The sequence below is a fragment of the Streptomyces sp. NPDC029292 genome, assembly GCF_055569295.1.
This window is the reverse complement of record NZ_JBVHXR010000010.1, coordinates 287,471-338,470: the sequence shown is the minus strand read 5'-3', so window position 1 is coordinate 338,470 and position 51,000 is coordinate 287,471. Positions and strand designations below refer to the sequence as shown.

Genomic DNA, 51,000 nt, shown 5'->3' with positions numbered 1-51,000 from the left:
TGGGCGCTCTCAACGTTCTACGGGCCGGGCTGGTCCGTCGCGACGCCAACCTGGCATAGCGAGAAGCCCCGTCCCTCAGGACGGGGAGGAGTCACGAGTGTGTCTACGTCTGCAATGTCACCTGGTACGGCTGACCGCTGAAAGAGCCTGGGTTCCCGGGCCGGAAAGGCCCGGCCAACACCTGTCAAAGGTGATCAGTAGGCCTACTTTTCGCAAACCGTTCCGACTCCCAACCGACCGTTCCCGGTCGATTACAGTGCTGAGCGTCGGACGTGCGGACGATGCCTGGGGAGGTCTCGGTGGGTGCGACAGCCGGCGCCGTCTGGGGCCGTTCCGAACAGCAGGACTTCCGCAGCAGGGTGCGCGGAACGCTGCTGGGCGCTGCCCTCGGCGACGCCCTGGGCGCGCCGCTCGACGCGCTCACCCTGGAGGAGATCCGGGAGGCGTACGGCGCGGAGGGCCTGACCGATCTCGCCTTCGGGCACGGCAGGCGCGGCGCCGTGACGCACCTCACGCAGCTCGCGCTGTTCAGCGTCGACGGCCTGATACGCGCCCAGGTACGCCGGGACACCGGCGCCTGGCACCCGCCCACCGACCTTCACCGGGCCTACCGCCGCTGGGCGGCCACCCAGAGCGACTGGGGGCCGGACGAGCGCCGCAAGGACGACGGCTGGCTGGCCCGCGAGGAGTGGCTCTACGCCCGCCGCGACCCGGCCCGCTCCTGTCTGCTCGGCTTCGGCGACGAGACCATGGGCACCTTGGACGCGCCCAAGAACCCCGGCGAGCCCGGTCCCGAGGCCGCCGCACGCTCCGCGCCGTTCGGGCTGCTCGTCGGCTGGGAGCCGCAGCTCGTGCTGCAGCTCGCCGTCGAGTGCGCCGCGCAGACGCACGGGCACGCCACGGCGTACCTGTCGGCGGGGGCGTACGCCGTCATCGTGCACGCGCTGGCACGCGGCGAGAGCCTCGACGGGGCCGTGCAGCGGGCCCTGGCGCTGCTCGCCCCGCGCCCGGGGCAGCAGCCGGTCGCGGACGCGCTCCAGCACGCGCTGGGCGCCGTACGGCAGGGGATGCCCACGCCGGGGCGGGTCGAGGCTCTCGCCGGGGACGGTACGGCGGAGGGGCTGCTCGCGGTCGCCGTGTACTGCGCCCTGGTCGGCGAGGACATCCGGCACGGGCTGTGCCTCGCGGTGAACCACGGAGGCCCCTCGGGCGCGGCGGGCGCCCTCACCGGGGGGCTGCTCGGCGCCCTGCACGGCGAAACGGCCCTCCCGCCGGCCTGGCTGGCCGAACTGGAGGGCCGTCCCACGATGCTGGCGCTGGCGGACGACTTCGCGATGGAGATGACGCAGGGGCCGGCGCTGCACGGGCCGGGTGGGTCCTCTCCGGGGTGGCTGGCGCGGTACCCGCGGGGGTGAGGGCGGAGGGGCTGAAATCAGCCCCTCCGGCGTTTGAGGAGCGGCGTCTGGGGCGGAGCCCCAGGGACGGGAAGGGGTAGGGGCGGCGGGGGCGAAAAACGTCTCAGACCTCGGACGGGCTCGTCGACGCTCCGTCCGCCTGGGTCGGGATCGCCGCCGCCCCGGTCCCGTCGTCGTCCGTGTTGATCTTCTCGATGATCGCGTCCCGCTCAGGCGTGTCCTCGGGCTTCAGGAAGCCGATGAGGATGTACAGAACCAGCGAGATGACCATCGGGACGGAGACCTGGTACTCCAGCTTCACGTCCGTGCGCTGGGAGAAGTCCAGGTTGTAGTTGACGAAGAAGAAGGCGAGCAGGCCGCAGGCCCAGCTGGTGAGGGCCGCCGTCGGGCCGGACTTACGGAACGGTCGGAGCAGGCCCAGGATGAACGGGATCGCGATCGGGCCCATCAGACCGGCCACCCACTTGATGACGACCGTGATGATGTCCTTGAAGGCGGGGGAGTTGACCTGGGTGGCCACCGCCATGGAGAAGCCGAGGAAGGCGACGGTCGTGACGCGCCCCGCGATCAGACCGGCCCGGCTGTCCCACACCCGCGCGGCCTTCGACAGCACCGGCGCCACGTCCCGCGTGAACACGGCGGCGATGGCGTTCGCGTCGGACGAGCACATGGCCATCGTGTGCGAGAAGAAGCCGACGACGACCAGGCCCAGCAGGCCGTGCGGGAGGAGCTGTTCGGTCATCAGGCCGTACGCGTCCGAGCCGTCGGGCTTCTTCGCCGTGACGAGCAGCGGCGACAGCCACATCGGGATGAAGAGAATGACCGGCCACACGAACCACAGCCCGGCGGACAGGAAGGCCGAGCGGGTGGCCTGCTTGGCGCTGCCCGTCGCCATGTAGCGCTGGGCCTGGTTCCACATGCCGCCGTTGTACTCGAAGAGCTTGATGAAGAGGTACGCGATGAAGAAGACGGTGAGGTACGGGCCCGCGAACCCGTCCGCGTGACCGTTCAGCTTCGGTGAGTCCAGCGCCTTGGACAGACCGCCCTGGTCGGAGATCTTGTTCAGCGCGATGATCAGCATCGAGACGCCGGCCAGCAACTGGATGACGAACTGGCCGAGTTCGGTGAGCGCGTCGGCCCACAGCCCGCCGATCGTGCAGTACACGGCCGTGATGCCGCCGGTGATGATGATGCCCTGGGTCAGCGTGACCCCGGTGAAGACGGTGAGCAGGGTCGCGATCGCGGCCCACTTCGCGCCGACGTCCACGATCTTCAGCAGGATGCCGGACCAGGCGAGTGCCTGCTGCGTCGGCACGTTGTAGCGGTCCTTGAGGTATTCGAGGGGCGAGGCCACGTGCAGCCGGGAGCGCAGCCGGTTGAGCCGGGGCGCGAAGGCCTTGGCGCCGATGGCGACACCGATGGCGATGGGCAGGGCCCAGGTGACGTACGAGGTGATGCCGTACGTGTACGCGATGCCGGCGTAGCCGGTGAACATCACCGCGCTGTAGCCCGACATGTGGTGCGAGATGCCGGACAGCCACCAGGGCATCTTGCCGCCCGCGGTGAAGAAGTCGCTGACGTCGTCGACACGCTTGTGGGACCAGAAGCCGATCGCTGTCATGACGCCGAAGTACGCGACCAGGACGGCCCAGTCGAGACCGTTCATGTGCCCCCTCCAGGGGTCCGCCTTGTGAACCTGCAGATACCGGACGGCACTTCGCCAGTACGTGCATGGGCGGCGCCCCCGTGCGGGAGCGGGGACTTCGGGGATTGAACCGCTGGTTCGAGGGACCGGTCAAGACCTCTCGCGGTCACGGATATGAACACAGATCAGAAAGCAGAACGATTTTGCTTCTACTTTACCTGTAGGGCTGTTGTCGTGCTCGTGACGTGGAACACACGATGAGCGGGCACTTCGCCAGACGGACACGACGGACATCGACAGGACGACGGGCGTACGGGATGCGGGTCCCGTGCGACCGGGAGGGGAGCCGCGACAGCCGTACCTACCGCATGAGTTCGCCGGCGTTCACGAGCAGGGACTGCCCCGTGATCGCCCGCGCCCGGTCGGACGCCAGGAACACCGCGGCGTCCGCCACGTCCCCGTCCGTGGCCAGCTCCGGCAGGGCCATCCGCTCCGTGAGCCGCTTCAGGACGTCCGGTTCCGGTACGCCCTCGGTGTGCGCGGTGAACTGGACGTAGGCCTCGACGGGCGGGCCCCACATCCAGCCGGGCAGCACGGTGTTGACCCGTATGCGATGTGGGCCCAGTTCCCGCGCCAGGGAGTACATCGCGCTCGTCAGCGCGCCCTTGGAGGCCGCGTACGCCGCCTGCCGCACCTGACTCGGCGCGGCCACCGACGACTGCGTCCCGATGATGACGACCGAGCCGCCGCGCGCCTTCAGCGCGGGCAGGCAGGCGCGGGTCATCCGCAGCGTCCCCAGCAGGTTCACGTCGATGACCGACTGCCAGGTGGTGAAGTCCGCGTCCTCCAGGCCGCCGAAGTAGCTGTCCCAGGCGGCGACATGGACGACGGCGTCGATCCCCCCGAACCGCTTCCGGGCGAGCGCCGCGAGCGCCTCGCACTGTCCCTCGTCGGTGATGTCCGTCGCCCGGTATGCCGTGTGCGCGCCGACCGGATCGAGCTCGGCCGCGGACTTGGCGAGATTCGCCTCCGTACGCGCCCCGAGCACGGCGTTGCCCCCGTCGCGCACGACGGCCGCCGCGACCTGATGACCGAGCCCGGCCCCGACCCCCGAGACGACGACGGTCTTGCCCGCGAGCAGTGACATCGGTGACCCCTTTTTTGTGGCTCGGTTCGCCTCCGGGGCGCCAAAGCCCCTTCGGCTCACTCGCCGTAGGTTGCCGTGACTATGGCGCATTGTCTGACGGAGCGTCAGAGTATGGGCGTCCGGCGGAAGAAGGAAGGGGATCGTCATGTCGGAGGAGACCCGCAGCGAGACGTACGCCGAACTGGCCGCCCTCGGCCCGTACGGCGTTCACCCGGGCCACGCCCTGATCACCATGGTCGAGCCGCACCCGGGCCACGAGTACGCGTACAACCGCTGGTACGAGGACGATCACTACTACGCCGGCGCGATGGCCATGCCCTGGATGTACGCGGGGCGGCGCTGGGTCGCCACCCGTGATCTCCAACTCCTGCGCTACCCCGAGAAGTCGGCGGTCGCTCAGCCGGTGACCGCAGGCTGCTACCTCTCCACGTACTGGGTCACCGACGGCCGCTACGACGACCACATGAAGTGGACCGTCGGGATCAATAAGCGGCTCAACCGCGACGGGCGGGTCTACCAGGACCGTACGCACGTCTTCACGGCCTTCCAGGACCACGAGGCCACCGTGTACCGGGACGGGGCCGCCGGGCCCCGCGACTTCCACGCCCTCGACCACCCCTACGCGGGCCTGGTCGTGGAGGTCATCGACGCCGAAGGTGCCGCACAGCGCGCCGAGTTGCTGGAGTGGCTGCGGTCGCGGCACCTCCCCAAGCGCCTCGCGGGCTCGCCCGCCGCGATGGTCACGATCTTCCGGCCGACCCCCCTCCCCGGTGACCGCATGACGTACGTCAAGCAGGTCGAGGGGGTGGATACACGGCTGACCCTGCTGTGGTTCCTGGAGGCGGATCCCCGGGAGTGCTGGGAGGGGTACTTCGTCGGACGTGACGCCGCTGTTGCCGAAGCGGGGCTGGGGAAGGTCGAGTTGGTGGCGCCGTTCATCCCGACGGTGCCAGGGACGGACAAGTACGTGGACCGGCTCCGGTAGGCGCTGGCCGAGGGAAGAGCCGAGCCCCCTCGGCCGGGACGGCGGGCCAGTCGAGAGGGCTCTGTCGGTGATGCGTATGAAATTGTGTGTGGTCATCGATCAGGCGAGGTCGAAAGCCCCCCGGCTCACCTCTGCCACGAAGGCGTTCCACGAGTTCGCGGGAAACGCCAGGGTGGGGCCCTCGGGGACCTTGGAGTCCCGCACGGCCATCGCCGCGAGAACCGGGGACTTGACCTCGACGCATGCGCCGTTTCCGGTGGAATACGAGGACTTGGTCCAGGTGTTCAGCGCGCCTTGCTGGATTGCCATGTTCGCTCCGGTAGCGAGTCGTTGAGTTGCTGTCACCGCACTGCGGGCTCCCTCCGGAACCCGCAGTGCGGTTTGCGCCAAGGTTGTTGCTCCTTGGCGTGATCGACGCTACTCGCCAACATCCGCGGGCGAAGCGGCTATTCACTCGACCGGATGGCATATTCCACTGGGTCTTCCGCCCCGACGTGGCGAAGGTGTACTGTCCGGCACCTTCTCGTCAGGGCGCTTCGTTCGAGGCGTTTCCACGACCCGCGCCCCGACACTCAGCGCGCGTAATCCTTCGCGATGTCCGCGATGAACTGTCGCGATTGGTCCACATTCAGGGCCTGGGCCCGCAGATGCTCGTACATCACGCTGTATTTCTGGACGTCGTTCGCCTTTTCCAGATACAGGTCGCTGGTGACACCCTCGATGTAGACGACGCTCGAGTCCGCCGCGTCGGGGAACTCCAGGATCGCGTACTGCCCGTTGAGCCCCGGATGCGCGCCCATGTCGAAGGGGATCACCTGTACGGTGACGTGCGGGAGCTGGGACTGCTCGACGAGGTACTCCAGCTGGTCGCGCATCAGCGAGCGATTGCCGACGACCCGGCGCAGCGCGGCCTCGTCGAGGACGGTCCACAGCCGAAGCGGGTTCTCCGGGGCGGAGATACGTTCCTGCCTGCGCAGTCGCACCTGGACCCGCTTGTCGATGTCGCCGGAGGCGGTCTCCGGCAGCGCGCCGGCGATCAGGGCCTCGGCGTACGGGCGGGTCTGGAGCAGACCGGGGACGACCTGGGGGTCGTACACGCGCAGCGACGCGGCATCGGTTTCGAGCCCGATGTACACGCTGTACGGGATGTCGCCGAAGGAGTGCCACCAGCCCTGCTGGCGGGAGTCCTTGGCCATCTGCATCAGGGAGTCGACGATCCGGTGGTCCTCGACCTCGTAGACCCCGCACAGATCGCGGACGTCGCGCTGGCTGATACTGCGCCGTCCGTTCTCCAGCCGGCTGATCTTCGACTGCGAGACCAGCAGCCGCTCGGCGACCTCTTCGGCCGTCATGCCCTTGAGCTCGCGGAGCCGGCGCAGCTCCTGGCCCAGCCGGCGCCGCCGGACGGTGGGATTGACATTGGACGCCACGGGACGTGCACCTCCGGCTGCGGGCCTCTACTTTGCGTATCTGCTGTTGAGCAGACTGCCACCAAGGTGCTTTCTACCGCTGGGAAACAGCGGATATGCGCTGGGTACGCACCAGTTCGGGGATCTGGCGTGTATATGCGGCCGCTCCGGTTCCCGTTGGGGCTCGCGCATATGCGGCCGCGCGGGGCGGTGGGGCCGTGTCGTCGTCCGGACGTACGGCCTCACTGCCCCGCGCGAGCCAGCGGCTCCCGAACCGGGTCTTGGGGACTGCGGTGCGGCGCTGAGGTACTGCGTGTGGTGCGGGTGCTGCTTGTGGTGCTGCGGTCGTGCTCGGTGCCGTGGGACTGCGGCTCAGTGGGCCACGGCCCGCGCCATGGAACCGCGGCGCGGTTGCATCGGAACACCCCTGGCCGGTTCCGGTGCGGTCCTGGCTCCGACGGTGGCCTGGCGGCCGACCTGTGGTGCCGGGCTGCGGCGTGGCTGTGCGGCCACACCGTTCTGAACGTCCATGACCGCGTGGGCCACGAGGCCGCCCATGGGGTCATGCCTGATCAGGTCCCGCAGCCGGGAGCGGGACGAGCGTCCCTCATTACCCGGATACAGGTGCTTGCCGAGACCGACCGCATGGGCCAGCGCGGCGAGCGCCGCGGTCCGCGGGTCCGGCGGAACGCCGGTGCGGATCGCGTTGTCCAGCCGGGACCTGATCTCCCGGCTGATCGCCGTGTCCGTCGCCTGGTAGCGAGTCGTCGGCAGCACCCCGCACATCTGGCCGGCCACGGCATGGACCATGCCGCACCTCTCCAGATGCGAGAGGTAGGTCTGGCGAAGTCCCAGCCGGGGTCCGCCAATCCAGTTCACTGCGCGTACGGGTGCTCCGCGCCGGCGAAGCAGTTCCAACGCACAGTCCAGTGTTGGATCTCCAGTCGGCCGTGGTGCCACCACGGCGATACGATCCCCGTCTGGGGCTATCCGTCCGGCCAGCGCCAGCTCCACTAGCTGTGCTCCGGCCAGACCGAGGTCGAGCGACTGCGGCTGTGCGGTGGTACCCGTGGTCGGGTCCAACGCCAGCAGCAGAAGCTCCTCCGGAATTGTTCTGCGGCTCCTGCCCATCCATGCCTCCCCGCGTGGATGAATGACAGGGTGACCCCTCTCACATTGGTCTGTCGAGGGCGCGTGACCGGAATGTAGTGGAACCGGTCGGTATGTCGTTCTCGTCTACCGCAGGGGTTAAGCCCTCACACAGGACACTGGTACATGGTTCGGACATCGGTGTCCGGGCGGCGGTTCACGGGTTTCACGGTTCGGTTGGGCGCACGGAGGGTGTGCGCCGGATGGAGGAGGCATCGGTGGCGGGCGAGTCCCCCGACAGGTCGAAGCAGCACGAGTCGTCGGCGTCGTCGGCAGAACCGACGCCGGGGACCCCGGCCGCGGTTCCGGGTCCCGCGCGGGGGAGTGCGTCGGGCTCGGCCCCGGCCGACCCGCGCTTGGCGGTGGCCCGCGAACGGGCGGCCACGGTGCGGGTGGATCAGGCTACGGCCGTGTTCTCCACGAAGGCCTTGGCGGCGGCGGAACGGTCGCTGCGGGAGGCCGAGGAGGCCGCTGCGCCGGGGGCTTCTTCGGCGGACGGGGCTTCCGCCGAGTCCGCCGAGACCGGCGAGTCCTCAGAGCCCGCCGAGGTGGGCTCCTCGGGTGACGCCCGGCTGCGGGCGGCTGTGGCCGCCTGGGTGGCGGGGGCGGACGATTCGGAACCGGGGGCCGGTGCCGAGGCTGAGGTCGAGGCTGAGGGTGACGTCGACTCCGAGGGTGCCGGTGACGTGGAGGCGTCTGGCGAGGCGTCAGAGTCGGGCACCGACGCCGACGCCGACGAGGAGCGGGAAGCTGCCTCGGGCGAGGAGCAGGACGCCGCCTCCGGCGAGGCTTCCGTCGCCGACGAGTCCGGGGACGAGCCCGATGCCGAGAGCGTGTCCGAGGGCGACACCGAGGCCGAGGCCAACTCCGAGGCTGAGCGCGTGTCCGAGGCTGACGCCGAGCCGAACACGGCCGAGGCGGGTTCCGGCGGTGACGCGGTGGCCGACGAGGCCCTGGCCGACTCCGGGTCCGGGCTTGTACCCGAGGCTGACGCCGAGCTGAACACGGCCGAGGGTGAGGCGGGTTCCGGCGACGCGGTGGCCGACGAGGCCCTGGCCGACTCCGGGTCCGGGCTTGTACCCGAGGCTGACGCCGAGCCGAACACGGCCGAGGGTGAGGCGGATTCCGGCGACGCGGTGGCCGATGAGGTCCCGGGCGACTCCGGGTCCGGGTCCGGGCTTGTGCCCGAGGCTGACGCCGAGCCGAACACGGCCGAGGCGGACTCCGACGACGACGCCGCGGCTGACGACACCCCGGCCGACGACGCCTCGGACAAGGACACCACCCCCGAGCCCCCCGTCGACCAGCCCACCGCCATCTTCAAGGCCCCCCGGCCCCCGGCCGTGGACCAGCCCACGACCATGCTGAAGCTGGGCGGCACCAAGCCGGCCACCCCCAAGCCGGACGCCAAGCCCGCCGCCGAGGAGCCCACTGACAAGGCCCCGGACAAGGCCCCGGACAAGGCCCCGGACAAGGCCCCGGACAAGCCCGCCGCCAAGCCCGAGTCCGCCGCCGAGCGCACCAGCAAGTTCGTCGCCCTCAAGCCCCTCGACGAACCCGCCCCGGCGAAGCCGAGGACCACCCCGGCCCCGGACACCGCTGAGAAGCCGGCGGCAGCCACCGCCGTCGTCCCGCAGGTCGGCCCCGAGCGCACCACCCAGCAGCCCCTTCCGCCCAAGCCGCCGCTGGATCTGCTGGCCGAGCTGACGAACACGCCGCCGCCCCCGGAGACTCCGGTGCGGACGATCGTGCGGCGGGTCAAGATCTGGACCCCGCTGGTCCTGCTGCTCGCGGTGATCTTTGCAGTCGTACAGGCTGTACGACCGCTCCCGACCCCGGGCCTCGCGCTCACCGCCGACGAGACGTACACCTTCGAGGGCGGCACGCTCGACCTGCCGTGGCCCGGTCAGGGGCAGTCGGCGATCGAGGTCGAGGGGGTCGGCGGCGTCGGTACCGACGGGAAGCAGACGCCCGCTCCCATCGCGAGCGTCGCCAAGATCATGACGGCGTACGTGATCCTTCAGGACCACCCGCTGAAGGGGAACGAGGGCGGCGACAAGATCACCGTCGACCAGCAGGCCGAGGACGAGTCGAAGAACGAGGACGAGTCGACGGCGGCGATGACGAAGGGCCAGCAGTTCACGGAGCGGCAGATGCTCCAGATGCTGATGATCCCGTCCGGGAACAACGCGGCCCGGCTGCTGGCCCGTTGGGACTCCGACAACAAGACCTTCGTCGGCAAGATGAACGCCGCGGCGAAGAAGCTCGGCATGACGAAGTCGACGTACACGGACCCGAGCGGTCTGGAGAAGACGACGGTGAGCACCGCCACCGACCAGCTCAAGCTGACCAAGGAGGTCATGCAGGACGAGGTGTTCCGCAGCATCGTCGGGATGGCCAGCGCCAAGATCCCCGGCCTCGACGGGACCATCTACAACAACAACGACCTGCTGGTGAAGCAGGTCGGCGTGATCGGCCTCAAGACCGGCTCGTCGACGCCCGCGGGCGGCAACCTGGTGTGGGCCGCCACCAAGACCGTGAACGGCAAGACGCAGACGGTCTACGGCGCGGTCCTCGGACAGAACGCAGGTACCGGCAAGGTCTGGGACAGCCTCCAGCTGGCGCTCACCAACAGCCAGAAGCTGATCGACAAGGTCCAGCAGAGCCTGACCTCCGCCACGGTGGTGAAGAAGGGCGACGTCGTCGGCTACGTGGACGACCAGCTCGGCGGCCGGACCCCGGTCGTCGCCACCAAGAACATGACGGCGGTCGGCTGGCCCGGTCTGAAGACCACGCTGTCGATCGGTGCCGGCGGCAAGACGGTCCCGCACTCCGGCAAGGCGGGCACGGTCGTCGGCGAGCTGACGGTCGGCGACGGTTCCAGCCACGCGGTGACGATCCCCGTCGCGCTCCGGTCGGACCTCGCCGAGCCGGGCTTCGGCGCCAAGCTGACCCGCGTCAGCTGAACGGGCGTACGCACCGGTGACGTACCGACCTGCGCACCGGTGACGTACGGCAGGTACGAACAAAGGCACCGCACCCCGTAGGGGAGCCCCCACCCGGGCGCTCCCCTACGGGGTGCGTGCTAGCGTCGCGAGATCGGGGCTGGTCGCGGGCCGCGGGTCCCGGTCGAGAACAAAAACGGGACACGGGACACAGGACACGGGAGTGCCTTGCAGTGGCGACAGCGGAGCCGACACACGCCGACGACGCCGATCCTGGCCCAGGATCAGGCCCGCGAATACCGCAGTCCGCGCGTACCGCCCATGATGCGGATGACGACCATGACGCGGATGCCAAGGCGAGCGGTACCCGCCTGACCCGCTTCCTCCGTCACCCCGTCACCGTCGCCACCGCCCTCTCCGGTGTCCTGCACCTCGTCTGGTTCTTCACGTTCGCGAACAGCGGCGGGGATCTCGCGGCGCAGGACGCGTGGGCGGAGTTCGTCGGGCGGCACCCGGACTCGGCGTACAACCTCGCCTGGTACGGCGGGATGCACCCGGTGTCGTACAGCGTGGTGTCGCCGTATCTGATGTCCGTGCTCGGCGTCCGTACGACGATGATGATCGCGGGGACGATCTCGGCGGGTCTGCTGACGATGATCCTGATCCGCAGCCGGGCGGTGCGCAATCCCATGTGGCCCGCGCTCGCCGGGGTGTTCGCGCTGCTGTGCAACGCCGCGTCGGGGCGGGTGACGTACGGCCTGGGCATGGTGTTCGCGCTCGCCGCGGCCGCCGTCGTCTTCTGCTGGCCCTACCGCTGGCGCTACAAACGCTGGGCGAAGGCCCTGTGCGCGGCGCCGCTCGCCGCGCTCGCGACCGCCGCGTCGCCCGTGGCCGGGCTGTTCGTCGGCCTGGTCGCCGTGGCGCTCTTCCTCCAGAAGCGCCGTCCGGGCGCGTACGCGCTGGGTATCGCGCCGACCGTCGTGGTGGCGGTGTCGGCCTGGCTGTTCCCCTTCTCCGGCACCCAGCCGATGTCCTTCGCCTCGTCCTCGCTGCCCCTCCTCTACTCGGTCTTCGTCTTCGTGCTCGTCCCCAAGGAGTGGAAGACGGTCCGGATCACGGCGGCGGTGTACGGCCTCGGTGTGCTCCTGGTCTGGCTGATCAGCTCCCAGATCGGCTCCAACATCACGCGCCTGGCGATGCTGTTCGCGGGCGTCGTGCTGCTGGCCGCGCTGCCCTTCGCCGTGCCGCGCTCACGCAAGTGGTACGCGATCGTCGTCGCCTTCGCCGGATTCGTCGGGTGGATCGGCTTCAAGTCGGTCGACGACATCGTGCATACGACTCCGGCGGCGTCCTGGGCGCGCGAGCTGGCCCCGCTGGTGAACCAGCTCCAGGTGGTGGGCGCCGAGAAGGGCCGCGTCGAGGTCGTCCCCGCCCGCTCCCACCGGGAGGCGTCCGCCCTCGCCCCGTACGTGAACCTCGCCCGCGGCTGGAACCGTCAGGCCGACATGGAGCGCAACCCGCTCTTCTACGACGACACCCTCAACTCCGCGAACTATCACGAGTGGCTGCAGCGCTGGGCCATCCACTACGTGGTGCTGCCCAAGGGCGAACCGGACGGGGACGGCGGCGAACGCGAACGTCAGCTCGTCCAGCGGGGTATGCCCTACCTTCGGCAGATCTGGGGTGACGCGAACTGGCAGCTGTTCACGGTCACCGACCCGACGCCGCTCGCCGAGCCGAACGCCGTCGTCGACCGGGCCGAACAGGGTGAGCTGACCATCGAGGTGAAGAAGGCGGGCCGCATCCTGATCCGCATCCCGTACTCCCCTTGGCTCAGCATCGTCGACGCGGACGGCAAGAGCGTGAAGCCCCCGCAGGAGACGGAGCAGTCCAAGCACCGCGAGGACGGCACCCCGAAGACGTACGACAACGTCAGCGGCTGTCTGTCCCAGGCGGCGGAGAACGCCACGGGCGACCAGTGGACGGAGCTGCTGGCTCCCCGCCCGGGTACATATCGCCTGGCGGCGCCGTACCAGCTCCCCCGTGGCACCCCGTGCCCGGAGGCGCTGCGCTGAGCAGCTAAGCGGCCTCGGGGAAGCCGCTTAGAACCGCTCGACCGGGCCGCAGTACGGCATGTCGCGGTCGTTCAGGGGCTGGTCCCGGAAGAAGCGTACGAGCAGGTCGCAGAAGTCCGCCGGGCGCTGGAGGTGGGCCAGATGGCCGGACTCCGCGATCGTGGTGAAGCACGCTCCCGGCAGGTCCGCGGCGACCGCGCGGACCATGTCGGGCGTGGTGAGGGTGTCGTGCTCACCGGTGAAGACGAGGTACGGGACGGCGGGGACGGGGGCACGCCGGTACCACTCGTGGGCCAGCAGCCGCCGGTTGCGCTCGACCGTCACGGCGACGTCCCGCGGTGTCTGGGCCGCGAACTGCTGGTACATCAGCCGGGACAGGGCGGCGTGCTTGCGCACCGTCCGTGCCCCCGGAGGCGGTACGAAGCACCGTACGAACTCCCGGGCGGTCTCCTCGACCCGCCCCTCCTCCAGCAACCGCACCCAGCCCACCAGCGACTCGGCGAACCAGTCCGGGATGTGGTCCGACATGCCCTGGACGGCGATCCGCCGCAGATGGTGGGGGTAGCGCTGGGCGAGCCGGAGGCCGACGGCTCCGCCGTAGCAGCCGGCGTACAGGTTCACCCTGCCGAGCCCCAACTCCGTCAGCATGTGGTCGGCGCAGCCGGCGAGGAAGTCGATGCCGTGGCGGGCCGGCAGGAAGTCCGCGTCGCCGAACCCCGGAAGGTCGACGGTGACGACCGTGCCCAGCTGCGCGAGCCACCGCTCGTGCCGCACCCAGGAGTAGCGGGTCTGGTCCGAGCCGCCGAGCACGAGCAGGGGCTCGGTGACCGGGGAGCACCGGCGCAGGATCCGGCAGGTGTAACCGAACCCGTGCCACGACAGCCGGTGCTCCTCGACCTCCGGGGCTTCCCTGGCCTTGGTCCCGTCGGGCGGAGGCGCCGGGGCGGGGACACGGACCGAGGACGCGGCAGCAGGCAAAACGGACTCCCGGAGGCGTGGGCGCGGAGGGTCCCACTCGTACACCTGCCACCGGTCCTACGGCCGCACCGTCACCTGATGGTGGGCGCGGCGCCCGCGCGTTGCCGTCTCACCCCATCACTTCACCGGAAACGCCACGTCACACACCGCGTCCTGCGGCCCCGCCGCGTCCCAGTCGGCGAAGTACACCTCGCGGCAGGGACCGTCGTACGACAGCCCCTGCTCGGCGATCCACGCCTCGACGGCCTCGAAGGCGGCGAGGATCTGGGGGTGGGCGACCTGGGCCTTGGTGATGCGGGTGTAGGCGAGGCGCCGGGCGGGCTCGACGCGGACCTTGGTCTCCCAGGCCCGCCCCTGCCTCTCGGCCCAGGCCCGCGCGGCGTCCGCGTCGGCGACCGGCACGCAGGACTCGGCGGGCCCGTCGCTCTCCTGGGACACCTCGGCGTGGTAGACGACGAAGGGTGACGCGGTCACCCCGCCGGACGCCTGCGCACCCTCCTCCAGCCGGCCCAGCGACGCCCCGATCCACGCCGGCAGCTCACTGGCCAGGGTGTGCCGCGTCTCCGACAACACCACCTGCTCGGGCACCTCGACGGTCTCGATCACGAACTTCCCGTACATCTCGGAACTCCTTCCCGACAGACGTCCACGGAGGTACTCGGCGAGCGTCCGCTGCGAGGCGAACCGTGTCTCGGCGTCCGCCCAGTACGCGGTGAGGAGCCCGGCCGCGGCGCAGCCCTCCGCCTCGACCACCTCCGCGATCCGCGCGAGCGGCATGTCGAGCTGGCGCAGGAGCGCGACCATACGGGCGCGTTCGGCCTGGTCGGCGCGGTAGTAGCGGTAGCCGCTGACCTCGTCGACGTGCGCCGGGGTCAGCAGCCCGAGCCGGTCGTACAGCCGCAGCGCCTTCGGCGAGAGCCGCGCGCGGGCGGCGAACGCACCGATCGTGAGCAGGTCCTGATCCACAAGCCCATCCTCCGTCACCGGGCGCCTTCCGCCCGGCGACAACGGACGATGGTCCCTGCCCCAGGGGCAAGGTCAACCGGCGCTTCGGCCGGTGATTCGACCGGCGCTACGACCGGTGCTTCAGCCGATGGCCTGCTCCACCGCGGAGACGATCTCCGCCGACTCGGGCTCGGTCTGCGGCGAGAAGCGGGCCACGACGTCCCCGGCAGGACCGATCAGGAACTTCTCGAAGTTCCAGCGGATGTCCCCGCTGTAGCCCTCGGCGTCCTTGGTGTCCACCAGCAGCTCGTACAGCCCGTGCCGCTCGTCCCCGTTCACGTCGACCTTCTCGGTCATCGGGAAGGTCACGCCGTACGTTGCCGAGCAGAACTCCGCGATCTCCTCGGAGCTCCCCGGCTCCTGCCCCAGGAACTGGTTGCAGGGCACTCCGAGCACGGTGAAGCCCTGAGCGGCGTACCGCTCGTGCAGCTGCTCGAGACCGGCGTACTGCGGGGTCAGCCCGCACTTGGAGGCTACGTTCACGATGAGGACGGCCTTGCCGCGGTACTGCGCGAGATCGGCGGAGCCACCCTGGAGGGCCCCGATTTCGGCGTCGAGGACGGAGGCGGTGGTGTTGTCAGTAGTCATAAGCGGATGCTAACTCCGCTGGGGGCCGTGCCTTCGGCCCGTCACTCCCGCTGGGCCGTGACGAGCACCTCACCGGCGGCCGTCCGCGAGTACAGCACCGACCGCCCCGCCCTGCGCCGCTCCACGAGCCGCGCGTCCAGCAGCACCTTCAGATGGCGCCCGACGGAGCCGAGCCCCTGCCCGGTCACGGCGACCAACTGGCTCGTGGACAGGGGGGAGTCGAGGAGTACGAGGACCGCGGCGCGGGCGGGTCCGAGGAGTGCGCCGAGGCTCTCGGGCACCGCCTTGGCGCGGGCGCGGGCGCCGGCCAGCGCGCCCGCGCACGGGTAGACGACGGCGTACCGATGGGGCTCCTCCCAGGACACCCATCCGATCCGCTGCGGGGTGACCGGCACGAAGAAGAGCTGGGCGCCGGAGATCTCCCGGGGCGGGTACTCGTGGAGGTTGACCTGGAGGCGGTTGTCGCCGAGCCAGCGCGTCCCCGGCCGCAGCGCGTCCAGCGCCGCCGCCCAGCCGCCCCGGCTCAACTGCGCGGTCCGCGCGACCACATCGGCCTCCAGGATGCGCCGCCGCCGGGGCCAGTACGGGCGTACGGCCGTGGCCCAGAGGTGGGTGAGGAGGTCGGCGGCCCGTTCGGGCAGGTCGTCGCGGTCCAGGGGGGTGGGCAGCGGGCCGCGCAGCGCGACGGTGAGGTGGTCGCGCGCCTCCTCGGGGGACGCCTCGCGCACCCGCGTGACCTCGTCCTCGAAGGCGGCCTCGCCGCGCGGGGTGGGGGTGAGGAAGTCGGCGATCCACTCCCGCCCGAGCCCGGAGCGCACGAGGAGCGCGGTGACGGGGTCGGCCGCCAGCCGTTTCTTGTACGCGGGCAGGTGCGCGTGGAGCCAGGCGCGCTCGCCGGGGTGCGCGGCGGATTCCGCGTGCAGCATCTTCAGGCTCGCGAAGGTCTCGGCGAGCGGGGAGAGCACGAAGCGGCTCCCGGCGAGGGTGTCGGCGTTGACCTGCCACCAGCCCATGACCGACCCCGTTCCTCGTGGGCTCCCCGTCGGCTCCCGGTCGGTTCCCCGTCGGCTCCCTGTTGGTTTCGCCTCCCCGCGAAACAATAACGGCCGCCCCGTACGCCGCCCGAGACTCCGCGCATGCGCAGCTACTCCGATCTCTTACGCACCCGGGAGTTCACCCCACTGTTCCTGTCCACCGCGTTCAGGAACGCCGCCTCGACGGTGAGCGGCCTGGCGCTGGGCACGCTGGTGTACCGGGCGACCGACTCGCCCCTGCTGTCCGCGCTGAGCATGTTCGGGCCGTCGCTGGTCCAGGTCGTGGGCGCGACGACGCTGCTGTCGGCGGCGGACCGGCTGCCGCCGCGGGCGACGATCGCGGGGATCGCGTCCGCCTTCGCGGTCGGCACGGCGGCGATGGCGCTGCCCGGTCTGCCGGTCTGGGCGCTCTTCGCACTGATCCTGCTCCTCGGCCTGATCGCCTCGCTCGCGGGCGGCGTCCTGTGGGGCCTGCTCAACGAGATCCTCTCCAAGGACGGCTATCTGCTGGGCCGCTCGGTCTTCAACATGATGAGCGGGATCACTCAGATCACGGGGTACGCGACCGGCGGCGTCCTGGTGGCCGTCCTGTCCCCGCGGCTCACGCTGCTCACGGCGGCGGCCCTGTATCTGGCGGCGGCCCTCACCGCCCGCCTGGGCCTCACCCGCCGCGCCCCAAGGGCCGCGGGCCGCCCGTCGATCGCCCAGACCTGGCGCACCAACGCGCTCCTGTGGTCCTCGCCCCCGCGCCGCACCGTCTTCCTCCTCCTGTGGATCCCCAACGGCCTGATCGTCGGCTGCGAATCCCTGTACGTGTCCTACGCGCCCGGCCGCGCGGGCGTGCTCTTCGCCTGCGCGGCGTTCGGCATGTTCGTGGGGGACGTGACGACGGGCCGCCTGCTTCCGCCCCGGGTCCGCGGCCGCCTCGGCATCCCCCTCCTCCTGCTCCTGGCCACCCCGTACCTGCTGTTCGCCCTGCACCCCGGGGTGGGTGTGGCGGCGGCCTGTGCCGCCCTCGCCTCGGTCGGCTTCGGCGCGAGCCTGGTCCAGCAGGAACGGCTGATGGCGCTGACCCCCGACGAACTCGGCGGCCACGTACTGGGGTTGCACAGCGCGGGCATGCTGACGATGCAGGGGGTGAGCGCGGCGCTGGCGGGAGCGGTTGCCCAACTGACGTCCCCCGGCACGGCGATGACGGCCATGGCGGGCGCGTCGATCGCGGCGACGCTGACGCTGGCGGGCAAGCGCGCCGAGCGCCGCCCGCAGGGCGGGGCGGACCGTCGCGTTTCACCCCTTGCCCAATTGACTCACCGGGCCTCCGGGCGACTCGCGCGGCGGTTGTCCTCGCCGAACAGCAGCGGGAAGTAGTTGATGTCCCGTGTCAGGACGTCGTACAGGTCCGCGGGCCGGCCCCGCAGCGACTCGCTGTGCCGCTCGCGCAGGGCGGCGGACAGCGGGAGGGAGCCGGGCGACAGGATGCGGATCGCGCCGTCCTCGGCCCGGCCCGGGATCAGCTCCGAGCGGGCGTGCCGGCTGGCGCTGAACGGGATGTCGAGGGTGCCGTCCGCGAAGGCGGCGGCGATCGCGCGGTGCAGGCCGCCGTGCCGGGACTCGCCCGCCAGGACGGGCGCCACCAGCTCGTCCACCTCCCGCAGGATCCAGTCGAGTTCGTCCGCCACCCGCCGCTCGTCCAGACTCCAGGTGCCCAGCAGCGGCGAGTTGGCGCGGGCCGCGAGCTGCAGCCCGTCGATGATGGCCCGGGTGTCGGGGATGCCGTACGCCTCCTGGTACGTCTTGGTGATCAGCTTGGTCGCGCCGCCGTACCGGGCGACGAGTGCCCCGTACAGGATCAGGTCCTCGGCGTGGGCGCGCTCGCGCGGGAAGACCCCCATGAACTCGTGGAGTACGGCGTGCACTTCGACGTCCGCGGGCAGATGGCGCGCGGCGAGCAGCGGGATGGCGCGCAGGGCCGCCACGTCCTGCTCGGCGTGACCACCCTGTGGGTAGGCGATCGAGATGCAGCGCACCCCTTCGCGAGCGGCCGCGACCGCCTCCAGGACGCTGACGGCGAGGCTGACGGAGGGCGGCATCAGCACCGCCGTCAGCGTGCCGAACAGCTCGCGGTCGATGACCAGGCCGTGCCGCTCGGCGAGGTCCCCGCAGGCGGCGTCCACCTCGCGCCAGGCGGCCAGCGAGCGCTCCAGCGGGACGTCCTTGGAGTAGGGCAGGTTGTACGAGATGCCGCCGCCCTCGAACGAGGTGATGCCGGAGGCGATCGCGGTGTCGAAGAGCACCCGGGCGTCGGGCGAGCCGTGCCGGATCTCCAGCGGGGCGCGTACCGCCTCGTTGAGCTCGCGGCCGCGCCGCCAGCCGTGGGTGACCAGCGGGTAGCCGTTGAGGTCGGCGGGGTTGCGGTCGAGGACCGTCCGGGCGTGGTCGAAGCGGCCCAGGCGGGTGTGCGCGTCGATGGTGAGCGACAGGACGTCCGGCGCCGCGTGGTGCTCGATGTCCCGCAGCAGTGTGGCCATCTGCGGGTGCGAGCCGACACCGCAGCGGGGTTGCAGGGCGAGCCGCTTCCGGGCGCGGGCGGCGCGCAGCACCTCGGCCGCCGTGGGCTTGCCCAACTCGCGTACGTACGCCGCCGACTGGGCCCGGGTGGGCAGGGCCGTGAGGTGCTGGACGGTGGTCATGAGGTCACCGCAGACGCCATGGGCCGTACGATGCTCCGGGACCCCAACTCATGCAGCACGTCCAGGAGTTCGTCGGCGTCGGCGAGGACCCGGTGGACGCCGAGCGCGTACAGCCGGTCGAGGTCCGCGGACTGCTTGTGGCTGCCCACGGAGAGGTTGCCGCCCACGATCACCGGGCAGGACAGCAGGCCCCGGTCGCGGGCCGCCGGAAGGTCACAGAGGTCCTCGTACGCATGGCCGTTGAGGCTGCCGATGAGGACCGCCTCGGCGTGCGGGTGCTCGCGGTGGGCCGCGGCGAACTCCTCGACGGTGGTGCAGGTGCCCAGGTTGATCACTTCGAAGCCGTGGGCGCGGAGGGTGTGGGCGATGAGCTGATTGGCCACCGCGTGGCTGTCGCTCGCGGCGACGCCCAGGATCACGGTGCGTCGGTGCATGCTGAACTCCGGTCGGGGTGCGGGTGATTGAGGAGCGCTGCGGTCTGGTGTGTGGTGTGTGGTGTCTGGTGTCGGCTGCGTGTGTCTGCTGTCCGTTGCCTGCTGCCACTTTTCGGCTGCCACTTGTCGGCTGTCGGCTGTCGGCCGACAGTCGTCAGTCGTCGAAGGCCGCGAACAGCTCGCGCTTGCTGACATCGCGCACGCGTCGTACGTCGAACTCCTCGGGATCCGCGGCGGACAGCGAGTCGAAGACCAGGTTGATGGCGGGTACCAGGCCCCAGGCGTGGTGGTACGGGGGCCAGCCGGGGCTGCCGCGGTCGGCGTCGGCCTGGCGGGCGAAGAGGTAGTTCGCCCAGTCCCGGATGGCCGGCCGGCGGTGGTGGAAGTCGTGCACCACGGTGTCGCCGGTGAGGACCAGATAGCGGGCCGGGAAGTGCACGCAGACCATGCGCAGCGTCCAGCGCAGCCAGGCGGCCGTGCGGCGCAGCGGCGGCAGTCCGGCGGGCGGCGCGGCCTCGCCGATGAAGATGGCGTTGGTCAGGCTGCCGAAGTACTCCTTGCCGCGGCGCTCGGTCAGCGTCGGGTCGGGGAACGTGTGCTTCACGCACAGCCGCAGGGTGTTGCTGATCTGGAACAGCGGCAGCAGCGGTACGAACCAGACGACCAGCAGGGCCGGCCAGGTGCCCGTGGCGATGGTGGCCGCCCACGTGCCGCCGTACAGCGCGCTCGCCGTGACCCGTTCGGTGCGCGAGGAGCCGTGCCAGAAGGAGCGGGCCCGGGCGACGGCGAACGTCGTGTGGAACACCGGCGAGAACAGCTTGCCCAGCACCCGCCGCCACATCTGGCCGCGGGTCATGCCCGGGTGCAGGTCGAGGCTGATCAGGAACGCCTGCACGGTGGGATCGCGCAGGGTCATGTGGTGGGCGGCATGGTGGTCGCCGACGTGCTCCTCGCTGTAGCGCGAGAAGTGCTGGATGACCAGCAGGGCGGAGGTGGCCCGGCCGATCGCCGCGTTCAGCCTGCGGCGGCGGAACATGTTCCGGTGCGAGCACTGGTGGTAGATCATCATGCGCAGGTTGCGCATGCCGTGCAGCGTCATCGCCCAGCCGGGCAGCAACAGGACCAGCCAACTCCCGGACGCGGCCCAGCCGGTGACGGACACCGCGACTCCGGCCAGCATCGAGAACACCGCCGCCAGGAGGTGGAAGCCGGGCGTCCACCAGCGCAGGGCGGCCTGCCCCGCAAGGGGTTTGCCGGTGAGGAGGGTGAGGGGGTACTGGACGAAGCGGGGGAGCGGGCGCATGGATTCGCGGGGCTCGGGGGCGGCTTCGGCTGTCGGGGTGGTGCGGGCGCCGGCCGCGGCGGGCGGTGTGGTCCGGCCGGGGTGTGCGTCGGCCGGGGAGGGCTGGGACGGTCGCGCGGTACGTGCGTCGGTCGGGGCGGGCCGGACCGGGCGGGTGGTGCGTGCGTCGGTCCGGGGCGGCAGGGTCGGGGCGCTCATCGGGATACCTCTTCTTTCGCGCTGCCGAGTGCCCGGTCCACGAGCGGGCCCGCGGCGCCGGTGTAGCGCGCCGGGTCCAGCAGCTCGGTCAGGGCGGTCTCGGTCATGGGATCGGGAAGGTCGGGGCCGAGTACCTCGCCCAAGGGGCGTCCGGTCAGTTCGGCCTCCAGGGAGGCCCGCGTGAGCAGGGCCTTGGCCTCGGCCCTGCCGAGCCGTGGCGCCAGTACGGCGGCGAGCCGCTCCGACACCAGCTGGCTGCCGGTGAGCTGGAGGTTCGTACGCATCCTGTCCTCGCGTACGACCAGGCCCTCCGCCAGCTCGGCCGCGCACCCGGCGGCCCCGCCGGCGAGGCGCAGGCATTCGCGCAGCGGCTGCCACTCGGCGTGCCAGGCGCCCGCCGACCGCTCGTCCTCGGCGAGCAGGCACTGGTGAAGTGCCGAGACGAGGCCGGGCACTTGGAGCGCCGCGGAGCGGATCAGCGTCGACAGCACCGGGTTGCGTTTGTGCGGCATCGCGGAGGACGCCCCGCGCCCGGCCGCCGACGGCTCGGCCACCTCGGCGACCTCGGTACGGGCCAGCGACTGCACGTCCACGGCGAACTTGCCGAGGGCACCCGTGGTGAGCGCGAGCGCCGAGGCGAGCTCGGCGACCGGGGTGCGCAGGCTGTGCCAGGGCAACCGGGGCCGGTGCAGCCCGAGTTCGTCGGCGTAGGCGGCGGCCAGGCGTGCGTCGTAGTCGTCGGGCCGGTGCCGACCGGCGTACTCCAGGTATCCGGCGAGGGTGCCCGCCGCGCCGCCGAGCGACACCGGCAGCCCGTGCTCCAGGATCCGGTCGATCCGCGTTCGCGCGTCGAGTGCCAGCTGGCGCCAGCCCGCCGCCTTCAGCCCGAAGGTCGTGGGCACGGCGTGCAGGGCCAGTGTGCGGCCCGGCATCGCGGTGTCCCGGTGCGCGGCGGCGAGTCCGGTCAGCGCGCGGACCGTGCGGTCCAGGTCGGCCCGGATCAGGCGGAGCGCCGTCCGGCAGACCAGCATGGCGCCGGTGTCGAAGACGTCCTGGCTGGTGGAGCCGCGGTGCACGTACTCGGCGGCTGCCGGATCCCGTTCGGTGAGCACCGCGGTGAACGCCTGGACCAGACCCACCACGGGGTTCGCGGTCTCCCGCGCGGCCCGGGCCACGGCCACCAGGTCGAGCAGCTCGGCCCGCGCGGCCTCGCTGATGACCCGTGCGGCCGCGGCGGGTACGGTCCCGAGCCGCGCCTGCGCCCGGGCGAGAGCGGCCTCGGCGTCCAGCATGGCCTGCAGCCAGGCCCGGTCCCCGACGGCGGCCGCCACGGCGGTGCCGGCGCGCACGGGCGAGAGCAGCCCCAGATCCGCTTCGGCGGTGTCGAGTGCGGGGTCGAGCGCGATGTCACGCACCCCGGCGGGGGCGGTGTCCACGGTCGTCGACGTCATGCCGGCGCTCCCGCCAGATCGGGAGCGGACTCGGTGGACTCGGCCGACTCGGCGGGCTCGGCCGACGCGCTCAGCGAGAGGACCGCGCGGGCCACCGCGTCCGAGTCGCCCAGGGTCACGGAGTCGACGCCGGGGCGGATGCCGGCGGCCGTCACCCAGTGGACCGCTTCCGTGGGCACGCCGTGCGCGAAGCGTCGCGGGTGCGGGCGGCCCGCTGCGTCCACCAGGTGGTACGGCCGGTCGGTGACCTCCAGGCCGCCGGTCTCGTAGGGGGAGCCGTCGGCGGCCGGGATGCGGAACGGGCGGCACTGGCCGGTCGCCTGCAGATGGCGCAGCAGCGGGTCGGCGGTGCGGCGCAGATCGGGCTCGGGCAGCCGTGCCTCGATCAGGACGCGGCCCGTCATCCGCACGCCGGGCACCGAGGACTCCAGGGCGAAGCCGTCCGCGCCGGTGGTGATCCGCGCACCGGGGCCCGCGATACGCAGCACTCCGGCCTCGATCAGCGCGATCATCTGCTCGACGCGGTGCGCCGGCGGGCCGATGGACAGGAAGGCGTTCAGCGGCGTGTACCAGTGGTCGAGGTCGTCGCGGTGCGAGCGCCCGTCGAGCCCTCCGTGGTCCACCGCGAGCCGTATCTCGTTGCGCAGGTCGCGCAGCACGTCGAGCGCCGCCTTCAGCGGACCGCTGACATTGCCCAGCCGCGCGGCCCGCACATCGGCCCGCAGATGCGCCAGCAGCCACCGTGTGAAGTCCGCCTGCCCGCCGAACTCCCGCTCACCGTAAGGCCGGTGGATGAGGTCCCAGTCCCAGCGTTCGGCCTCCCCGATCCCCGCCTCGGCCAGCAGCCGCTGCTCGGCCGCGCCGCGCGGCGCGGTCACGAAGCGGGCCGCGAACGCCTCGGCCTCGGCACGGTGGACGCGGGTGGCCAGCAGCGTCTCGTAGTAGACGCTCTCGACCTCCTTGGAGATCAGCGGCCACAGATCGGTACGGAAATCGAGCCGTTCGCCCGCGTCTGCGGCCTTGCGCAGCCCTTCGATGTACGACGGTGTCAGCAGCCGGGGGAGGTAACGGCCGTGCGCGCCCTTCTCGTTCTCGCCGCGCGCCTGGTACGGCACCCCGCGCCGCGATCCCGCGCACAGCAGCGGCTCGCGTCCCGACAGGCGGTAGACCAGACCGCTGCCGGTCCGCTCGTACGTGCCGCCGCGGCCCTCGGTGAACAGCGCCATGTGGTCGAAGAAGTTGAGCCCGAGCCCCCGCAGCAGCACGGTCTCGCCGGGGCCGGCCGGCCGGGCCAGGTCGAGGTCGGCCGGGTTGGCGGGCGCCAGATAGGTCAGGTCGCGATCCACCGCGAAGACGGCCAGCTCCTCCTCGGCCGTGGACATCCGGGCCGGCACATGTCCCTGGGACAGCACCACCGCGTCCAGCCGTTCCAGCCGGGTGCCGTCCTCCAACAGGACTGTCTGGTGCGGGAGTTCGTCCGCGTCGTCCAGGGTGACGGCGCGGGAGCGGTGCACCCGTACGGTCACTCCGGCGGGGGCGCGCCGCACCACGCGGCCGAAGGCCCACTCCAGGTAGGCCCCGTACAGGGCGCGGGACGGATAGGAGTCGGGGCCGAGGTCACGTGCCTCCGCGACGGTGGCGTCGGTGTGCTCCTCCGCGTCCTCGAAGGGCCCCATCAGAGTCAGGAAGCGGGCCCACTCGTACAGGCTCGGACCCGGCTCGTCGGGCCCTTCGATCCGGACGCTGGCGTCCGTGAACAGGGTGATCTGCGAGGCCACGGTGTTCATCAGCAGATGCCGCGACTGGCTGGTGCGCCAGACCCGGCCAGGTCCCGGCCGGTCCGGGTCGACCACGTGCACGGTGACCGGGGCGGCGGGCCGGTGGGCGCGGGCGTTGGCGCACAGCCGCTCCAGGACCGAAAGGCCGCGTGGCCCGGCGCCGACGACGCAGACATGAACGCGCTCACTGGTCATGGTTGTCGGTCTCCAGGTCTTCCGGGGTGTGTTCCGGGGCGTCTTCAGAGGTGACTTCGGGGGTGTCTTCAGCGCTGCCTTCAGCGCTGTCTTCAGGGAGGCCGTGCGCGGAGGCCGGGTCCCGCACGGTGACGGTCAGCAGCTCGGCCGCCCGTCGCGCGGTGTCCTCGGCCGCGACGGCGTCGGCGCCCGTGGTGATCACGGACCCGAGCCGGTCCCAGGAGGAGCGCACATCGGTGACGGTGTCCCCCGGGCCCCGGGTCAGGTCGACGCGGACGACGCCGGGCAGGGCGCGTGCGGCGTCGGCGTTCCCGATCCCGGCGATGGTGCCGGGGCGGGGGGCCGTCAGGAACCGGATGGCGGCCGCCCGCGCCGGAGCCGGCGGCGCGCCGGTGTCCTCGTCCAGCAGCGTGGCGATCCACCGGTCGTGGACGTCGATGCCGTACGCCAGGTCGATGAGGTCCATGATCCGGTCGCCCGGCGGACGCCCCGCGCACTCGATGAGCCGGGGGCCGTCGGCGGTCAGCACCCACTCGGCGTGCAGGATGCCGCTGCCGTACCCGACTGCGTCCACGAGTCGCTGCAACTCCTGGGTCCACAGGGGCGCTTGGAGGTGGACGGTGTGTCCGGTCTCGACCGGGCTCGGTCCGTCGAGGGTGTACTTGCGTGTGACGTTGCAGAAGACGACGTGTCCGTCGCGGACCAGGGCCTCGGTGGAGTACTCGGGCCCGTACAGGCGCTCCTCGACGAGATAGCGCCAGCTCATCGGCCGGTTGGCGAGCTGTCGTCCCTCGTCGGCGCCGGTGCAGTACCGCCAGGCCGCGGCCGGGTCCGCGCCCGCGTCCAGCAGCAGCACACCGAGGCTGGCCTGGCGGCCCGCGGGCTTGACGACGCAGGCGCCGCCGCGTGCGAACTCCGCGATGTCCGCCGCTGATCGGACCTCCCGGAAGTCCGGCCCTGGCATCCCCGCCGCACGGGTGGTCTCGCGCAGCAGCAACTTGTCGCGCAGGACCCCGGCGGCCTTGCTGCCCGGGCCCGGCAGCCCCAGCTCCTCGGCGGCGAGCGCCGCCGCCACGACCGCGTACTCGAGCCCGGCCACGACCGCGTCGACCGGGCCGCTCTCGCGTACGACGTCCCGCACCACGTCGAGGAACTGCTCGTCCTGCTGGTAGCGGCCGAACCGGACCTCGCCGAGACAGGGGTGCCGCGCCGCGCGCGGGGCCAGCCCCTTCGCCTCCCACAGGTCGGACTCCTCGACGAGGACGACACTTCCCGCGGGGCGGCTCTCGTCCAGCGCCGCGAGGACGCCGTCGTTGTAGCCGATGAGCATGAGGCGCATGTCAGCGCGCTCCTTTCGGGTGCCGTTCAGTGGGTTTTCGGGCAGCCGGTGCCCTTCAGCGGGGCGCGGGCTTTTGTGACCGGTGCCGGTCAGGAGGATTCGGGCGCGGTACGGACCAGGGCGGCCGTCAGCAGTCCGAGGGCGGCGAGCGTGTACCAGTACCAGGCGAGCAGGCCGTGTGCGAAGGCCAGCAGGAAGACGGTGCCGCCGGCGAAGGAGCCGAGGGACTCGCCGCTCGCGGTGGCGACCTGGCGCAGGTTGAACACCTCGACCACCGGCCGGTCGCCGTCGAGCCCGGCGAAGGCCGTGCTGACGGTGGGCGTGAAGACGGTCTCGGCGAACGAGAAGACGGCGAGGGCCGCGAAGGCGGTCACCAGGCTCGTGCTGTCCGCGCCGAGCAGCGCGAACGCCGCCGCGAAGACGACGATCCCGGTCCGCAGATACCGCTCCGGGCCCGTACGCCGTTCCAGACCGCGGTTCATCCACACGGTGACCGGGATCTGTACGACGACGACCAGCACCGCGTTGAGCGTGAAGAACCCCGCGCGCAGGGCGGTCCGGTCCGTGAGCTCGGCGATCTGCAGGGCCAGGGCCGAGAAGAACTGGGCGTACAGAAGGCTTCCGACCGCGGCGAGCAGGGACACCCGTCGGATGTCCGGGTCGGTGACCACGACTCTCAGCAGGCCGAGCCGCAGCGGGGGCCGGGTGTCGCCGTCGGACAGGCGCAGACCGCGCGGCACGGTGCAGGCGACGGCCAGCGCCGCGACCGCGTACAGCGCGCCCACCAGGGCGAGCAGCAGACCGTAACGGGCGCCGCCGAACAGCAGGTTGGCGAGCACCGGGCCGACGGCCGCGGAGATGTTCACGGCCACCTGGATGGCCGAGAACACGGTCGAGCGGTCCGCCGCGCCCGGCAGCGACACGGCGACGTAGGCCCGTGCGGTCAGCGCGTTCACGCTGATCCCGAACCCGGCGACGACCAGACAGCCGACGACCGCCCACGCCCCCGGCGCCAACGGCAGCGCCCCGAACCCGGCCGCCGCCAGCAGCAGTCCGGCCACCATGGCGCCGCGCACCGGCGCCCGGTGCAGCACACCGCCGCAGAACAGCGACCCGCCGCGCACCGCGAAGGTCAGCGCCAGCAGCGCCGTCCCCACCCACCAGGCCCCGGCAGCGGAGTCCAGGCGCGGCACGAGCAGCGGCAGCACCGGCAGCAGGGTGAAGTACCCGAGGTGGGAGAGCAGATAGTCGAGGGTGATGGTCGTGAGGACGCGGCGCCGGGCGTCCGTCTCCTGAGCGGGGACGGCGACCGCCTGCACGGTCACGAGACGCCTCCGGGCGTGATCCCGCCGGGGGTGGCGGGGGGCGGGGTGGCGGCCGGGGTGCTGTCCGCGGGCAGGGGCAGAGGCAGGGGCGTGGGTTCGGGCGCGGTGGCGAGCTGCGGTCGTATCTGTGCCGTCGCTGCGGCTGCCGGGGTGGCGGCCGGGCTGCTGTCCGCGAGGGCGAGCACAGGCGCGGGCGCGGGTTCGGGCTCGGCGGCGACCTGTGGTCGTATCTGTGCCGTCACCGCCGCTGCCGGGATGCCGGCCACGTCGTTGTCCGCCCGCGTGGACTCGGGCGCGAGCCCGACCCGCAGGCGTGCGCGTGCCGAGTCGAGCGCCGCGTCCACCGCCGCGGTGTCCCGGGCGGCGGCGACCAGTACGCCATGACGGTCGGCGGAGCTGGCGACGTCGTTCAGGACATCGCCCGCGCGTACCGACAGGTGCGCGGCGACGAGCGACGGATCCGCGGCGATCTCGTCCCAGCCCTCGACCGAGGTGACGCGACCGGGACCGAGGACCAGGAAGTCGGCGCCCGCCGCGCCCACCGGGGCGGGCGGTTCGGGCACCGGGCGGCCCAGCAGGTCGTCCAGGAGCGTCCCGTACAGCTCGAAGCCGGGGAGGGTGTGTTCGACGAGGGCGTGGATGAAGTCGCCGCCGGGGCGGGCGTGGATCTCGCCCATCACGATGCCACCCCGCGGAGTGACCCAGAACTCCGCGTGCAGCACCCCGTGGCTCACCCCGGCCGCGAGCACCGCGCCGGCCACCGTGTCCCGGGCGGCCGAGGCCGTCGCCGGGTCGAGCGCGGCCGGGGTGCGGTGACCGGTCTCCACGAAACCGGCACCGGTGCGCTTGGCGGTGAGGGCGAGGATCCGCGGCTTGCCGCCGACCATGACGCCCTCCGCCGAGTATTCGGCCCCGGTCACGAACTCCTCGACCAGGAAGGGCAGTTGGAGCCCCGCGACGGCGGCGTCCAGCTCCTGCCTGGCACGGACGAGGGAGACCCCCGCACTGCCCATCCCGTCACGCGGCTTGACCACCCACGGGCCGGTGGTGGCGGCGAGGAACTCCGCCGCCTCCGCGAGGTCCGCGGCCACCGCGAACGACGGCTGGGCGAAGCCCGCCTCCCGCAGCACCCCGCGGCACACGTCCTTCGTACGGATCGTCCGCACCGCCTGGGGATCGTTCCCCGGCAGCCCCAGCTCCCGTGCGAGCTCCGCCACGGCGAGCACACAGCCCTCCCTGACGGTGACCACGGCCCCGATCTCGGGATGCGCGGCGGCGAACTCCCGGCACGCCACGGCGTCGAGGTGATCGAGCACGGCCGTCTCATCGGCCGGTATCCGCCACACCCCGGACCCCAGCGCAGCCGCCGTGTCCGTCCCGAGCACCCGCAGCCCACGCGCCCGTGCCTGCTCCCCGAGCCGCCGCAACTGGTCCTGCCCGTGCGGAGAAGGGGTGACACAGCCGACGACGAGGACGGTGCCGGGCCGGGGGGTGCCCGGCAGCCGGGGGGTGCCCGGCGAGCCGCCGCCCCCCGCCCCTTCAGCGCCCGGTGTCATCGTCGGCCCCGACGGTGATCCTGATCGCGGCCTCGGCCGCGTCCAGGGAGACGCGTACCGCCTCGGCGGTGTCCCCCGTGGCGATGATCGCGCCGATGGTGCTCGACATGTAGTCGGCGGGCGGGAGCTGGACGCGGGCGCCGGGGGAGCGCTCGATCGCGATGTGCTCGACGCCGGGTACGCGCAGCGCGTCCAGCACTCCGTCGACGCTCGTGAGCACCCCGTCGGCGGGCGCGAGGAGCTTGCGCAGACCGGAGTACAGGGTCGGCCGGTCGGCCGCCAGCGGGGCCTGCCCGGTGGCGACCCGCACCGTGTTCTCGCAGAACGGCACCCCGGTCGCGAGCCCGACCAGATGCGAGGTGATGAAGTCGCCGCCGACGCGGGCCGCGCACTCCACCATCCGGGCCCTGCCGTCGGGCCCGACCATGCACTCCAGGTGGAAGGTGCAGTCGTCCATCCCGAAGCCCTCGGCCACCGCGTGGGTCAGCTCGTGCACGGCGGCGACGGAGCCGGCCGGCAGCTCGGTCGGGAAGAGGTGGCCGACTTCGAGGCGGTAGGGCTCGGTGGTGGTCTTGTCGGTGATCCCGGCGATGTGCACGCGGCCCTGGTGCACCCACCCCTCGACGCTGTGCTCGGTGCCCGCGAGGAACTCCTCGATCACGATCTCCCCGGCGTGCCCGGTGAACACCCGGTCCACGTCGGGCTGCACATACGAGGCCAACTGTTCGTAGGCGGGCTGGAGTTCGTCCTCGCCGTGCACCTGGAAGATGCCCTTGCTGCCGTTGCCCGTGGCGGGCTTGAGCACCAGCGGGTAACCGATCTCGGCCGCCGCCTTCGCGGTCTCCTCCCAGCTGGTGACGCGGGCGAACCGCGGCGACAGGTCGGGCCGCACGGCCGCCAGCGCCTGCCGCATCAGGTACTTGTCGCGGGCGGTCCGCGCGGTCCGCTGCGACGCGGCGGGCAGTCCCAGCGCCTCGGCGACGCGGCTGACGGTCTCCACGGCCGGGTCGGACCAGGTGACGACGCCCGCGACGGTGTGCTCGGCGGCGATGGCGGCCACCGCGGCGTCGACGGCGGCCGCGTCGTACGTGTCGACCTGGTGGACGGTGCGCACGATGTCGCCGGGCAGCCCGGCGGGCGGGGCGTCGGCGATGAGCGCGACACCGTAGCCCTGGCGGTGGGCGGCGTACAGGGCGGAGCGCTGCTCCAGCGGCGTACGGCGCAGGTTGACGAAGACGACGACGGGGCGGTCGGGGGTGTGCGGCTCAGACATGACTCTCCAGTTCGGGGGCGGGCGTGGACTCGGACACGGGCTCGGCGCCGGGGCCGGGGCCGACGATAGAAGCGCGGTGCCAGCGGTGGTCGAAGGAGGTGACGTCGATGCGGCGTCCGGCGACCGCGGCCTCGGCGACCCGCTCGGACAACTGCGCCAGGAACCGGGCGACATGGGTCACGCCCACCAGGTCCGTCTGGTCGAAGGGGTCGCCGGTGCAGCGCAGCACCCGCAGATCCGTCAGGCTCTTGAACGGGAAGCCCGCCACCATCACCGGTTCGGGGCTGCGCGCCGAGAAGCGGATCAGATTGGCGACGTGTCCGCGGTGGTGCAGATCGGAGAAGACCGCGAGGTCGGGCAGGACGTGCGGGGCGAGGAAGTCACGGGCCTGCACCGCCGGGTCCTTGGGCAGGTTGCCCGGCATGACGTGCCAGGTGTTGTACTGCATGCGCGCCGACATCGCCCACGCCGAGTCCGCCACCTTCACGCGGTCGCCGCCGTGCAGGTCCACGGCCCGCGCGCCGGGCACGACACAGCAGTAGAAGTCGGGCAGTTCCCAGGAGACGATCTCCGCCCAGTCCTGGCGGGCGAGCGCGTCGATCAGCCGGGGCAGCGAGCGGATGCCCCGGCTCAACGCGAAGTGCGCGTCGAAGACGTCCACCGCGCCGGCCACGGTCGCGTGCACGAGCGCCTCGAACCCGGTGGCGAAGTCGCCCCGCGGCTGCTGGAGCCACTCCTGGTCCAGCGCGTCCAGTACGGAGGCGAAGTCAGGGCCCGCGGCGGGCACCAGCTCCGTCAGCCGCTCGCAGATGCCGAGCTCCTGCGTCCCCGGCCGTGCGAGGCGCGGCAGTGCCCGCTCCGACTTGCGGCGGGTGGTGGCGTTGATGTCGTAGTGAATACGCCGGGAGGCCACCAATTGGGCGCGTGCGGCGGCGATCTGGGCCGCGCTCCTGACGAGGGCCTCGACGCGCGGCAGGCCGTCGGCGGGAATCTCGTCGATGACCTGGTCCGGGTCGGCCTCCAGATACACGGCGCGCGCGGCACGGAAGTTGTCGGCGACGTTCTCCAGGGTGAGCTGGACGCCGTTGCAGCTCTCGATGCGGTTGGGGCCGCCCGAGGAGTACATGAGCCACAGACAGGCGACGACGACGGCCTCTTCGTCGCTCCACAACTCCAGGGGCAGCAGGTCCAGATGGTGGAAGAAGCAGTCGGGGTGGGTGGGCAGCAGGCTCTTGCCGGTGAGGTTGTTCTCGTCCTTCAGGTTCGAGTAGACGGAGTCGTCCTTGTAGAGCATCACGGGCGGTACGAGGAAGACGGCGCCGCGGATCGCGTCCACCGCCTCCGTGCGGCCGGCCTGCCCCATCGAGTCGAGCAGCGCCCGGCACTCGGCCACCTCGTGCCGGGTGCGCTGTACGACGTCCGCCAGGAGCAGCCGGTACTCGGCGAGGTCCTCCGCGCTCCACGAGACGCGGGCGGCGACTCCGGTCGCGGCGGCCTCGGCGGGCAGCGCGCGGCGGGAGGGCACGGTCACGACGAGACGGCCCTGCGGGCTGAGCGCGAGGCTGCTGGTGAACACCGCGTCCCGGCCCGCCGTGCCGGACGTACCGGGCCCGCCGGGCTCGCCCGAGCCCGCCACGCGTCCCGGCCGGGTGAGCATCCGGACGGCGGCGGTCTCGGCACGGGTGAGGGAGCGGCGCGCGATCTCGGGGTCGAGCCGGCCGCCGAGCGTGGTCAGCGTGTCGATCATCCCGGCGATGCCGGGGGCCTGGCGGGCGGCGGCGAGGGTGTCCTGGAGGAGTCGAGGAAAGCCCGCGTCGTCGAGGGTGCGCTCCGGGTGCGGGGTGCTCCCGGCCGGCCGGTCGGCACGGCTGGGCCGCTTGCTGCGCCGGGCCTCCTCCATGGCGAGGCGGCGGGCGCTCTTGGCCCGGGCGGCGAGGGAGTCCGCGTTCCTGGCTGGGGCGGCCACGGAGTCCGCGTTCCTGGCCCGGGTGGCAGCGGCGTCCGCGCTCCTGGCCCGGACGCCAACCGGATCCGGCCGTACGTCAGTTGCCGTTTCGGGCCGTACGTCAGTTGCTGTTGCCGCTTGCACGGAACTCCTCCTGTCCCTCCACGTAGGTCCACAGCGACTGGCTGGTGGGCTGCCAGTCGTCGTCGGGGTAGATGCAGTCGACCGGGCAGGCCTGGACGCACTTCGCGCAGCCGTTGCACAGTTCGGGGATGATCACGACGTCGAGGCCGTGGTTGTAGATCGCGCTGAACTGCGGCGGGCAGGCCCGCATGCAGGAGTCGCAGCCGATGCACTCGGCCGGTTCTATGCGGCGCGGCGCCTTTTTCCACTCGTCATTTCGACGGTGTTCGGAGAGGCGCTGCGCGAAAGTCGTCGCGGGCGGAGGAATGGCGAAGTCGACCTCGTCGCTCTGCATGGATTCGCTTTCCTGGAGGAAAAGGGGAGGGGGGTTCTCCGAGACCGTGACCACCGGCCGGTGTCACCGGTGGTGGTCGCGGGGCTCACGCGGCGGCGGGGTCTCCGTTGCCGAGGAATTTACCGAGGCACGTTTTCGGGCCGTTATCGGCTCGGCATCGCCCGTTCGCAGGAGAACTCCCTTCTCTGGCACGTTCTGTGACGCGACGTTTCTCCGTGGCGGAGAATCTGTGAAGCGGGAAGAAAAGGGGACGCCGGAACATCGCAGGCCCGTTTCCGGCGTGCCGATGCTCAACGCGATCGACGGCGTGCTCTGCCCCGAACCCGACGGCGCCTTCTACGCGTACCCCTCCGTGAAGGGCGTGCTCGGCAAGGAGATCCGCGGAAGCTGCTGGGCGAGGCGCGCGACCAGGGCCTGCCGTTCACCGGCGTGAACGGGTACAGCGCGTCTGGCCGAGGTGAACCCGTACAGCCCACCTGTACGGGTTCACCTCGGCACCGCCATGAGGCCCGTTGACACTCTCCGTGTCCGAACGCTAACTTCTCGGCGTCGTCGCCACACCAGGAGCACGAGGCTCCATTGGGACTTGCGACGCGAAGGACACTTTCCGTTGACGACTGTGACCGTTTCCGAGATCCAGCACGTCACCGAGAAGCCGACGACCTCCGGCCTCTTCAACGTCCAGCCCTACACCCCGCACTGTCAGGTGATCCAGGCCGCGGGCGACCATGCCGTGATCGGCGTCTCGCCGGGCAACAGCTACTTCTCCGCCCGGCGCCTGGCCGACCTGACCTGCTGGGGCACCGAGCACTTCGACCGGGTCGACTTCGTCTACACCGACCTCCATGTCGCCGAGATGTACGAGGCGTTGGGCTACGGTGCCGACGACGCCCGGCGCAAGGCGGTCAAGAACCTGCGCGGCGTACGCGCCAAGGTGACCGGCGCGGTGGAGGCCTTCGGCGGCGCAGGGCTCGGCGCGCACGCCATGTCGGACTTCACCGACGACCCGGCGTACCGAAGACTCCACGACCACATCCGCGAACTCCTCGACACGGATGCCGAGTTCCGCGCGGCCTGCGACGCCCTCGTGGACTCGTACGCAGCCCCGAGCCGCGCGAGGCGTCGGCGCCGCCGCGCCCGTCGTCGGTGACGCCGATGCGCAGCATCCCGTCCTCGACGTCGTGGCGCAGGTCGATCCAGGCGCGCTCGGCCCCGGAGTGCTTGGCGGCGTTGGTGAGGACCTCCGCCACGGCGAAGTAGGCGGCGGATTCGAGCGGCGGCTCGGGACGGCTGGGCAGGTCGATGTCGACCTCGGTCTTCAGAGGACTGAGCATCGCCAACGACCGTACGGCATCGGCGAGTCCGCGATCGGCGAGGATCGGCGGATGGATGCCGCGCACCAGGTCGCGCAGTTCCTGAAGCGCCTTGGACGAGGACTGCCGGGCCTCGGCGAGCAGCGTCCGTACGGCCTCGGGGTTGCTCTCCAGATGCCGCTCGGCGGCGTCCAGCGTCATGCCCATGGCCACGAGCCGGGCCTGCGCGCCGTCGTGCAGATCGCGTTCGATACGGCGGATCTCGGCCATCTGCGTGTCGACGGCCTCGGAACGGGTGGTCGTGAGGTGCTCGATGCGGTCGGCCAGCTGCGCGCCCGGGTCGGGGGCGAGCATCGCGCGCAGATAGCGGGAGTGCAGCCGCACGGCCCTCGGGGCGACCCACAGCGCGAGCGGGAACTGCGCCGCGCCGAGAAGGCCCGCCGGCGTGGCGGTCAGCGCGTCGTGGACCGGGATGAAGAGATACGAGACCGCCCAGGGCGACCCCCACTCCTGCGACAGCCGCACCCCGAACACGGCCGCCCACAGACCCCACACCCCGCTCAGTATCAGCGCGTACGGGCCGAACACGAGTGGGCCGCCGATGAGCGGATCCAGCCGCGTCCAACGCCGTTCGCGCCAGAGCTGGTTGCTCTTGTCTGCCACCCCGCTCCGCAGCGCGGCGCCCGTATGCCCGGCGGGCAGTGGTGCGTACGTCGCCGGGATGTCGACGCCGGACCACTCACGGGCCGGCAGCCGCTGCCGGTCGGCCAGCGCGCGCACGGCCCGCGCGGTTTTCGGCAGCAGCCTGACACCGATCCCGGTGGTGAGCACCTTGGACACCGAGTGCAGCCACAGCGACAGCCACAGCGCCCGCAGGGACAGACCCCACAGCACCACACAGCGGTTCAGGCCGGTCTTCCTGGCGCGGTCCCTTACCGCTGCTGCACGGGTACGAGCTGGGCTAGGCTGGCCCGTTGAGTGCCGTACACGGGGAGAGGGGCACTGCGATGGCGCAGCGGGGTCCAGCAGCCGGGCAGCCCAAGGTGTTGAATCCACTGTGGATCATCTCCCTGTTCCTGACCCTGTCCGAAGTGGCCGTCGGGGCCGCCGCGACGCAGACGCAGGGCTGGCTCCAAGCCCTGCTGGTGGTCTACTCGGTGATCTTCCCGACCGGCGTGGCGGCCACTTTCTTCGGCATCCTGATCAAGAAGCCCTTTGTGCTCTACGCACCCAAGGACTACTCGAGCAATCCGAGCGTGAACGACTTCGTGAGCGCGCTGAATTCGTCCCGCAGCCGCGGCATCGAGAACATGGAAGCGTCGATCCGGCTGACCATCGAGGAAGCGGTGCCGAAGATCCTCGACGAAAGGCTCGGTCAGCTGGATCAGGCGGCGATCGTCGAGGCAGCCGTCCAGAACGCGCGCACCGACTTCCTCCAGCGCACCCTGCGCATCTCCCTCTCCGCGCTCGACGTGACCGTGCCGGACCTCCTGCTGCCGGTCAGCGAGGACACGCGCGTTCAGGAAGTCCTGGACGAGGTGTGGTCCACGCAGGGCGTGGTGCCCGCGTACAGCTACGGCCGGGAGTGGATACTCCTCGACGCGGCGACCAAACGCCAGTTCAGGGACATCGGCTCAACGTGGGCACAGCGCAACGACGCCGGTCTCTCCGACACCAGGACTCTCGGCGAGGTCGGTATCAGGCCCGGGACGCAGCTGATAGCCGCTCGACTGGGCTGAGAACACGGCGTGTTGCCGGTCATGTCCTCCGCCGGGACGGACCGGACGCACCGAGCCACGTCGGTGTCCGTACCCGGGTCGGCCCATGCCGCGGCCGGCCACGCGAGGGCCGGGTGACGGGGTGGCCATGTCTGACGACCCTGCCCACCCTGCCCACCCGGCCCAGGACAGCCCTGCGGCGTCGAAGCGCTGCTCGGTGCGGTCAGCCGAGGCACACCACGAGCAGGCATATCTGCGAGGGCGAAGTCGCTGCCGGCGCGGGGCTCGCCTGCGACGATCCCGAGCTCGTGCCGGCGGTGGCAGAGGGCGCGGGCGTCTGCGTCGGCGCCGTAGCGGTGTGGTCGGAGACCGTCTCGGCGGAGGACGGGGAGGTGGTCCGCGGCTGCGGCGCGGACGTCGCCGTCGCACGAGGAACGGCGGCGGAGTCCGTCCGTACGTTCGGCGGCGTGGTGCTGAGCGGGGCAGCGGCGGACTGCCGGCGCGTGAGGTCGGCCGCGGGCGACTGCACGGGGGTGCGCGAGGTCCGCTGAGTTTCAGGCCGTGTCGACGACGGGCCGGGCTGCTGCGTCGCCTGGTCCTCCGCGGTACCCATGCCCGCGACGTCCGGCGCCGTGGCCGCCTGCGCTTGATCGGCGGAGTTCCGGTCCATCGCGGCAACGGTCAGACCGCCTCCGACGAGTGCGACGGCAGTCGCGACCACGGCCCGACGCTGGTTCTTCTTCCAGCGGGCCAGCTGGCGCCGCCGCGCCGCCCGCCCTTGCGGCGCGGTCGTCGCAGCCTTGAAATCGTCGTACGGGTCGGTCTGCGGGACCTCGTCCATGCCGGCCCCGACCGCTGCCTCGCCACTGGGACGGTCGTCGTGCAGACGGCCGTCGTGCCACCTGTCCGAGGGCGTGAACGCCCACGCCGCCGCCGCGCTCACCGGCGTACCGGGCATCGCCATGGTGGCCTGGGCCGGGGCGATGCGGCCGCGGGTTGCGACGTGCGGAGCGATGTCGGGAGCGTAGGCACCGCACCCGGGGCACACCAGGGCGCCATTGAGATGCCGACGACATGAGGAGCAGTAGTCCATCTGCGGTCTTCCTGACTTGACATGCCGTCGAGCCGCCGGGCCGCGGCCCGTTCACGTTTCGCACGTGAGGTCGAGTGGCCGCAACGCTAACGAGGCTTTCGAAGGACTGTGTGCAGCCTGTGTGACACTCCTGCACGGATTCTCTGGCAGCCACGCATGTGTGCCATACCCCCCGGCCATGCCCCAGTGCCTCGTGGACGGCCCTGATCGGGCCAGGCCATCCGATCCGCACTCTTCCGTTACGACAGACACCCTTGACAGCGTGCGTACTGTTTCGCGACGTTTGAGCCCCGCCGAACGGTTCGATTCTCGGTCGTCGACTGTGGAACGAGCGCGTACCGGCGTGGATCTGCAGACAGCCGAAGAAGTGGCAGGACGCGGAAAGCGCGTCGTGGGGGGAATGGGGGAGCGGTCGCCCATGGGATCTATGAGATCTACGCGATCTACGCGGTCTGAGGTGGACATCACGATCCACAGACCTGAGGAGCTGGACACCGCGCTGTGCCGGGCCTGGCACCTGACGATGGACGAGTCACCCGACTACGCCAACCCTTTCCTGGCGCCGGAGTTCGCGGCCGGGATCGGCAGATACCGCAGTGGGGCGCGGGTGGCGGTCCTGCACGAGAACGGGGAGCCCGTCGGCTTCTTCCCGTACGAGCGCAACGCCCTCGGTGTCGGCCGGGCCATCGGTCTCGGCCTCTCCGACTGCCAGGCCCTCGTGCACCGCCCCGGGGTCACCTGGGACACCCACGAACTGCTGCGGGCCTGCGGGCTGTCCGTCTTCGAGTTCGACCATCTCGTCGAGGAGCAGAAGCCTTTCGGCAGATACGTCACGGGGACGTTCGCCTCACCGGTGATCGACCTGAAGGACGGCGACGGCAGCTACGCGGAATGGCTGCGCGGCACGTACCCGGGGCTGGCCAAGACGACGCTGAAGAAGGAACGCCGCCTGGGGCGCGACCTGGGCGAGATGCGGTTCGTCTACGACGAACGCGACCCGCGGGCGCTGCGCACGCTCATGCGGTGGAAGTCCGCCCAGTACCGCAGGACGGGACGGATGGACCGGTTCGCGCGGCCGTGGATCGTGGACGTGGTGGACCACCTGTTCCACGTCCGCGACGAGCACTTCACCGGCGTGCTGTCGGTGGTGTACGCCGGCGACCGGCCGGTGGCCGCGCACTTCGGACCGACGTCGCGCACGGTGTTCGCGGCCTGGTTCACCGCGTACGACCCCGATCTCCGCTATTACTCGCCCGGACTGATCATGCACCTCCGGATGGCCGAGGCGGCGGGCCGGCAGGGCGTGCGGCTCATGGATCTGGGACGCGGCGACAAGGAGTACAAGGACTGGCTCAAGACCCGCGAGCTGCGCGTGGGCGAAGGCTTCGCGACCCGCTCCCACCCGGTGGCGGCGGCGCACCGGCTGTGGCGCAGGCCGGTGCGCGGCCTGCGGAACACGGTCCTGGCCCATCCCCGGCTGCGGGAACCGGCCGACCGGCTGCTGAAGACGGCCGGCACGCTGCGCACGTCGGGCCGGTCGGGCTCCGGCGGAGCGGGAAGGTGACGATGCCGTACCGGAGTCCACCTGGCGGAGCGTGGACGCCGTCCTGACCACGAACCCGTACGGGACCGTGTAGCCGGCGCCCCGGTGACCGCCGGCACGACGGCGTACAGGTTCGGCACGGTGAGCGCGGCGCGGGCGGCGAGCTGCTTGCCGAAGACGGTGCGCCAGTAGTGGCGCACGATGGGCAGGTCTTCCGCATCTGGGCGGGCACGGTGGGCTGGGAGGGCCCGAGCAGCGGTGCCGCCGCGGTGAGCGACCCGGAGCGGTAGACGGCCAGGAAGGTGCGCAGCAGGTTCAGGTCGACGTGTGGCACGTAGAGGCCGGAGGCCCTGCCGCCGCCAGGACGACAGGGCCTCCGTCCTGGTACTCAGGAAGGCTTGGCCGCCGATACCGCGGTGGCGGTCACCGTGTTGTCGCACTCGGCGAATTCGCCGTCGTCCAGGGCGACTTGGTGTGACCCTGATCCCGGAAGGCCGACCACCAGCGTGGGGTACACCGCCGGATCCGTGCCGGACTTGCAGTAGCCGTCGGCCTCGCCCTGGACCTGGACGAAGGTCAGCTTCACCCATGCCTGGCCCCCCGGGGCCACCCGCACCGGCGATGCCGATCCGGTGGGTGTCACCGACAGTGGAGAGTTGTGCTCCGGGGAACCGTTGCCTGCCCCCGCCACCGACGGGTGGCCGTTGAGGGCGCACGGCTGGCCGGAAATGTTGGTGAACTCGACGACCGCAGCTCCGGTTCCCGTGCCGTCCGGGCGATCAGCAGCCTGATACGCGGCCGCCTTCAGGCTGCTCGCCGCGCACGTCTTCACCGCGTCGCCCGACGATGCGGATCCGGAAGAGGCGCTGGCCGCCGGGGCCGTTGATGTGCCATCCGTGGCAGGCGCCGAGGAGGCGGAGTCCGGTGAACCGGAACGAGTTTCCGAGGCGCTCGGCGAGCCTGAGGGCGACCCGGCCGCCCCTGCCCCGCCGCCACCGGGCTGGCACCCGGTCACCATCAGAGCGGCTGAGGCCGCGACCATCGCCAGCACGCTTCTGCGGATGCCGTTCTTGTACTGCATGATGTCCCCCGAAAATGGATCGCACTTGGCGCCGGTCCTCACCGACCCTCGTCGATGCAGACAGAGCCGGCGGGCCTGGGGTTCACTCGGCAGATCACCTGTGACGCAGCAGTGACGAGATCCGGGCCGGATCATCGCAACCGCCCGGCTCGGCGGATTACCAGTGAAGGGTGTCTTCGCGCAGGGTCGGGGTTATTCCGCTGAATCCATGGGGCACGGCTTCCTTTCTCGTCGGGAGCGCAGTCACCCGCCGCGCTTGTGGACCGTGTGGATGAGGGTTTCGGCTTCGGAGGGGCGGCCGGCCAGCCGACCGGCGGTACGTATCTGCTCGTCGGTCATCCCCCGCTTCGCCAGCTGGATCGCCTCATGGATCCCGTCGCCGTTGCGGCTGTCGAGCATCGCCAGGAACCACCGCACCAGCGATCCAAGCGTTGACGGCCGCCTTCCAGTCTCCCCTCACAGCGGCTTGCCGACCTTGCTCAATGAACTCGGCAGCGGAATGACCAGGGGAGGGAACAGGACCGTCGTTCATGAGCAGACATGTTGCAGGGCCCAGGCCAACGATGCATCTCGACTGGAATGAGCCGTCGTTGACCGTGACAGACCGCCCAACGCGGCATGGCTACGGCGCACGCCGACACCGCGTCTCCGTGAGCGCCCCCCAGCGCCATGCCGGAGGGCACTCCTGGATGCCCGGATCAGATGGCGTCTATCTGCCAGGCGACCACGCCGGTCGATCCGGTTGTCTGCGTCGGCATTTCGAACCACATGGTCTTGCCGGTGGCCGTACGGGTGCTGCCCCAGGCTTCGCTGAGTAGATCGAGCAGTTCGGTTCCACGTCCGCCTTCCGCGTCGGCGTCGACGACGCGACGCACGGGGCCGGCGGGGTCGGTGTCCTCGACCTCGCACCGCAGGCGGGAGCCGCGCACCTGCAGGTTGAGCCGCAGAGGGCCGCGCGTGTGGCGCAGGGCGTTGGTGACCACTTCGCTGACCAAGAGCTCGGCGGTTTCGGCCGGGCCCTCCAGATTCCAGTCGGCCAGTTGCGCGGTCACCAGGCGCCGGGCCTGGCGGACCGAGGTCAGTTCCCGTCGTAGGGGCCAGGAGGCGTCCCAGACGGTGGCACGGGCGCGGGGCGCGTCGAGCGGTCGCAGCGGTTCCAGGGTGCGCGACCAGAGAGCCCGGTTCCGGGCGACCCACGATGTGGGTGCGACCTCCGGGGAGCGGCCCTTCCCCTGAGCACGGTCCGGGGCGCTCTTCAGCTCCGGCTCTCCTCGGCGATGGCGAAAAAGCCGGGCAAAGCACCCTCCGTGAGAGGTCGTGGTGAGGCCGATGACCCGGGGGGCCATGGGGATCAGTCCCTTCTGAGCGGTGGCGGCCATGGGTGCCGCGGCGGCGGAGGCCGCCGGTGACCGGGCCAGGTATGCGCCAGGCCTGGTGTTCACGTAGCAGTCGCTACATCTTCAATATACATGTAGCGGGCGCTACGGTAAATACCTGGACAAAAATTAATGAATCAGACATTCGAGATTCCGCTCCGCCCCGCGTAGCTACAGATGGGAAGCCCTCATGGCGCGCCCGCCAGACCCGGCCAAACGACGCGACCTGCTGGACCGGGTCCGCGAGTACATGATCCGCAACGGCCTGGCCGGCCTGTCCCTTCGCCCCCTGGGCAGGGCCCTGGGCACCAGCGACCGCATGCTCCTGTACTACTTCGGCACCAAGGAGCGCATGGTCGCCGAGGCGCTCGCCCTGGACGAGAGGCGACCGCTCGTACGCGTCCGGAGCCTGCTCAACACCATCGGCATCCCCAAGGATCCGGCGTGGCTCCGCGGCTTCATGGAGGAAACCTGGCAGCAGTTCAACACCCCCGACCTGCGCGCGGCGCTCCCCCTCTACCTCGAGATCATGACCGCCAGCCTGCTCCACCCCGACCGGTACGGGCCCGTCCTGCGCGACGCGCATTCCGAGTGGACGGGCCTGCTCATCCCCGTATTCCGCGACCTGGGCATGACCGAGGCCCGAGCCCGAACGGAGGCCAGCCTCCTGGTCGACGCATCCTTCGGCCTGCTCATCGCGGCCCTGGCCGACGACGACTGGGACCGGGCCGACGCAGCCTTCCATGCCCTCCTCGACCGCCTCGAACCCGGCTGGCACGACACCTAGCGAACGTCCCACGACCGCCTCAGCCGTAGAGGGTTTTCCCGCCTTTGCCCGCAGCCGCCAGCGCGCCGCCGGGCGGTGCCGACGCCGAGCCGGTGCCGCCCCTCTGCCGAATCCTGAGGCGCCTCGCCGGCGACCGCGTCCTGCAGGCATAACCCGGTCCAGGCCCGGAACCACGGGGCCGTGGGGCGCTCGGGTGGTGCGTTCCGCCGATCAGGTGTTACCTAGTGTGAGGGGAGAAAACGGAGGGGTGCGGACATCTCGGGGTAAAGGAGACCGAAATATGCACAGGAACCCGGTCATGCGAACCCTGGCCGCCGCCCTCCTCACAGGCGGCGTAATCGTGGGAGTGGGAGCGGTCGCGAGCCCGGCCTCAGCGGCAGCCACGGACGGCGTCGCATCGCTGTCACACAGCAGCCAGGCGAACGGCGGGTGCCGGTTCGGTGTGGGCTTCAACCGCGGCTTCAACCCGTACTGCGGGTTCGGGTACGGCTACCCGTTCGGGTCCGCCGGCTACTACCCCTTCGGCGGGTACCCCTACGGCAACGTCCCCGTGGTGGTCATCGTCCGCTGACGCGCCGACGGCGTAGAAAGTGACGGTTGGAAAGGGACAGGAGAAGGGCCGCCGCGTCGCTGCGCTGCGGCCCTTCTCGAGGTTCGGCGGTGACCGGCGCGTCCTGGCCGACGCCCCGGGCCACGCGGTCCTACCGGCCGTCTCCCATGGTCAGTACGACCTTGCCGCGGACCTCCCGCCGGGCCAGGAGGTCGAGGGCGTCGCGGGTTTTCTCCCAGTCGAGGGCCAGGCCGATGTGCGGGGTGAGCCGGCCGTCGGCGACGAGGCCGGCGAGGATGGCCAGGTCCTCGCCCTTGGTCTCCTCCGGCACCGGGCTGATGAAGCCCACGACGTGCGCGTTCCAGCCCTGGGCGTAGAAGTCGCCCAGGCGCAGTTCGTCCGGGCCGCCGATGTTGCCGTACCAGGCGAGGTGGCCGCCCGGGGCGATCCGCCGTACGGCCTGCGCGGTGAGCGGGCCGCCGATGCCGTCCAGGACCAGATGGAAGGGGCCGAGCGCGTCGTCCTCCAGCGAGGTGACGACCTGGTGGGCGCCCAACGCGCGGGCCTCCGCCTCCCGCCCTGGGCTGCTGACCTGGGCGGTGACGTGGGCCCCGGCCGCGACCGCCAGTTGCACGGCGAACTGCCCCACCCCGCCGGTGGCGCCGGTGACCAGCACCTTGCGGCCGAGTACCGCACCGCCTACGCGCAGGGCGCGCAGCGCGGTCAGGCCGGCGATGGGCAGCGTCGCGGCCTGCTCGAAGGAGACCCGGTCGTCGAGCGTGGCCAGGCACCGGGTCGGCACCGGCACGCGCTCGGCCCAGCCTTCCCAGTCCAGGTAGCAGGCCACCCGGGTGCCCACGGCCGGCCCGCTGCCGTCGGCGGCGGCCCGTACGACCACGCCCGCCACGTCCTGCCCCGGCCGCCAGCCGCCCGGGCGGCGAGCGATGAGGTTGAGCTCGTCATGGTTGACGGCGTACGCCCGCACCTCCACCACGGCCTCGTTCGGTGCCGGGGACGGCTCGGGCAGGTCGTCGGCCAGCCGCAGCCCGGCGTGCCCGGCCGGGTCGGTGATGAATCCGCGCATGCCGCATCCGTTCGCCGAGGCCCAACTCGTCGTCGCAACAACCTGGTTGCCGGCCTCGGCATTCCACCGCAGCGGGTTGAGGCGCGGACACCGGCGGAGCCTGACCAAGGGCTGTCCGGTGACTGGTCGCGCGGGAAGTCAGCCCGATGCCACAAACTCGATTTCGACCAAACCAGTCGCTGTCGAGCACGGCGGTCGCCGCCGCAGCCGCGGGGCAGGCTCAGTTGGTGCGGTCGGACCAGCCCCTGGGGAGGTCGCCTGGGGCGACGGAGACGGCGTCCTCGTCGTCCTCGCCGACGTACTCGTCGAGGGTGATCTTCGCGAACTCGGGGACCTCGTAGATGGGGTAGGTGGGGCCTGCGTCGCGGTAGGCGCGCATCTGGTCGAGGTGGTCGTTCTGGAAGAGGACGGTGCGCTCACCGTGGGTCCTGATCCAGTCCGGGAAGAAGATCACGCCGTGCAGGACGCGTTCGGCGGGGATGATGTTGACGGACACGGAGGTGCCGGTGGGTTCGTTCCAGGAGACCTTGTAGACGCCCGGGGTGAGCATGACGAGGTCGACCTTCTGGTTCTTGACCCAGCGGCCGCCGACGTGGCCGGTGTGGATGCGGTAGTCGATGGTGGTGGCGTTCTTCACGTACATCTCGTACTGCCAGCCGTTGGCGTAGGTGTAGACGAAGCGGTGCCCGACGATCCCGGAGAGGTCCTGCGGCGGGACGGGGCGCTCAACGGTGGTCGGGTACGTGGCAGTGGCAGTGGTCTGTGCGGTCATGGTGGTCATGGCGGTCCAGCTTTCTTCTTCGTGCGTGCGGCGTCCGGTCGTGTTCTCGGCCTCTCGGTGCCGTCCATTTCATTTTGCCACAAAATTATTTTGATGCAAAAGTTAATGGCTTCGGCGAGGCAGAATGGAGGCCATGAACAGCAGTGACGCAGACTCGTCGGACGCCGCCGCCATCGAGCTCAGCCGCCTCCTTGGCCCGCTGCGCCGGGCGGTGCTGCGGGCGACCCGCGGCGCCGCGGACCTCCCCGACCTGCCCGAGGCGCAGATCGAACTCCTCCGGGTCCTGGTGGACGGGCCGCTGGCGCCCCGCGAGGCCGCCGTGCGCCTGCGCGTCGCGCCCTCCACGGTCAGCAACCTCGTCAAGGTGATGCGCGCGGCCGACCTGGTGGACCGCACCGCCGACCCCAACGACGCCCGAACGGTCTTGCTCACCGCCACCCCCACCGCCCACGACCTGCTCGACCGCTACGACCGCACCAGCGCGCGGGTCCTCTCCCGCGGCCTCACGGACCTGCCCCCGGCCGACCGCGAAGCGTTCCGGGCGGCACTCCCGGCGCTCAGGCGCCTGGCGACGGGGCTGGAGCGGGACTGACCGCCACACGAGCACCCCGAGCCTCTCCGAGTAGTTCCAACCGAACCACCCGCACCACGGCGAAGGAGCCGGAAGCGACCCCCGTGACCCGGAAGCGGCACCCGACGAGCTGAGCATCCCGAGCCGAGTACACGACCGTGAGGAGATCGTCATCCCGGACGCGGGGCGTGCTGAGCGGCAGCATGCCCTGGTACACGGTGTCCGAAGGCAGCTGTGCCACAGCACCGTCCACAGGAGGCGACGCAGTCGGCAGCCCTCCGGGCAGCACCACCGCGCCGGCCCCGGCCCAGATCAGCTCGGCGCCTTCCGCTGGCCTCAGCGCTCCGGACTCCTCGTCGAGTACGTGGTCAGCCTCACCACGTACATCGCGCCACAACTCCAGGGAGTCCGGCAGGAGCCCCTCCACCGTGCGCTGCACCCCCGAGAGATCAAGCGCCACGAGCCCACTCCGCCAACTGCCGCAGCACGGCAGCGGTTCCACCGCCCGGAACGTTCTCCAGGTCGACACGGGCGAGAGCCGCGCGCTCCACCTCGACGGGATCCATGGCCTCAAGGAACTCGGCGGCCGCAGGACCGGGCTCGGGCGGTACGCCGATCTGCATTCGGGCAAGCAGGTCCAGCCCCGTCGAACGTGCCACAGCCTGTGAAAGCTGCAGCACGACGAGCGGCAGCTCGTGCGGTACGGCGTGGACGTCGACGGACGCCACGAAGTCACTCACGTCGTCACCGTCTACGACGACCCGGCATGAGCCGTCGTTGTCCGGCCCGGGAAAACATCCCTCCGTGGTTCTCATGTGTTCACGGGGCTTCCCGTCCTCGTATGTGCTGAATCCGTGCCGACTGGGGTCCTCCGAGAGGCGTCGGGCGCTGCCGTGGCAGAAGGCCGAAGGCGCGGATGCCGGCCTCGACGCGCAGGCATCCGGCTGGGTCGAGCCGTAGCGTGAGTGGGGAGGAGGGGCAGGTCGTAGAGGCGGAGGGTGATGGCGGGGATGGATTACGCGGCGCTGTTCGCGGCCACGCCGAGTCCGTATCTGGTGCTGGGCCCGGACCTGGCGATCGTGGAGGTCAACCGGGCCTATCTGGAGGCGACCGGCCGCACCAGGGAGGACCTGCTCGGGCGGCACATCTTCGACGCCTTCCCGGACAATCCGACCGATCCCGAGGCCGACGGGGTCCGCAACCTGAACGCCTCCCTGCACCGGGTCCTGGTCTCGCGGAAGCCGGACACGATGGCCCTGCAGAAGTACGACATCCCTGTCGCGGGGCGACCAGGGGCGTTCGAGGAGCGGTGGTGGTCGCCGATCAACACACCGATCCTTGCTCCGGACGGCACGGTGGAGTGGATCATTCACCGGGTGGAGGACGTGACCGCGTTCATCAAGGCCCGCGCCGCCGGGAAGCGGCCGCCGGCAGAGCAGCTGACCGAGCGGGAGGCGCTGGAGGCCGAGCTGTACGCGCGGGCCCGCGAGCTGCAGCGCCTCAACGAGGAGCTGCGCCAGTCCCACGACCGCGAGCGCCAGGTGGCCGTCACCCTCCAGGAGGCGATGCTCCAGTCGCCGGACCTGGCCCACCACCAGGACATCGCGGTGCGCTATCTGCCCGCGACGGGATCGCTGAACGTCTGTGGCGACTGGTACGACGTGGTTGACCTTCCCGACAGTCGCTTCGCGGTGGCGGTCGGTGACGTCGTCGGGCACGGCCTGGAGGCCGCAGCCGTCATGGGCATGCTGCGCAGTGCACTGAGCGCCGCCACCCGGGCGCTGGAGCGGCCGGCCCTGGTGGTGGAGGCGCTGGGGCTGTACGCCCGGTCGGTCGAGGGCGCGCTGAACACGACCGTGATCAAGGCAATGGTGGATCCCCGCCGCCGCCTGATCATCTACAGCAATGCGGGTCATCCCCCGGCGATCCTGGTGCACCCGGACGGGGCCTGCGAACTGCTGGACCAGGCCACCGATCCGCCCCTGGGCGCCCGCCTCCAGCCCGTCCCCCGCCCCCAGGCGGACTTGTCCTACACCCCCGGCGACACCCTCGTGCTGTACACCGACGGGCTGATCGAACGCCGCGGCGAGGACATCGACGCGGGCCTGAAACGCCTCACCGACGCCCTCGGTCGCTGCGCCACCCTCGCCCCGGAGGCCGTGGCCGATGCACTGCTGGCTCGCCTCGGCCTGTCCGGCGGAGCCCCCGACGACATCGCTCTGGTCGTCGTGCGACTTTGACGGATTCCCCGTGCTGAGGAAATCCGCTCCGGCATTCAATGACCGCGGCCCGTGCGCACGGCATCGAGCTCTTTGGGCGTTACCGCTCCGGCATGAGGACGGCAGCGGCGATTGGCGTCATTCGATTCGGGCTGCTCCGGGATCGGCGGAAGGTGCGCCAGGACTTCAGGCGCGTGACGCCACGCTCGACCGGAGCCCGTGCCGTAGACAGCGCGTGGTTGACGGTTTGCTGGGGTCGGCGTGAGTTCGCGGCCCGGCGGGCGTCCGAGGGGTGTCGCCACCCACGTGGAGTGACCCCGTAGATACCGACACTTCCGTTGTGTGCCGCGAGGCCCAGCCGTTGGTGGCAGCGGGTCCTCGCCTGCGCCCGGAGGCGGACCCGGCGGTCGCCGAGGCCGTAGCCCGGCTCGTACTGCGCGCCCGCGCCGCCTCCCAGATCCCAGCCCGAAGCCGAGCCCGAACCCCACAGCGCGGAGGGGCCCGTGCCGGATGATGCCGATCCGTCGGGCGATGTTCGGGAGATCAACTCCCCATCCGCTCACGCAAACGGCCCCGGACGAGGAGTCCGAGGCCGAACAGAGCGCCTCCCTGGGGAAGAAGCCCCAGGTCAGCGTCCTAATACGCTCTGTGCCCCGGCAGGATTCGAACCTGCGACACCCGCTTTAGGAGTTCGATCCGGGTCCGCTCTGGCTGCTGCCGTCGACTGGTGCGACAGCCGGACAGAGTTGCTGGTGTACGCCCCCGTCCGGCCTCGTTGATGTCAGCCGTGGATGTCAGAAGCCTTCTGACCCGTAGCTCTACACAGATCGGCCGCTGACGGCCATATCGTCGCGCTGCTTCCCTGGAAGTCCGGCCGCTACTGGACGTTGGCAGTGCGGTACCCGGGCAACGACCGCACGGTGCGACACGTGGCCGGAGGGCTGAAGACTGCAAGGAACGGTCTTCGGCCCTCCGGCTGGGTGTAGCGGCCGTGCCGGCTATGACGACGGGTGGCAGAGGGTGTGGGCCTCCGCGTCACAGCACAGCCTCCAAGGCGGGCTAGCGGTGGCCGAGGTAGCGGTCCTGATCCCGGTGTCGGTCGCTGTACCAGCCGTGGTGCCCGCCCCGGTCCTGGTCCCAGCCCCGGTCCCGGTCGCGGTCCCAGCCCCGGTCCCGGTCTCGGTCCCGGTCCCAGCCCCGGTCCCGGTCGCCGAAGTGGCCGTCGTGGTCGTGGTCGCTCCTGTGACTGTGCGAGTAACCCCTCCCGTTGTCGCGGTCGTGGCCGGCTCCGGCGGCCAAGGCTGGCATGGCGGCCGCGCCGACGAGTGCGCCCGAAGCCACACAGGTGGCGATCAGGCGGACCGTCGTACGAGAAACAGACATGAATCTGTCACCTCACGTTCGTGCACACCGACCTGGTCGGGGCCGGGCGTGCAATCCGTAATTCCCGGCTCGGTGCCGAGGCCCCAGACTGTGGCCCTCCACGGCGACACCAGACCAAGGAAACGATTCGCGTTACAAAGTGCAGATATATCCGTAACTCTCCCTTGTATGGGCCATTGATGCTGGGGAGGTGCCTGGGCGTCAGCCCTGTCCTAGCTTGGAATCACGCTGAGAGCAGGAAAAAAAGCAGCTGATGGTCCGTGACACTCTTGGCTGTCTCGCTGCCTCAACTCCTTCGAACGGCCCAATGGCTTCAGTAACGACGGGGGGCCTCTGTTCGGGGGACCCGTTGCGGTCCGCGGCGATCCGGTCGATCGGTAGCAGGGTGTCGTCGTGATTCTGGGACGCCTTGGTGGAAGCAGCCTTCGCGGCCTGGAGGCCAGGGTCGCCAGTACCTTCACGGCGTTGGCGAGGCAGTCAGACCCGGGTCGACATCCGCCAGGCCCCTGGCGCCCGTGTCGTATCCACCGGGTGAGCCGGTCGTCAGACCTGGATGCAAAAGGGCACCTACGGCGATCCGTAGGTGCCCTTTTCTCTGTGCCCCGGCAGGATTCGAACCTGCGACACCCGCTTTAGGAGAGCGGTTGGGGTGCCTGGCCGGTGACCTGCGGCTTCAACGGCCGAGCTAGAAGGCATGGATAGTCCTGCCGACCCCCTTGTTGACCGGGGCTGACCCCTGCATCTGGCGCGGCTGTGGCACGCTCACTGGCTTGAGCTCCGAGGCGGCTTTCCGTATTCGGCAGGCGGTAGCCCGCCGGCTCTCTGTTGTCGGGGCTCTGGTCGGGGGACGATGCTTGTCCCAGACACCTCAGCCGTGGTGCACGGATGGGGCTCACCTCTGTCCAGGTTCGCCGATCCTTGGCTTCCCTCTCCTTGCGCTGGGCCACACCGTATGCGGACCCCGGACCCTGATGGACTGGGCAGCGGGTGGGGCACGGGCACCTTCTGATCCGTAGCCCTGTACGGGCCGCGGAACGCGGTGGACAAGGTGCTGAAGGGCGTGCGGATGCACACGTGACTGAATCTGCACAGCGAATGCGCAACTGCGTCACTGGTGCGTTCTGTTGGTGCGGAGTTGTCCTGGTCGGAGCTGTCGTGGCAATAGCTGTCGTTTCCCTGTGCGGCGCAATATGTAGAGAAGCTGCCCTCAATTCGTGTGCATGCGTGCATGGATGAGTGGCCGACTGTTTCAACTGCCCTGCTGGGAACAGCGACCGACTGGATGCCGGGCACGCTCCGTGATTTGATCCTTCGCGCCGCCGGGATCGCGCCAAGGCGTCCGGAAACGGATGGCGCGCCTGCGGTCGCGGCCCAGCGTCTATCCCCAGCTTGGCCGCTCCCCCTTGTGGAACATCCATACGAAGGGCAGTTTCATCATGAACTCCGCTCCCCAGGTTCAGACCCTTGAAATCTCCGACGCCGAGCTCGACACCGTCTCCGGCGGCCTGAGCCCGCAGGTCGGCATCGCTGCCGGCCCCACGGCGATCGGCAGCTCGGACCTCGTGGCTCAGTTCGGCGCGGTCAAGGACGAGGTCCTGGACACCGTCGGCCAGTACCACCAGGCCGGCGTCACCGTCTCCTTCTGATCGCTAGATCGCGGGACTTCCTCATCGCGGGATCGCTGATACCGGCAGCCTGACCGCCGATCGGCGTCCACAGCGACAAGCCCCCTACCCGCGGGTATTCGCTGGTAGGGGGCTTGATCGTTAGGGGTTGCTTCTTCTTGCCCTGGGTCTTGCCGGGGATCTTGGTGAGCTGGGTTTTCGCTGGTCGGACAGGCGGACGCCTACGCCTGAGAGGCCGACAGTGGTCGTCGTTGGCTGCCGTCGAGCAGCCTCGGACTGCCCAGCGACGGCCCAGGCGGCCGACTGCTTCAGACCTCACTCATGCGGTACGGCTCAGGCAACGGCGACAACGGTACGTCGAGTACGCGACCCAACAGCGCTCGCGCAACGGCGTCGCGCTCCCAGTCCGGTTGGCCTGGTCTCATCGAAAGGATCACACGGTTTCGGGTGACGACGGCAGCACCCGTGAAGCTTGGGTCGGTGATCGAAGACTCATCCAACGTGACGTCCAGCTTTGCGAGAAGCTCGGCAGAGGGGCGTCGAGAAGGTGCTGAGGACTCAGCACCAACTGGGCGTAGCCAGTTGGCAGCTTTGACGTCTGCGCTTGGTCGTACCTTGTCACGGGCCTATCTCCTCGGCCGGCCTTTGATGGGTCGCCAGAGTCCTTCCACAGGGCCGGGCCAGAACAACACCACCCTGAACGATCTCCCCATAACAGCGACGTCAGAGACACCAGTGCGAGGACCGCGCTGAGCACATCGGCTTGGGAAGCTAAGGTCATTGGCGGCTACTTGGAGCGTTGACCTGCGTGAACGGCTGTGTGACGGCCTCTTCGGTCCGGCGCTCCTCCCCCGTGATTCCCCGCTGTTCCCCGCCCAATCTGGTGCGGTTGTGGTGCGGCCGTAACCTAGAAGAAGACTGCAGCAGCGACCGTAAAGGCCGCGGTCACGGGATCAGGAAAGCCGCCCGGCCTCGTGAAGCGCGTCGAAGGCCATCTCGTCGACGGCCGAGACTCGGTCCCGATCGGCGTAGCGGAACCAGGCCTTCTCGGCGATCTCCCTCGACGGGGTCAGCTCACCGCGGTGATCGGCGGCGTAGCAGATCATCCGGAAGGGGCCGTGATCCGGATGGTTCTCGCCGATCTCGAAAGTGCCGAAGTACACCATGGAACCGGGGTCGATCGCCGCTTGCAGTTCCTCGTCGATCTCCCGCACCAGGGTCTCGCCGTCGGACTCGCCCGGCTCACGATGACCGCCCGGGAAGTAGAAGCGATCTCTGCCGTGACTACGCGTCACCAATACCCGGTCGTCCTGAACCAGGATCCACGCCACCTTCTCCGGCACGCTGTTGCCATCCGCCATGGCTCGGGACCGTATCGGAGGGCATCGTCTGCGTCAGCACCGTCCGCACACTGAGCTTGGGAAGCTTGGGTCTTCTGGCGGCAGTTGCTGCACTGACCTGCGGTGGAGTGACGTTTGGAGCCGTGTTCGCAGCCGTGGTTGGTCCCCGCTGTTCCCCGTGGTTCCCCGCACGATC

The 51,000-nt window shown here is 70.9% G+C and carries 44 protein-coding genes, 1 tRNA gene and 4 pseudogenes; 14 read left to right on the top strand and 35 right to left on the bottom strand.

The features are described 5' to 3' along the window. Window positions 1-299: 299 nt before the first annotated feature. Complete coding sequence (locus tag ACZ4WS_RS23570; RefSeq protein ID WP_467983176.1) at window positions 300-1,415, top strand: ADP-ribosylglycohydrolase family protein; 1,116 nt, start codon at window positions 300-302, stop codon at window positions 1,413-1,415. A gap of 103 nt (window positions 1,416-1,518) precedes the next feature. Here the strand turns inward: ACZ4WS_RS23570 and ACZ4WS_RS23565 are convergent, their stop codons facing one another. Together ACZ4WS_RS23565 and ACZ4WS_RS23560 are read right to left on the bottom strand one after the other, a co-directional pair. After that, a complete protein-coding gene (locus ACZ4WS_RS23565; RefSeq protein ID WP_467983175.1) occupies window positions 1,519-3,081 on the bottom strand; it encodes a sodium:solute symporter family protein in 1,563 nt (520 codons plus the stop codon). A gap of 340 nt (window positions 3,082-3,421) precedes the next feature. Next, complete coding sequence (locus ACZ4WS_RS23560) at window positions 3,422-4,207, bottom strand: SDR family oxidoreductase (RefSeq protein WP_467983174.1); 786 nt, start codon at window positions 4,205-4,207, stop codon at window positions 3,422-3,424. Window positions 4,208-4,352: 145 nt separating this feature from the next. On the opposite strand from ACZ4WS_RS23560, the gene ACZ4WS_RS23555 reads away from it, so the two are divergent. Then, the gene (locus ACZ4WS_RS23555) at window positions 4,353-5,192 is read left to right on the top strand and encodes a hypothetical protein (protein WP_467983173.1); all 840 of its coding nucleotides are present in this window, start codon (window positions 4,353-4,355) and stop codon (window positions 5,190-5,192) included. 99 nt (window positions 5,193-5,291) lie between these two features. On the opposite strand, the gene ACZ4WS_RS23550 is transcribed toward ACZ4WS_RS23555, so the two are convergent. From ACZ4WS_RS23550 to ACZ4WS_RS23540, 3 genes are all read right to left on the bottom strand, one after another. Next, entirely contained in the window at window positions 5,292-5,501 is a 210-nt protein-coding gene (locus ACZ4WS_RS23550) for a DUF397 domain-containing protein (protein WP_467983172.1), read from the bottom strand. 263 nt (window positions 5,502-5,764) lie between these two features. Beyond that, a complete protein-coding gene (locus tag ACZ4WS_RS23545; protein WP_467983171.1) occupies window positions 5,765-6,622 on the bottom strand; it encodes a helix-turn-helix domain-containing protein in 858 nt (285 codons plus the stop codon). 351 nt (window positions 6,623-6,973) lie between these two features. After that, on the bottom strand, window positions 6,974-7,732 hold the full coding sequence (locus ACZ4WS_RS23540; protein WP_467983170.1) for a GOLPH3/VPS74 family protein: 759 nt from the start codon (window positions 7,730-7,732) through the stop codon (window positions 6,974-6,976). Between the two features lie 221 nt (window positions 7,733-7,953). On the opposite strand from ACZ4WS_RS23540, the gene ACZ4WS_RS23535 reads away from it, so the two are divergent. Together ACZ4WS_RS23535 and ACZ4WS_RS23530 are read left to right on the top strand one after the other, a co-directional pair. Next, window positions 7,954-10,716 (top strand): D-alanyl-D-alanine carboxypeptidase family protein, encoded by a 2,763-nt coding sequence (locus tag ACZ4WS_RS23535; RefSeq protein WP_467983169.1) that lies wholly within the window; start codon window positions 7,954-7,956, stop codon window positions 10,714-10,716. A 212-nt stretch (window positions 10,717-10,928) separates the two neighbouring features. Further along, complete coding sequence (locus tag ACZ4WS_RS23530) at window positions 10,929-12,770, top strand: MFS transporter (RefSeq protein ID WP_467983168.1); 1,842 nt, start codon at window positions 10,929-10,931, stop codon at window positions 12,768-12,770. A gap of 27 nt (window positions 12,771-12,797) precedes the next feature. Here ACZ4WS_RS23530 and ACZ4WS_RS23525 read toward each other — a convergent pair whose 3' ends face one another. From ACZ4WS_RS23525 to ACZ4WS_RS23510, 4 genes are all read right to left on the bottom strand, one after another. Beyond that, a complete protein-coding gene (locus tag ACZ4WS_RS23525; protein ID WP_467983167.1) occupies window positions 12,798-13,748 on the bottom strand; it encodes an alpha/beta fold hydrolase in 951 nt (316 codons plus the stop codon). 117 nt (window positions 13,749-13,865) lie between these two features. Next, entirely contained in the window at window positions 13,866-14,714 is an 849-nt protein-coding gene (locus ACZ4WS_RS23520) for a MerR family transcriptional regulator (RefSeq protein ID WP_467983166.1), read from the bottom strand. Between the two features lie 120 nt (window positions 14,715-14,834). Continuing rightward, window positions 14,835-15,341 carry a glutathione peroxidase gene (locus tag ACZ4WS_RS23515; protein WP_467983165.1) on the bottom strand — a complete coding sequence of 169 codons (507 nt, stop codon included), beginning with the start codon at window positions 15,339-15,341 and terminating at the stop codon, window positions 14,835-14,837. A gap of 41 nt (window positions 15,342-15,382) precedes the next feature. Next, on the bottom strand, window positions 15,383-16,354 hold the full coding sequence (locus tag ACZ4WS_RS23510; protein WP_467983164.1) for an ArsR/SmtB family transcription factor: 972 nt from the start codon (window positions 16,352-16,354) through the stop codon (window positions 15,383-15,385). 123 nt (window positions 16,355-16,477) lie between these two features. Here ACZ4WS_RS23510 and ACZ4WS_RS23505 point away from each other — a divergent pair, with 123 nt between their 5' ends. Further along, window positions 16,478-17,743 carry an MFS transporter gene (locus ACZ4WS_RS23505; RefSeq protein WP_467983163.1) on the top strand — a complete coding sequence of 422 codons (1,266 nt, stop codon included), beginning with the start codon at window positions 16,478-16,480 and terminating at the stop codon, window positions 17,741-17,743. Here ACZ4WS_RS23505 and ACZ4WS_RS23500 read toward each other — a convergent pair. The 11 genes from ACZ4WS_RS23500 to ACZ4WS_RS23450 form a co-directional block, all read right to left on the bottom strand. Next, entirely contained in the window at window positions 17,683-19,065 is a 1,383-nt protein-coding gene (locus tag ACZ4WS_RS23500; protein WP_467983162.1) for a methylaspartate mutase, read from the bottom strand. The genes ACZ4WS_RS23505 and ACZ4WS_RS23500 overlap by 61 nt on opposite strands. Next, window positions 19,062-19,499, bottom strand: a complete 438-nt coding sequence (locus ACZ4WS_RS23495) for a cobalamin-dependent protein (RefSeq protein ID WP_467983161.1) — start codon at window positions 19,497-19,499, stop codon at window positions 19,062-19,064. The genes ACZ4WS_RS23500 and ACZ4WS_RS23495 overlap by 4 nt, the downstream gene beginning before the upstream one ends. 154 nt (window positions 19,500-19,653) lie before the next feature. Beyond that, entirely contained in the window at window positions 19,654-21,000 is a 1,347-nt protein-coding gene (locus tag ACZ4WS_RS23490; protein WP_467983160.1) for a stearoyl-CoA 9-desaturase, read from the bottom strand. Continuing rightward, window positions 20,997-22,451, bottom strand: coding sequence for a nitrosuccinate lyase (locus ACZ4WS_RS23485; protein ID WP_467983159.1), 1,455 nt, complete (start codon window positions 22,449-22,451; stop codon window positions 20,997-20,999). The genes ACZ4WS_RS23490 and ACZ4WS_RS23485 overlap by 4 nt, the downstream gene beginning before the upstream one ends. After that, window positions 22,448-24,424 carry an FAD/NAD(P)-binding protein gene (locus tag ACZ4WS_RS23480; protein WP_467983158.1) on the bottom strand — a complete coding sequence of 659 codons (1,977 nt, stop codon included), beginning with the start codon at window positions 24,422-24,424 and terminating at the stop codon, window positions 22,448-22,450. The genes ACZ4WS_RS23485 and ACZ4WS_RS23480 overlap by 4 nt, the downstream gene beginning before the upstream one ends. Beyond that, a complete protein-coding gene (locus tag ACZ4WS_RS23475; RefSeq protein ID WP_467983157.1) occupies window positions 24,414-25,763 on the bottom strand; it encodes an ATP-grasp domain-containing protein in 1,350 nt (449 codons plus the stop codon). The genes ACZ4WS_RS23480 and ACZ4WS_RS23475 overlap by 11 nt, the downstream gene beginning before the upstream one ends. 89 nt (window positions 25,764-25,852) lie before the next feature. After that, entirely contained in the window at window positions 25,853-27,088 is a 1,236-nt protein-coding gene (locus tag ACZ4WS_RS23470) for an MFS transporter (protein WP_467983156.1), read from the bottom strand. Then, window positions 27,085-28,644, bottom strand: coding sequence for an ATP-grasp domain-containing protein (locus ACZ4WS_RS23465; protein ID WP_467983155.1), 1,560 nt, complete (start codon window positions 28,642-28,644; stop codon window positions 27,085-27,087). Before ACZ4WS_RS23465 ends, ACZ4WS_RS23470 begins: the two co-directional genes overlap by 4 nt. Then, window positions 28,628-29,917, bottom strand: coding sequence for an ATP-grasp domain-containing protein (locus ACZ4WS_RS23460; protein ID WP_467983154.1), 1,290 nt, complete (start codon window positions 29,915-29,917; stop codon window positions 28,628-28,630). Before ACZ4WS_RS23460 ends, ACZ4WS_RS23465 begins: the two co-directional genes overlap by 17 nt. Continuing rightward, complete coding sequence (locus ACZ4WS_RS23455; protein WP_467983153.1) at window positions 29,910-31,883, bottom strand: hypothetical protein; 1,974 nt, start codon at window positions 31,881-31,883, stop codon at window positions 29,910-29,912. The genes ACZ4WS_RS23460 and ACZ4WS_RS23455 overlap by 8 nt, the downstream gene beginning before the upstream one ends. A 100-nt stretch (window positions 31,884-31,983) precedes the next feature. Beyond that, window positions 31,984-32,340 carry a 4Fe-4S dicluster domain-containing protein gene (locus ACZ4WS_RS23450; RefSeq protein WP_467983152.1) on the bottom strand — a complete coding sequence of 119 codons (357 nt, stop codon included), beginning with the start codon at window positions 32,338-32,340 and terminating at the stop codon, window positions 31,984-31,986. Between the two features lie 229 nt (window positions 32,341-32,569). On the opposite strand from ACZ4WS_RS23450, the gene ACZ4WS_RS23445 reads away from it, so the two are divergent. Together ACZ4WS_RS23445 and ACZ4WS_RS23440 are read left to right on the top strand one after the other, a co-directional pair. Then, on the top strand, window positions 32,570-32,773 hold the full coding sequence (locus tag ACZ4WS_RS23445) for a hypothetical protein (RefSeq protein ID WP_467983195.1): 204 nt from the start codon (window positions 32,570-32,572) through the stop codon (window positions 32,771-32,773). Window positions 32,774-32,842: 69 nt separating this feature from the next. Further along, a pseudogene (locus ACZ4WS_RS23440) lies at window positions 32,843-33,397 on the top strand (tRNA-dependent cyclodipeptide synthase); the annotation flags it as partial. Here the strand turns inward: ACZ4WS_RS23440 and ACZ4WS_RS23435 are convergent. Next, window positions 33,336-34,547, bottom strand: coding sequence for a sensor histidine kinase (locus ACZ4WS_RS23435; protein WP_467983151.1), 1,212 nt, complete (start codon window positions 34,545-34,547; stop codon window positions 33,336-33,338). The pseudogene ACZ4WS_RS23440 and the gene ACZ4WS_RS23435 sit on opposite strands and share 62 nt — an antisense overlap. Before the next feature lie 113 nt (window positions 34,548-34,660). Between ACZ4WS_RS23435 and ACZ4WS_RS23430 the strand changes: the two genes are divergently transcribed. Next, window positions 34,661-35,392, top strand: a complete 732-nt coding sequence (locus tag ACZ4WS_RS23430) for a hypothetical protein (protein ID WP_467983150.1) — start codon at window positions 34,661-34,663, stop codon at window positions 35,390-35,392. A gap of 202 nt (window positions 35,393-35,594) precedes the next feature. Here ACZ4WS_RS23430 and ACZ4WS_RS23425 read toward each other — a convergent pair whose 3' ends face one another. Beyond that, on the bottom strand, window positions 35,595-36,464 hold the full coding sequence (locus ACZ4WS_RS23425) for an SCO2400 family protein (protein WP_467983149.1): 870 nt from the start codon (window positions 36,462-36,464) through the stop codon (window positions 35,595-35,597). 457 nt (window positions 36,465-36,921) lie between these two features. Between ACZ4WS_RS23425 and ACZ4WS_RS23420 the strand changes: the two genes are divergently transcribed. After that, entirely contained in the window at window positions 36,922-38,028 is a 1,107-nt protein-coding gene (locus ACZ4WS_RS23420; RefSeq protein ID WP_467983148.1) for a GNAT family N-acetyltransferase, read from the top strand. Between the two features lie 193 nt (window positions 38,029-38,221). On the opposite strand, the pseudogene ACZ4WS_RS23415 reads toward ACZ4WS_RS23420, so the two are convergent. The 4 genes and pseudogenes from ACZ4WS_RS23415 to ACZ4WS_RS23400 form a co-directional block, all read right to left on the bottom strand. Further along, a pseudogene (locus ACZ4WS_RS23415) lies at window positions 38,222-38,341 on the bottom strand (helix-turn-helix domain-containing protein); the annotation flags it as partial. Window positions 38,342-38,395: 54 nt separating this feature from the next. Beyond that, window positions 38,396-39,088: a DUF4232 domain-containing protein gene (locus tag ACZ4WS_RS23410; protein ID WP_467983194.1), complete on the bottom strand. Its 693-nt coding sequence runs from the start codon at window positions 39,086-39,088 to the stop codon at window positions 38,396-38,398. Window positions 39,089-39,331: 243 nt separating this feature from the next. Then, window positions 39,332-39,505 carry a hypothetical protein gene (locus tag ACZ4WS_RS23405; protein WP_467983147.1) on the bottom strand — a complete coding sequence of 58 codons (174 nt, stop codon included), beginning with the start codon at window positions 39,503-39,505 and terminating at the stop codon, window positions 39,332-39,334. Window positions 39,506-39,786: 281 nt separating this feature from the next. Further along, the gene (locus ACZ4WS_RS23400) at window positions 39,787-40,434 is read right to left on the bottom strand and encodes an ATP-binding protein (protein ID WP_467983193.1); all 648 of its coding nucleotides are present in this window, start codon (window positions 40,432-40,434) and stop codon (window positions 39,787-39,789) included. Window positions 40,435-40,654: 220 nt separating this feature from the next. On the opposite strand from ACZ4WS_RS23400, the gene ACZ4WS_RS23395 reads away from it, so the two are divergent. Next, entirely contained in the window at window positions 40,655-41,251 is a 597-nt protein-coding gene (locus ACZ4WS_RS23395; RefSeq protein ID WP_467983146.1) for a TetR/AcrR family transcriptional regulator, read from the top strand. Between the two features lie 280 nt (window positions 41,252-41,531). Then, entirely contained in the window at window positions 41,532-41,822 is a 291-nt protein-coding gene (locus ACZ4WS_RS23390; RefSeq protein WP_467983145.1) for a hypothetical protein, read from the top strand. Window positions 41,823-41,952: 130 nt separating this feature from the next. Here ACZ4WS_RS23390 and ACZ4WS_RS23385 read toward each other — a convergent pair whose 3' ends face one another. Both ACZ4WS_RS23385 and ACZ4WS_RS23380 read right to left on the bottom strand, forming a co-directional pair. Further along, window positions 41,953-42,885: a zinc-binding dehydrogenase gene (locus ACZ4WS_RS23385; RefSeq protein ID WP_467983144.1), complete on the bottom strand. Its 933-nt coding sequence runs from the start codon at window positions 42,883-42,885 to the stop codon at window positions 41,953-41,955. Window positions 42,886-43,105: 220 nt separating this feature from the next. Then, a complete protein-coding gene (locus ACZ4WS_RS23380) occupies window positions 43,106-43,657 on the bottom strand; it encodes a phenolic acid decarboxylase (RefSeq protein ID WP_467983192.1) in 552 nt (183 codons plus the stop codon). A gap of 142 nt (window positions 43,658-43,799) precedes the next feature. Here ACZ4WS_RS23380 and ACZ4WS_RS23375 point away from each other — a divergent pair, with 142 nt between their 5' ends. Next, on the top strand, window positions 43,800-44,258 hold the full coding sequence (locus ACZ4WS_RS23375; protein WP_467983143.1) for a MarR family winged helix-turn-helix transcriptional regulator: 459 nt from the start codon (window positions 43,800-43,802) through the stop codon (window positions 44,256-44,258). On the opposite strand, the gene ACZ4WS_RS23370 is transcribed toward ACZ4WS_RS23375, so the two are convergent. Both ACZ4WS_RS23370 and ACZ4WS_RS23365 read right to left on the bottom strand, forming a co-directional pair. Then, the gene (locus tag ACZ4WS_RS23370) at window positions 44,224-44,664 is read right to left on the bottom strand and encodes a DUF6093 family protein (RefSeq protein ID WP_467983191.1); all 441 of its coding nucleotides are present in this window, start codon (window positions 44,662-44,664) and stop codon (window positions 44,224-44,226) included. The two genes, ACZ4WS_RS23375 and ACZ4WS_RS23370, sit on opposite strands and share 35 nt — an antisense overlap. 22 nt (window positions 44,665-44,686) lie before the next feature. Then, window positions 44,687-44,977, bottom strand: coding sequence for a hypothetical protein (locus tag ACZ4WS_RS23365; protein ID WP_467983142.1), 291 nt, complete (start codon window positions 44,975-44,977; stop codon window positions 44,687-44,689). Between the two features lie 261 nt (window positions 44,978-45,238). On the opposite strand from ACZ4WS_RS23365, the gene ACZ4WS_RS23360 reads away from it, so the two are divergent. Then, window positions 45,239-46,477, top strand: a complete 1,239-nt coding sequence (locus ACZ4WS_RS23360) for a PP2C family protein-serine/threonine phosphatase (RefSeq protein ID WP_467983141.1) — start codon at window positions 45,239-45,241, stop codon at window positions 46,475-46,477. 79 nt (window positions 46,478-46,556) lie between these two features. Here ACZ4WS_RS23360 and ACZ4WS_RS23355 read toward each other — a convergent pair. The 4 genes and pseudogenes from ACZ4WS_RS23355 to ACZ4WS_RS23340 all read right to left on the bottom strand — a co-directional run. Next, a pseudogene (locus ACZ4WS_RS23355) lies at window positions 46,557-46,734 on the bottom strand (transposase family protein); the annotation flags it as partial. 781 nt (window positions 46,735-47,515) lie between these two features. Next, a complete protein-coding gene (locus ACZ4WS_RS23350) occupies window positions 47,516-47,839 on the bottom strand; it encodes a hypothetical protein (protein WP_467983140.1) in 324 nt (107 codons plus the stop codon). A 351-nt stretch (window positions 47,840-48,190) separates the two neighbouring features. Next, a pseudogene (locus ACZ4WS_RS23345) lies at window positions 48,191-48,274 on the bottom strand (IS5/IS1182 family transposase); the annotation flags it as partial. Between the two features lie 162 nt (window positions 48,275-48,436). Then, window positions 48,437-48,509 (bottom strand) — tRNA-Arg (locus ACZ4WS_RS23340). Window positions 48,510-49,275: 766 nt separating this feature from the next. Here ACZ4WS_RS23340 and ACZ4WS_RS23335 point away from each other — a divergent pair. Beyond that, a complete protein-coding gene (locus tag ACZ4WS_RS23335) occupies window positions 49,276-49,485 on the top strand; it encodes a hypothetical protein (protein WP_355858826.1) in 210 nt (69 codons plus the stop codon). 932 nt (window positions 49,486-50,417) lie between these two features. Here the strand turns inward: ACZ4WS_RS23335 and ACZ4WS_RS23330 are convergent. Beyond that, entirely contained in the window at window positions 50,418-50,825 is a 408-nt protein-coding gene (locus tag ACZ4WS_RS23330; RefSeq protein ID WP_467983139.1) for an NUDIX hydrolase, read from the bottom strand. Window positions 50,826-51,000: the final 175 nt, after the last annotated feature.

Excerpts from the sequence above, each read along its gene's own strand:
- ACZ4WS_RS23490 (WP_467983160.1), bottom strand. The coding sequence starts at position 21,000 with ATGAGCGCCCCGACCCTGCCGCCCCGGACCGACGCACGCACCACCCGC.
- ACZ4WS_RS23395 (WP_467983146.1), top strand. The coding sequence starts at position 40,655 with ATGGCGCGCCCGCCAGACCCGGCCAAACGACGCGACCTGCTGGACCGG.
- ACZ4WS_RS23350 (WP_467983140.1), bottom strand. The coding sequence starts at position 47,839 with ATGTCTGTTTCTCGTACGACGGTCCGCCTGATCGCCACCTGTGTGGCT.
- ACZ4WS_RS23460 (WP_467983154.1), bottom strand. The coding sequence starts at position 29,917 with ATGTCTGAGCCGCACACCCCCGACCGCCCCGTCGTCGTCTTCGTCAAC.
- ACZ4WS_RS23560 (WP_467983174.1), bottom strand. The coding sequence starts at position 4,207 with ATGTCACTGCTCGCGGGCAAGACCGTCGTCGTCTCGGGGGTCGGGGCC.
- ACZ4WS_RS23390 (WP_467983145.1), top strand. The coding sequence starts at position 41,532 with ATGCACAGGAACCCGGTCATGCGAACCCTGGCCGCCGCCCTCCTCACA.
- ACZ4WS_RS23380 (WP_467983192.1), bottom strand. The coding sequence starts at position 43,657 with ATGACCGCACAGACCACTGCCACTGCCACGTACCCGACCACCGTTGAG.
- ACZ4WS_RS23335 (WP_355858826.1), top strand. The coding sequence starts at position 49,276 with ATGAACTCCGCTCCCCAGGTTCAGACCCTTGAAATCTCCGACGCCGAG.
- ACZ4WS_RS23330 (WP_467983139.1), bottom strand. The coding sequence starts at position 50,825 with ATGGCGGATGGCAACAGCGTGCCGGAGAAGGTGGCGTGGATCCTGGTT.
- ACZ4WS_RS23500 (WP_467983162.1), bottom strand. The coding sequence starts at position 19,065 with ATGACCACCGTCCAGCACCTCACGGCCCTGCCCACCCGGGCCCAGTCG.
- ACZ4WS_RS23535 (WP_467983169.1), top strand. The coding sequence starts at position 7,954 with ATGGAGGAGGCATCGGTGGCGGGCGAGTCCCCCGACAGGTCGAAGCAG.
- ACZ4WS_RS23430 (WP_467983150.1), top strand. The coding sequence starts at position 34,661 with ATGGCGCAGCGGGGTCCAGCAGCCGGGCAGCCCAAGGTGTTGAATCCA.
- ACZ4WS_RS23375 (WP_467983143.1), top strand. The coding sequence starts at position 43,800 with ATGAACAGCAGTGACGCAGACTCGTCGGACGCCGCCGCCATCGAGCTC.
- ACZ4WS_RS23510 (WP_467983164.1), bottom strand. The coding sequence starts at position 16,354 with ATGGGCTGGTGGCAGGTCAACGCCGACACCCTCGCCGGGAGCCGCTTC.
- ACZ4WS_RS23400 (WP_467983193.1), bottom strand. The coding sequence starts at position 40,434 with ATGGCCCCCCGGGTCATCGGCCTCACCACGACCTCTCACGGAGGGTGC.
- ACZ4WS_RS23480 (WP_467983158.1), bottom strand. The coding sequence starts at position 24,424 with ATGACCAGTGAGCGCGTTCATGTCTGCGTCGTCGGCGCCGGGCCACGC.
- ACZ4WS_RS23515 (WP_467983165.1), bottom strand. The coding sequence starts at position 15,341 with ATGACTACTGACAACACCACCGCCTCCGTCCTCGACGCCGAAATCGGG.
- ACZ4WS_RS23410 (WP_467983194.1), bottom strand. The coding sequence starts at position 39,088 with ATGCAGTACAAGAACGGCATCCGCAGAAGCGTGCTGGCGATGGTCGCG.
- ACZ4WS_RS23505 (WP_467983163.1), top strand. The coding sequence starts at position 16,478 with ATGCGCAGCTACTCCGATCTCTTACGCACCCGGGAGTTCACCCCACTG.
- ACZ4WS_RS23485 (WP_467983159.1), bottom strand. The coding sequence starts at position 22,451 with ATGACGTCGACGACCGTGGACACCGCCCCCGCCGGGGTGCGTGACATC.
- ACZ4WS_RS23495 (WP_467983161.1), bottom strand. The coding sequence starts at position 19,499 with ATGCACCGACGCACCGTGATCCTGGGCGTCGCCGCGAGCGACAGCCAC.
- ACZ4WS_RS23385 (WP_467983144.1), bottom strand. The coding sequence starts at position 42,885 with ATGCGCGGATTCATCACCGACCCGGCCGGGCACGCCGGGCTGCGGCTG.
- ACZ4WS_RS23425 (WP_467983149.1), bottom strand. The coding sequence starts at position 36,464 with ATGGACTACTGCTCCTCATGTCGTCGGCATCTCAATGGCGCCCTGGTG.
- ACZ4WS_RS23550 (WP_467983172.1), bottom strand. The coding sequence starts at position 5,501 with ATGGCAATCCAGCAAGGCGCGCTGAACACCTGGACCAAGTCCTCGTAT.
- ACZ4WS_RS23565 (WP_467983175.1), bottom strand. The coding sequence starts at position 3,081 with ATGAACGGTCTCGACTGGGCCGTCCTGGTCGCGTACTTCGGCGTCATG.
- ACZ4WS_RS23360 (WP_467983141.1), top strand. The coding sequence starts at position 45,239 with ATGGCGGGGATGGATTACGCGGCGCTGTTCGCGGCCACGCCGAGTCCG.
- ACZ4WS_RS23450 (WP_467983152.1), bottom strand. The coding sequence starts at position 32,340 with ATGCAGAGCGACGAGGTCGACTTCGCCATTCCTCCGCCCGCGACGACT.
- ACZ4WS_RS23540 (WP_467983170.1), bottom strand. The coding sequence starts at position 7,732 with ATGGGCAGGAGCCGCAGAACAATTCCGGAGGAGCTTCTGCTGCTGGCG.
- ACZ4WS_RS23475 (WP_467983157.1), bottom strand. The coding sequence starts at position 25,763 with ATGCGCCTCATGCTCATCGGCTACAACGACGGCGTCCTCGCGGCGCTG.
- ACZ4WS_RS23555 (WP_467983173.1), top strand. The coding sequence starts at position 4,353 with ATGTCGGAGGAGACCCGCAGCGAGACGTACGCCGAACTGGCCGCCCTC.
- ACZ4WS_RS23465 (WP_467983155.1), bottom strand. The coding sequence starts at position 28,644 with ATGACACCGGGCGCTGAAGGGGCGGGGGGCGGCGGCTCGCCGGGCACC.